Source organism: Pseudomonas sp. AC172 (genome assembly GCF_979258595.1).
In genome coordinates, this window is record NZ_OZ409868.1 from 6,426,790 (window position 1) to 6,484,460 (window position 57,671).

46 protein-coding genes and 1 pseudogene (2 of these 47 only partly in view) are annotated in these 57,671 nt (G+C 59.0%); 25 read left to right on the top strand and 22 right to left on the bottom strand.

The annotated features are described in order from the left end of the window. From ACZ0A4_RS28940 to ACZ0A4_RS28960, 5 genes are all read left to right on the top strand, one after another. On the top strand, nt 1-880 hold the 3' portion of the coding sequence (locus ACZ0A4_RS28940) for an SDR family oxidoreductase (protein WP_463577393.1). It extends 32 nt beyond the left edge of the window; only the last 880 of its 912 coding nucleotides appear in the window; its start codon lies off the left edge, out of view; it ends in the stop codon at nt 878-880. A 531-nt stretch (nt 881-1,411) separates the two neighbouring features. Continuing rightward, on the top strand, nt 1,412-3,205 hold the full coding sequence (locus ACZ0A4_RS28945; RefSeq protein ID WP_141127717.1) for a DUF1302 domain-containing protein: 1,794 nt from the start codon (nt 1,412-1,414) through the stop codon (nt 3,203-3,205). 23 nt (nt 3,206-3,228) lie between these two features. Further along, nucleotides 3,229-4,596, top strand: coding sequence for a DUF1329 domain-containing protein (locus ACZ0A4_RS28950; protein ID WP_463577395.1), 1,368 nt, complete (start codon nt 3,229-3,231; stop codon nt 4,594-4,596). Between the two features lie 139 nt (nt 4,597-4,735). Next, a complete protein-coding gene (locus tag ACZ0A4_RS28955) occupies nt 4,736-7,282 on the top strand; it encodes a LuxR C-terminal-related transcriptional regulator (protein ID WP_463577397.1) in 2,547 nt (848 codons plus the stop codon). Nucleotides 7,283-7,436: 154 nt separating this feature from the next. Further along, nucleotides 7,437-10,901, top strand: coding sequence for a dermonecrotic toxin domain-containing protein (locus tag ACZ0A4_RS28960; protein WP_463577398.1), 3,465 nt, complete (start codon nt 7,437-7,439; stop codon nt 10,899-10,901). A gap of 29 nt (nt 10,902-10,930) precedes the next feature. On the opposite strand, the gene ACZ0A4_RS28965 is transcribed toward ACZ0A4_RS28960, so the two are convergent. Continuing rightward, nucleotides 10,931-11,710 (bottom strand): IclR family transcriptional regulator, encoded by a 780-nt coding sequence (locus ACZ0A4_RS28965; RefSeq protein WP_242205199.1) that lies wholly within the window; start codon nt 11,708-11,710, stop codon nt 10,931-10,933. A gap of 164 nt (nt 11,711-11,874) precedes the next feature. Here ACZ0A4_RS28965 and hmgA point away from each other — a divergent pair, with 164 nt between their 5' ends. The 4 genes from hmgA (at nt 11,875) to ACZ0A4_RS28985 (ending at nt 16,655) form a co-directional block, all read left to right on the top strand. Then, complete coding sequence (gene hmgA / locus ACZ0A4_RS28970) at nt 11,875-13,179, top strand: homogentisate 1,2-dioxygenase (RefSeq protein WP_463577400.1); 1,305 nt, start codon at nt 11,875-11,877, stop codon at nt 13,177-13,179. A 3-nt stretch (nt 13,180-13,182) separates the two neighbouring features. Then, complete coding sequence (gene fahA / locus ACZ0A4_RS28975; protein ID WP_463577401.1) at nt 13,183-14,487, top strand: fumarylacetoacetase; 1,305 nt, start codon at nt 13,183-13,185, stop codon at nt 14,485-14,487. 12 nt (nt 14,488-14,499) lie between these two features. Continuing rightward, on the top strand, nt 14,500-15,135 hold the full coding sequence (gene maiA / locus ACZ0A4_RS28980; RefSeq protein WP_463577403.1) for a maleylacetoacetate isomerase: 636 nt from the start codon (nt 14,500-14,502) through the stop codon (nt 15,133-15,135). Nucleotides 15,136-15,284: 149 nt separating this feature from the next. After that, nucleotides 15,285-16,655, top strand: coding sequence for an MFS transporter (locus ACZ0A4_RS28985; RefSeq protein ID WP_463577404.1), 1,371 nt, complete (start codon nt 15,285-15,287; stop codon nt 16,653-16,655). 48 nt (nt 16,656-16,703) lie between these two features. Here ACZ0A4_RS28985 and ACZ0A4_RS28990 read toward each other — a convergent pair whose 3' ends face one another. Beyond that, nucleotides 16,704-17,507 (bottom strand): SirB1 family protein, encoded by an 804-nt coding sequence (locus ACZ0A4_RS28990; RefSeq protein WP_463577406.1) that lies wholly within the window; start codon nt 17,505-17,507, stop codon nt 16,704-16,706. Between the two features lie 185 nt (nt 17,508-17,692). Between ACZ0A4_RS28990 and ACZ0A4_RS28995 the strand changes: the two genes are divergently transcribed. Next, a complete protein-coding gene (locus ACZ0A4_RS28995) occupies nt 17,693-18,712 on the top strand; it encodes a Leu/Phe/Val dehydrogenase (protein ID WP_463577407.1) in 1,020 nt (339 codons plus the stop codon). Between the two features lie 144 nt (nt 18,713-18,856). Here ACZ0A4_RS28995 and ACZ0A4_RS29000 read toward each other — a convergent pair. After that, nucleotides 18,857-19,111, bottom strand: a pseudogene (locus ACZ0A4_RS29000) (YebG family protein); the annotation flags it as partial. 338 nt (nt 19,112-19,449) lie between these two features. Here ACZ0A4_RS29000 and ACZ0A4_RS29005 point away from each other — a divergent pair. Further along, nucleotides 19,450-19,950 (top strand): phosphate-starvation-inducible protein PsiE, encoded by a 501-nt coding sequence (locus tag ACZ0A4_RS29005; protein WP_026000737.1) that lies wholly within the window; start codon nt 19,450-19,452, stop codon nt 19,948-19,950. On the opposite strand, the gene ACZ0A4_RS29010 is transcribed toward ACZ0A4_RS29005, so the two are convergent. The 3 genes from ACZ0A4_RS29010 to ACZ0A4_RS29020 form a co-directional block, all read right to left on the bottom strand. Further along, nucleotides 19,947-20,264 (bottom strand): DUF3509 domain-containing protein, encoded by a 318-nt coding sequence (locus ACZ0A4_RS29010; protein ID WP_141128487.1) that lies wholly within the window; start codon nt 20,262-20,264, stop codon nt 19,947-19,949. The two genes, ACZ0A4_RS29005 and ACZ0A4_RS29010, sit on opposite strands and share 4 nt — an antisense overlap. A 304-nt stretch (nt 20,265-20,568) precedes the next feature. Further along, nucleotides 20,569-21,870 carry a serine/threonine transporter gene (locus ACZ0A4_RS29015; RefSeq protein ID WP_463577409.1) on the bottom strand — a complete coding sequence of 434 codons (1,302 nt, stop codon included), beginning with the start codon at nt 21,868-21,870 and terminating at the stop codon, nt 20,569-20,571. 86 nt (nt 21,871-21,956) lie between these two features. Continuing rightward, entirely contained in the window at nt 21,957-23,333 is a 1,377-nt protein-coding gene (locus ACZ0A4_RS29020) for an L-serine ammonia-lyase (protein WP_463577411.1), read from the bottom strand. Between the two features lie 135 nt (nt 23,334-23,468). Between ACZ0A4_RS29020 and ACZ0A4_RS29025 the strand changes: the two genes are divergently transcribed. Both ACZ0A4_RS29025 and ACZ0A4_RS29030 read left to right on the top strand, forming a co-directional pair. Further along, nucleotides 23,469-24,416 (top strand): LysR substrate-binding domain-containing protein, encoded by a 948-nt coding sequence (locus ACZ0A4_RS29025; protein ID WP_463577413.1) that lies wholly within the window; start codon nt 23,469-23,471, stop codon nt 24,414-24,416. A 200-nt stretch (nt 24,417-24,616) separates the two neighbouring features. Further along, nucleotides 24,617-25,021 carry an HPF/RaiA family ribosome-associated protein gene (locus ACZ0A4_RS29030; protein ID WP_422606858.1) on the top strand — a complete coding sequence of 135 codons (405 nt, stop codon included), beginning with the start codon at nt 24,617-24,619 and terminating at the stop codon, nt 25,019-25,021. Nucleotides 25,022-25,262: 241 nt separating this feature from the next. Here ACZ0A4_RS29030 and ACZ0A4_RS29035 read toward each other — a convergent pair whose 3' ends face one another. The 4 genes from ACZ0A4_RS29035 to ACZ0A4_RS29050 all read right to left on the bottom strand — a co-directional run bounded on the left by ACZ0A4_RS29035 (nt 25,263) and on the right by ACZ0A4_RS29050 (nt 29,804). Continuing rightward, on the bottom strand, nt 25,263-25,631 hold the full coding sequence (locus ACZ0A4_RS29035; protein ID WP_463577415.1) for an endonuclease domain-containing protein: 369 nt from the start codon (nt 25,629-25,631) through the stop codon (nt 25,263-25,265). A 288-nt stretch (nt 25,632-25,919) separates the two neighbouring features. Then, nucleotides 25,920-28,253: a TonB-dependent Fe(3+) dicitrate receptor FecA gene (fecA, locus tag ACZ0A4_RS29040; protein ID WP_463577417.1), complete on the bottom strand. Its 2,334-nt coding sequence runs from the start codon at nt 28,251-28,253 to the stop codon at nt 25,920-25,922. A 133-nt stretch (nt 28,254-28,386) separates the two neighbouring features. After that, nucleotides 28,387-29,319: a DUF4880 domain-containing protein gene (locus tag ACZ0A4_RS29045; protein WP_463577418.1), complete on the bottom strand. Its 933-nt coding sequence runs from the start codon at nt 29,317-29,319 to the stop codon at nt 28,387-28,389. Continuing rightward, on the bottom strand, nt 29,316-29,804 hold the full coding sequence (locus tag ACZ0A4_RS29050; RefSeq protein WP_463577420.1) for a sigma-70 family RNA polymerase sigma factor: 489 nt from the start codon (nt 29,802-29,804) through the stop codon (nt 29,316-29,318). The genes ACZ0A4_RS29045 and ACZ0A4_RS29050 overlap by 4 nt, the downstream gene beginning before the upstream one ends. Nucleotides 29,805-29,993: 189 nt before the next feature. Between ACZ0A4_RS29050 and ACZ0A4_RS29055 the strand changes: the two genes are divergently transcribed. The 6 genes from ACZ0A4_RS29055 (at nt 29,994) to ACZ0A4_RS29080 (ending at nt 36,404) form a co-directional block, all read left to right on the top strand. Then, complete coding sequence (locus tag ACZ0A4_RS29055) at nt 29,994-30,299, top strand: DUF3649 domain-containing protein (protein WP_463577421.1); 306 nt, start codon at nt 29,994-29,996, stop codon at nt 30,297-30,299. Next, a complete protein-coding gene (locus ACZ0A4_RS29060; RefSeq protein ID WP_463577423.1) occupies nt 30,296-31,882 on the top strand; it encodes a PepSY-associated TM helix domain-containing protein in 1,587 nt (528 codons plus the stop codon). Before ACZ0A4_RS29055 ends, ACZ0A4_RS29060 begins: the two co-directional genes overlap by 4 nt. After that, a complete protein-coding gene (locus tag ACZ0A4_RS29065; protein WP_463577424.1) occupies nt 31,882-32,208 on the top strand; it encodes a DUF3325 domain-containing protein in 327 nt (108 codons plus the stop codon). Before ACZ0A4_RS29060 ends, ACZ0A4_RS29065 begins: the two co-directional genes overlap by 1 nt. 1 nt (nt 32,209) lies before the next feature. Then, a complete protein-coding gene (locus tag ACZ0A4_RS29070) occupies nt 32,210-32,776 on the top strand; it encodes an RNA polymerase sigma factor (protein WP_463577426.1) in 567 nt (188 codons plus the stop codon). Further along, on the top strand, nt 32,773-33,762 hold the full coding sequence (locus ACZ0A4_RS29075; RefSeq protein ID WP_463397612.1) for a FecR family protein: 990 nt from the start codon (nt 32,773-32,775) through the stop codon (nt 33,760-33,762). Before ACZ0A4_RS29070 ends, ACZ0A4_RS29075 begins: the two co-directional genes overlap by 4 nt. A 212-nt stretch (nt 33,763-33,974) precedes the next feature. Then, on the top strand, nt 33,975-36,404 hold the full coding sequence (locus tag ACZ0A4_RS29080; RefSeq protein ID WP_463577428.1) for a TonB-dependent siderophore receptor: 2,430 nt from the start codon (nt 33,975-33,977) through the stop codon (nt 36,402-36,404). A 200-nt stretch (nt 36,405-36,604) separates the two neighbouring features. Here ACZ0A4_RS29080 and ACZ0A4_RS29085 read toward each other — a convergent pair whose 3' ends face one another. Continuing rightward, on the bottom strand, nt 36,605-37,480 hold the full coding sequence (locus ACZ0A4_RS29085) for an AraC family transcriptional regulator (protein WP_463577430.1): 876 nt from the start codon (nt 37,478-37,480) through the stop codon (nt 36,605-36,607). A gap of 139 nt (nt 37,481-37,619) precedes the next feature. On the opposite strand from ACZ0A4_RS29085, the gene ACZ0A4_RS29090 reads away from it, so the two are divergent. Further along, nucleotides 37,620-38,522 (top strand): DMT family transporter, encoded by a 903-nt coding sequence (locus ACZ0A4_RS29090; RefSeq protein ID WP_463577432.1) that lies wholly within the window; start codon nt 37,620-37,622, stop codon nt 38,520-38,522. 19 nt (nt 38,523-38,541) lie between these two features. Here the strand turns inward: ACZ0A4_RS29090 and ACZ0A4_RS29095 are convergent, their stop codons facing one another. From ACZ0A4_RS29095 to ACZ0A4_RS29115, 5 genes are all read right to left on the bottom strand, one after another. Then, nucleotides 38,542-39,051, bottom strand: a complete 510-nt coding sequence (locus ACZ0A4_RS29095; RefSeq protein ID WP_397483059.1) for a DUF2165 family protein — start codon at nt 39,049-39,051, stop codon at nt 38,542-38,544. A 147-nt stretch (nt 39,052-39,198) separates the two neighbouring features. Beyond that, the gene (locus ACZ0A4_RS29100) at nt 39,199-40,173 is read right to left on the bottom strand and encodes a 2-hydroxyacid dehydrogenase (RefSeq protein WP_463577434.1); all 975 of its coding nucleotides are present in this window, start codon (nt 40,171-40,173) and stop codon (nt 39,199-39,201) included. Nucleotides 40,174-40,935: 762 nt separating this feature from the next. Continuing rightward, nucleotides 40,936-41,397 carry a hypothetical protein gene (locus ACZ0A4_RS29105; protein WP_463577436.1) on the bottom strand — a complete coding sequence of 154 codons (462 nt, stop codon included), beginning with the start codon at nt 41,395-41,397 and terminating at the stop codon, nt 40,936-40,938. A 341-nt stretch (nt 41,398-41,738) separates the two neighbouring features. Beyond that, complete coding sequence (locus ACZ0A4_RS29110; RefSeq protein WP_463577437.1) at nt 41,739-42,113, bottom strand: DUF6124 family protein; 375 nt, start codon at nt 42,111-42,113, stop codon at nt 41,739-41,741. Between the two features lie 380 nt (nt 42,114-42,493). Further along, on the bottom strand, nt 42,494-43,462 hold the full coding sequence (locus tag ACZ0A4_RS29115; RefSeq protein ID WP_186624965.1) for a LysR family transcriptional regulator: 969 nt from the start codon (nt 43,460-43,462) through the stop codon (nt 42,494-42,496). Nucleotides 43,463-43,737: 275 nt separating this feature from the next. Between ACZ0A4_RS29115 and ACZ0A4_RS29120 the strand changes: the two genes are divergently transcribed. From ACZ0A4_RS29120 to ACZ0A4_RS29135, 4 genes are all read left to right on the top strand, one after another. Continuing rightward, a complete protein-coding gene (locus ACZ0A4_RS29120) occupies nt 43,738-45,237 on the top strand; it encodes an efflux transporter outer membrane subunit (RefSeq protein WP_463577439.1) in 1,500 nt (499 codons plus the stop codon). Between the two features lie 137 nt (nt 45,238-45,374). Beyond that, a complete protein-coding gene (locus ACZ0A4_RS29125) occupies nt 45,375-47,567 on the top strand; it encodes an FUSC family protein (RefSeq protein WP_463577440.1) in 2,193 nt (730 codons plus the stop codon). Beyond that, nucleotides 47,557-47,757: a DUF1656 domain-containing protein gene (locus ACZ0A4_RS29130; protein ID WP_007914106.1), complete on the top strand. Its 201-nt coding sequence runs from the start codon at nt 47,557-47,559 to the stop codon at nt 47,755-47,757. Before ACZ0A4_RS29125 ends, ACZ0A4_RS29130 begins: the two co-directional genes overlap by 11 nt. Before the next feature lie 10 nt (nt 47,758-47,767). After that, nucleotides 47,768-48,634, top strand: coding sequence for an efflux RND transporter periplasmic adaptor subunit (locus ACZ0A4_RS29135; RefSeq protein WP_034154554.1), 867 nt, complete (start codon nt 47,768-47,770; stop codon nt 48,632-48,634). 99 nt (nt 48,635-48,733) lie between these two features. Here ACZ0A4_RS29135 and ACZ0A4_RS29140 read toward each other — a convergent pair whose 3' ends face one another. The 3 genes from ACZ0A4_RS29140 to ACZ0A4_RS29150 form a co-directional block, all read right to left on the bottom strand. Next, on the bottom strand, nt 48,734-49,786 hold the full coding sequence (locus ACZ0A4_RS29140) for an SEL1-like repeat protein (protein ID WP_463577442.1): 1,053 nt from the start codon (nt 49,784-49,786) through the stop codon (nt 48,734-48,736). A gap of 180 nt (nt 49,787-49,966) precedes the next feature. After that, nucleotides 49,967-50,791 carry an SDR family oxidoreductase gene (locus ACZ0A4_RS29145; protein ID WP_463577444.1) on the bottom strand — a complete coding sequence of 275 codons (825 nt, stop codon included), beginning with the start codon at nt 50,789-50,791 and terminating at the stop codon, nt 49,967-49,969. 36 nt (nt 50,792-50,827) lie between these two features. Continuing rightward, nucleotides 50,828-51,292, bottom strand: a complete 465-nt coding sequence (locus ACZ0A4_RS29150; protein WP_123451836.1) for a multidrug transporter — start codon at nt 51,290-51,292, stop codon at nt 50,828-50,830. A 180-nt stretch (nt 51,293-51,472) separates the two neighbouring features. On the opposite strand from ACZ0A4_RS29150, the gene ACZ0A4_RS29155 reads away from it, so the two are divergent. Then, nucleotides 51,473-54,217, top strand: coding sequence for an RHS repeat domain-containing protein (locus ACZ0A4_RS29155; protein ID WP_463577446.1), 2,745 nt, complete (start codon nt 51,473-51,475; stop codon nt 54,215-54,217). Between the two features lie 76 nt (nt 54,218-54,293). Here the strand turns inward: ACZ0A4_RS29155 and ACZ0A4_RS29160 are convergent, their stop codons facing one another. From ACZ0A4_RS29160 to ACZ0A4_RS29170, 3 genes are all read right to left on the bottom strand, one after another. Then, nucleotides 54,294-55,745 (bottom strand): mannose-1-phosphate guanylyltransferase/mannose-6-phosphate isomerase, encoded by a 1,452-nt coding sequence (locus ACZ0A4_RS29160; protein WP_463577448.1) that lies wholly within the window; start codon nt 55,743-55,745, stop codon nt 54,294-54,296. Nucleotides 55,746-55,959: 214 nt separating this feature from the next. Continuing rightward, complete coding sequence (locus tag ACZ0A4_RS29165; RefSeq protein WP_007914291.1) at nt 55,960-56,616, bottom strand: alginate O-acetyltransferase AlgF; 657 nt, start codon at nt 56,614-56,616, stop codon at nt 55,960-55,962. Between the two features lie 14 nt (nt 56,617-56,630). After that, a protein-coding gene (locus ACZ0A4_RS29170; protein ID WP_463577449.1) for an alginate O-acetyltransferase crosses the window boundary here: on the bottom strand, nt 56,631-57,671 show its 3' portion. Its footprint extends 135 nt past the window's final position; the window shows 1,041 of its 1,176 coding nt (coding positions 136-1,176); its start codon lies off the right edge, out of view; its stop codon occupies nt 56,631-56,633.

Here is a 57,671-nt window from a genome sequence, read left to right on the forward strand (position 1 = left end):
TGTCATCGTCACCGGAGCCGGTGGCGGCCTCGGACGCGCCCACGCATTGTTGTTTGCCAAACAGGGCGCCAAGGTGTTGGTCAACGACCTCGGCGGCTCGACCCAGGGCGAGGGTGCCAATGCTTCCGCCGCCGATCATGTCGTTGCGGAAATTCGTGAGGCCGGCGGCATCGCCGAAGCCAACCACGACTCGGTCACCGACGGCGACAAACTCGTACAAAACGCCCTCGACGTCTTCGGTCGCGTCGATGTGGTGGTCAACAACGCCGGCATCCTGCGCGACAAGACATTCCACAAAATGGACGACGCCGACTGGGACCTGGTTTACCGCGTCCACGTCGAAGGCGCCTACAAAGTCACCCGCGCCGCCTGGCCGCACCTGCGCGAGCAAAACTACGGCCGGGTGATCTTCACCGCCTCGACCTCGGGCATTTACGGCAACTTCGGTCAGTCCAACTACGGCATGGCCAAACTGGGCCTTTACGGTTTGACCCGCACACTGGCCATCGAAGGTCGCAAGAACAACATCCTCGTCAACGCGATCGCGCCTACCGGCGGCACCCGCATGACCGAAGGCTTGATCCCGCCGCAAGTATTCGAGCAATTGAAACCAGAACTGGTCAGCCCGCTGGTGGTGTATCTGGCCAGTGAACAATGCCAGGAAACGTCAGGGCTGTTCGAAGTCGGTGGCGGCTGGATGGGCAAGGTGCGTTGGGAGCGCAGCCTCGGTGCCGGGTTTGATCCGCGGGTGGGCTTCTCGCCGGAAGATGTCGCGGCGCACTGGCAGCAGATTTGTGATTTCGAAGGGGCGGCGCATCCGAAGGACAATATTGAGGCGTTGAAAGAGATGATGGCGAATTTGCAGAAGTATTCGCTCTGACAATCAGGCATTAGTCGACAGGGCTTTCTTGAGTCCTGTCATCCCTCGCTGAAAATCCCTCTCGTTGCACAAAATTCATCGCCCATAAAAAAGGCCGCTGCAAACGCAGCGGCCAAGGTAAGACGTTGGATCAAGGAGCTACAAATCAACGTCAGTGAACACCGGGCGATAAACCGAACCTTCGATTTATCTGAAATCTGTTGCCAATCGCTTGAGTGACTCAGCGTAGCTGGCTTCGGGCTTTACGGCGTGTCCCGTGAAAGCGCGTTCAGAATAAGGTCTTGAGCGTGTAGGAAAAATACCGATTCCGGACATGCACTGTTGCGGGGCATGCAACAGTCCCGTGATCCGAAGCGCTCCATGCGCTGCACTGATGATCCTCCATCCAGCCGATCCATGACCGGCGCAAAGCCCCGCCGCGCAAGGCCATTCATCCTTTCGAGCGACAACGCGAATACCTCCTTGGTGCGCTTATCGACGCGGTTGCCCGGCAGTAGGGTGGGGCCTTCTGTCACTCACCGGGGAAGACGCATGACAAAAACAACAATGCGCGCCATCTTCACACCGCAGGCGCTGGCAGCCGCGGTGGCTCTGGGTTGCTGCGCCCAGGCGCAAGCGGTTGCGTTCAACATTGGCGAAATCGAGGGCACGTTCGACTCGTCGCTGTCGATCGGTGCGAGTTGGGGCATGCGCGATGCCGACAAGTCGCTGGTCGGCACGGTCAATGGTGGTACCGGGCAATCTTCGACTGGTGATGACGGACGTTTGAATTTCAAGAAGGGCGAGACCTTCTCGAAAATCTTCAAAGGCATTCACGACCTCGAACTCAAGTACGGCGACACCGGTGTCTTCGTGCGCGGCAAGTACTGGTATGACTTCGAGCTGAAGGATGAAGACCGCGAGTTCAAACCGATCAGCGACAGCGGCCGCAAGGAAGGCGCGAAGTCTTCCGGCGCACAAATTCTTGATGCATTCGTCTATCACAACTATTCCATCGCCGACCTGCCGGGCACCGTGCGCGCGGGCAAGCAGGTAGTGAGCTGGGGCGAAAGCACCTTCATCGGCAACTCGATCAATAGCATCAACCCGATCGACGTTTCAGCGTTTCGCCGTCCTGGTGCGGAGATCAAGGAAGGCCTGATTCCGGTCAACATGCTGTTTGGTTCGCAAGGCCTGACCGATCAACTGACCGTTGAAGGCTTCTATCAACTGGAATGGGACCAGACTGTTCTCGACAACTGCGGCACCTTCTTCGGTGTCGATGTGGCGGCGGACGGGTGCAACAACGGCTACACCGTCGGCAACCCGGCGATCGCACCGTTTGTTCCTCTGACCCAGGCCTTTGGACAAGGCATTCAGGTGACTCGCGAAGGCGTGGTGATTCCTCGTGGCGGTGACCGTGATGCACGGGATTCCGGTCAATGGGGTACGGCGTTGCGCTGGCTCGGTGACGACACTGAATACGGTCTCTACTTCATGAACTACCACAGCCGTACGCCGACGGTAGGCACCACCACGGCCGGTCTTTCGACGTTGGCGGCATTGCCGGGTATGGTCGGGATCGCCAATGGCCTGGCCCCCGGCAGCGGCTCCGGTCTGGCGCAGAGCGTCATGCTCGGACGTGGTGGGTATTACCTTGAATACCCGGAAGACATTCGTCTCTACGGCGCAAGTTTTTCCACCACATTGCCTACCGGCACGGCATGGACTGGCGAGATCAGCTACCGCCCGAACGCTCCGGTGCAGGTCAACACCAACGACCTGACACTGGCGCTGCTCAACCCGATTGCCGGTGGCACGGCGTCGCCACTTTCGACCTCACCGGGAGCGGACAACAAAGGCTATCGGCGCAAGGAAGTCACGCAGATCCAGAGCACGCTCACGCACTTTTTCGATCAGGTCTGGGGCGCTCAGCGTTTGACCCTGGTCGGTGAAGCGGCGGTGGTGCGGGTCGGCGGTCTGGAGTCGCGCGACAAGCTGCGTTATGGCCGCGACTCGGTGTATGGCCAATACGGTTTCGGCGGTGACACTGATGGTTTCGTCACCTCGACCTCGTGGGGCTATCGCGCCCGGGCAATCCTCGATTACGCCAACGTGATCGGCGGGATCAACCTCAAACCCAACCTGTCGTGGTCGCATGACGTCGCCGGTTACGGCCCCAACGGCCTGTTCAACGAAGGCGCGAAAGCGATCAGCGTCGGCGTCGATGCCGACTACCGCAACACCTACACCGCGAGCCTCAGTTACACCGACTTTTTCGGTGGTGATTACAACGTCCTCGAAGACCGTGACTTCGTGGCGCTGAGCTTCGGCGTGAACTTCTGATCTGCCCGAGAAGGATGACTGCAATGCGCAAAATGATTCTGCAATGTGGCGTGCTGGCCCTGAGTCTGCTGGCCGCCAACGTGATGGCGGCGGTGTCGCCAGACGAGGCCAACAAACTCGGCACCAGCCTGACGCCATTGGGTGCCGAGAAGGCTGGCAACGCTGACGGTTCGATTCCGGCATGGACCGGCGGCATCCCGAAAAATGCTGCAGCGGTGGACAGCAAAGGCTTTCTCGCTGACCCGTTCGCCAATGAAAAACCGCTGTTCACTATCACCGCAGCCAACGTCGACAAGTACAAGGACAAGCTCTCCGACGGCCAGGTGGCGATGTTCAAGCGCTACCCGGAGACCTACAAGATCCCGGTCTATCCGACCCACCGCACCGTCGCCGCACCGGCGGAAATCTACGAGTCGGCCAAGCGCAGCGCGCTCAACGTGACCACCATCAACGACGGTAACGGCCTGGCCAATTTCACCGGTAACCGTTACTACGCTTTCCCGATTCCGAAAAACGGCGTCGAGGTGCTGTGGAACCACATCACCCGATATCACGGCGGTAACGTCAGACGCATCATCACTCAGGTCACTCCGCAAACCAACGGCAGCTACACGCCGATCCGCTTCGAAGAAGAGATCGCCGTGCCGCAACTGATCAAGGATATCGACCCGGAAAAAGCCGCCAACGTGCTGACCTTCTTCAAGCAGTCGGTGACTGCGCCAGCGCGTCTGGCCGGTAACGTATTGCTGGTACACGAGACCCTCGATCAGGTGAAGGAACCGCGTCTGGCGTGGATCTACAATGCCGGCCAGCGCCGCGTGCGTCGTGCGCCGCAAGTCGCCTATGACGGTCCGGGCACCGCCGCCGATGGCCTGCGTACCTCGGATAACTTCGACATGTTCTCCGGCGCACCGGATCGCTACGACTGGAAACTGGTCGGCAAGAAGGAAATGTACATCCCGTACAACAGCTACAAACTCGATTCGCCGAAGCTCAAGTACGACGACATCGTCAAGGCCGGGCACATCAATCAGGACCTGACGCGCTATGAGTTACACCGGGTCTGGGAAGTGATCGGCACCGTCAAACCGAATGAGCGGCATATCTATGCCAAACGCCACATGTATATCGACGAGGACAGTTGGCAGGTTGCACTGGCCGACCACTACGACGGTCGCGGTCAACTCTGGCGCGTAGCCGAAGGCCACTCTGAATATCACTACGAGCATCAGGCACAGGCTTACACACTCGAAGCGCTCTACGACATCATTGCCGGCCGTTACATTGCCTTGGGGATGAAGAACGAAGAGAAGCACAGTTACGAATTCGGCTTTGAAGCCAAGGCTGCCGACTACACACCAGCGGCCTTGCGTGCAGAGGGTGTGCGGTAACGGTTCTGATACATCAGTTGCACAAGAGGCGACCGCTCGGTCGCCTTTTTTATGGGCGCCAATCAGCGCGCTGAATACTCGTCAACAAGCGCACGGGAGAGGGCTAGGGTGACTGCACAACGATAAAAAGGCTCACCCGATGACTGCCATGACACCCTGCCTGGATCGCCCCGGATTCTTGCCCAGACTTTCCTCACACCATCAGCTTCGCAGTCGCTTGAGTGCGCCTCTTCTGGCTACGAACGCGCGGGTCAGGCTGTTGTGCGCACCCGCTGGCAGTGGCAAAACCGCACTGCTCAGCGAATGTTTTCTGCAGGTGCGTGCAGACTGCGAGCCGATTTGGCTGCCGCTCGCGGGAGCAGCGCTCAACTGCGAGGAATTTTGCCTGCGTCTGACCCGAGCGCTCGGGCTGGTCGAAGACCTTGATGTTACGCAACTGATGGCGGAGCTGGCACGTTGGTCCAGGACGACTTCGCTGTTTATCGACGATTACAGTCGCCTGCCGGATCCGGCTCTGGATGCTTTACTGGATCGTTTGTTGGCGGTCAGCAGCCCGGCGCTCACCTGGTGGATCAGCACTCGTCGCCGGCCGCAGTGCAACTGGCCGCGCCTGTTGCTCGATGACGAACTCTACGAATCCGAGCGCGCCAGCCTGGCACTGACCCACGATGAGGTTGTACCGGTGTTGCGTCATTTGCCGCCAGACCAGGCGGACCACGTCGCCGCCCGTATCATCCAGCGCACCGGCGGCTGGTGCGCGGGTGCGCGCATGGCGCTCCTGCAAAAATGCGACTGGTCGCAAAACCTGCAGCCGCAACAGCGTGTCGATACCCTGCTCGATTATCTGCAGCACGAACTCTTCAGCAACCTGACGCCAGAGCAGGATGAGGCATGGCGTGTTCTGGCTCACCTGCCACGGTTCAACGCGCCATTATGCGAGCATTTGTTCGGTCCCGGCGAAGGCGCACAGCTGTTGCATGATCTGCAAGTGCTGGGCTGCTTTATCGAGCCTTGGCAGGAGTCCGCCGATTGGCTGCAGGTCTTTCGCCCGCTGTCGCGAATCATGCAGGAGTCGCATTGGCCGTGTGCGCGTTCGTGGCACCGGCGCGCCTGTCAGTGGTTCACTGCGGTGCAGGATTGGCGAGCTGCGTTCGAGCAAGCGTTGTTGGCCGAAGAGTACGAAACGGCCGTAAGCCTGTTGCAGCATTTGAGCTTCGAGGATTTGCTGGAAGACCAGACGGTCGTCCTGCTGTTGCGCTTGCATGAGCAGCAAAGCCGCGAGCTGACCTTGCTGACACCGCAATTGATCGGGCTCGTCACGGGGGCATTACTGTTTGCCGGCCGATTCGAACAGGCCGCGCAATGCATGGCCCATCTCGTCCGCTTCATGCCGCAGCCGACGAGGCATCTGGAGCAGCAACTGCTGGCACGTTGGCAGGCGCAACAAGGGTGGCTCTGCCACCTGCAAGGGCAAATGGAGCCGGCGCGTGCCTGTTTTCAGGAGGCATTGTCAGCGCTGACCGACGATGCCTGGCAGGCCCGTCTAATGTGTCTGTCGGGACTGACGCAGCAGGCGTTACTGTGCGGTGAACTTGATCAGGCCCATGCCCTCAACCGCGAGGCGCTGTGCCTGGCGCGCGCGCATGGCTCCTTGTTGTTCGAAGGTTTGCTCGAGCTTGATCATGCACAATGGCTCGAGCAGCGAGGAGCGCCCGTGCGTGCCGAAAGTCTGCTGGTGGACATAGAGCATTTGCTGCGCCAGCGCACTCTGGTGCCCACGCCGCTGCTGGGTCGAATTGCCCTGCGACGAGGACGGCTGGCGCTGTGCATGGGGCTTGAAGAGCAGGCTGCGGATCTGTTCAGCCGAGGCCTTGAAGATTGCTTGCGCAGTGCAGACAAGCGGGTGTTGTATGGCTACCTCGGGCAGGCTCAACTGGCCGGCAATCGAGGCGATTATGCCTGCGCTTTCGAGCGCCTGCGCGAGGCCGAAAGGGTCATGCAGCAGCGGCAGATTCCCGACACGGTCTATCGCGGTGTCGTGCTTCAGGTCAGCAGCCAGTTCTGGTTGCAGCAGGGGCGACCGCAATTGGTGCAAGAGGCCTTGGGTCGGCTGTTACGGCACTACCGCGGACCCTCTGCACTCCAGGCGCCGCCCGCGACATTTGAGCTGATTATCCGCATTGAATACTTGCTGGCCTGCGCGCATACGCAGTTGAATCCGGATGAAAACTGTCTGCCAACCATTAAACGATTGCTGAATCAGGCCCAGGCCAGAGGCATGTTGACGGCGGTAACGGAGTTGCTGCTGGTCTTCGCCCAGTTGGCCGAATCGAACGGTGACACTGAAGCGGCGCAGCATGCTTTCCAGCGTGCCGTAATGCTGGTGGAACGCTGCCAATTGCAGCACGCCATGCGGGAGTGGGAGTTACGCCGAGGCACAGTGTCTGACAAGCAGTTTCCTGCCTGGCAATGCGACAACCGTGATCTTGTTCCGGTCCTCAGTCGACGTGAGCGCGAAGTGCTGATGTTGATTGCTCAAGGTGCTTCGAATCAGCAAGTTGCCGAACAACTTTTTATTTCGTTGCATACAGTAAAAACCCATGCGAGACGGATTAATGGAAAGTTGGAGGTGGAGCGCAGGACTCAGGCTGTGGCGAAAGCAAAGTTGATGGGGATATTGGTTTGATGTTGCGGTTTTTTTTGTGGGGTGCAAATGTTTTAGTTGTTTGCTGGCACGTTTTGTAAATTGTTCTGGCTTCATGTTGATTGGAAAAGAAACTACCTTGCGGCTATCTACAGGGCTGTGCTCGCAGCTCTGGATAATCAAGTAAGGAAGTGTCATGGTTAAGTTGTTTAAAAGTCTTATGCGCGGTTCGAAGGGTGAGCAAGTGTCTTGGGCTGAAGAGTGGAACAAGGCAAACCAGGCAAAAGCAGACCTGTTCAAGATCATCGACGCGATGCCGAGCGTGCTGGATATTCTTCGCAACCTGCTTGAAAGTGAATTGAAACGTTTGGGTAAAACAGTCGATATCGACAAGGTCTATGTCAATACGGATCCTGCTTTTCCTGCAAATGAAAATCGACCTTCGGGCAGTCTTTGGGACGTCACTGTGCATTGTCTGAATAACAACGTCAGCCCCGCTTACATAGTGGGCGGTGATGGTGTGTTTTTTCTGCCTGACACGTTCAGTGAGCAATTCAAAGTCAATGTTCTAAATACGCTTGTTGTCGAAGATCTGATCGCTGCTGTAGCTGTCGGCCTGGAAAAAACGTTGCGAACCGAGATCACAAAGTTCTGGACGGCACCCGCGAAAAACATTCGCCCGGACACTACACCGCTGTCGAACAAGCAGACTTTCATCGAAGCGTACGCCGTGGTCACGAGCGCAGAGCTGTCCCTTTCGGTCATGGCCAACAATTTTGATGCCTGGTTGGGGGAGCGATTTGCCCATCTGCTCGACGCAGACGCCGGTCGCGCAGTGTTTGAAGTGAAGTTGCAACCGGCGCAGGATTACCTTCTGTCGCTCCAGCCCTGTTTCGTTCTGGACAATGCCGAGCGTCCGGAGGCAGAAATGCCGCTGGTCAACGAGTCGACTTCCTATCTTATGCACACGCCGGAAAACGGCTTCGAGTTCTTTGAAAAAAATACCGAACTGCACAGCAAACTACAGCAGCGGCTGTCTTTGGGTAGCCACCAGATCCGCTACCTGAAAGCCACACAAAGTCCTTACGCCTTCTGCGTAGAGGCTCATCTCAAAGGCCAGCTTGAAAGCGTGTCGGCCTTGCTTGGTGCCCGGGAACAACTGGAAAATCCGCTCACCTTCGCGCTGCAGGAAAATCAAGGCTTGCACGTGCTGCGCTACGGTATCAACACCCGCTTCTATCTGCTTTGGGCTGCATTGAAACGCACCGACTGGCCGCTTTGGCTGCATGCCGCCGGTAGCGATATTCAACAGCGATACAAAGAGCTTGAAGAATCCAAAGATGACTACCAGGCTGCTTATTCAACTGTCTTCGATGGGTACTTTTCGTTTAAGGAGTATGTGGTGCGTACGTTCGCCGAATGGGCGGACAGGACGCTCGGGGAACACCTTGATCCAGAATCGATAAGTGTCCACAGCTCGTACACTCTGCAAATTGCCGGGCGTACTGTCGAACAGGAAGACACCCGGACGCTGACGGAATTTATCGTTTTCGGACTGCATGACAATGGTTATAAAGCCGCGCTGACTATCATCGGCGTTCCCGACGGAAGTCGGCTGACGACGGTGGCGCTTGAGCAGTGGCTGGAAAATCGTAACCTGCGACTGGCATTTACCGGTAGCCTTGCATCCTCGCCCTCGATTGATTACCAGGAGGCTTACCGCAACTACCTCTTCAGCCAGATGGAGTTTGCAGTTTTTGTTGCTCGCCACTCAGGAAAGCTGGACTCCACCGATGCGAATATCATCGCGCGAGCCATGGCCAATGATCCTGCGGTGACTATCCAGGGATTGAAAATCAGTTATCAAGTACCCGCGTTGAAAGATGTTCTGGTTATTTCGGCCAGAGAATATGTACCGTCGCTGATGTTGGTCAAAACGCCTGTCGGGGAATTTGAACTGATAAAGTTTTCCGACATTTACGCGGCGCAACGCTGGCTGGAGACGGCATTCTCATCAGATCGTGAATACGCTGCACGGATGATCCATCCAGATTACCTTTACGAAGCAGGCGAGCTGCTCGGCAGAGATCGCACAGAGCTGAGCTACCGCTACGAACTCGATACCCGGCCAGTCAATCTTGGCCTGGATCCCACGGCACCGTTGGCGGACTATGTAAATACTGCTTACCGAGCCGAAGTTGCCCTGCACAAGGCGATTGCTCCGGTAGGTTATCGGGCGCTTGGTGTCGAAGGCCGCAAGCGCTACTCGCGTCTGACAACCGAACTCAAGGCATTGTCTACGGTTGATGAACGGGACAATGGTTTTCCGACATTCGAGCAGTTCACTTATGACGCGGTGAAAGCTCAGATAGAAGACATTTTGCGTCAGCGTGGCAGCAACGTTTCGGTCAATCCCGACCATATCATTGTGCAAACCGAAGATTTTCGTAAAAGCGTTACCGATGTTTTGCTCGAGGAACTCGCCTTTGAAGCGGTGCATCCGGCTTACGAAACCAAATTCAGCCCAAAATACTATTTAGTGAATGGTCATCCCGGCGTTGAAAAACTGGATATCCGAGACCTGTCCTCGCTGTCGAAAACTTTCCGTCCCGGCGACAGATATACCGCGATGCTGAAAGCGCAATATCAGGACAAGGCTCATCCTGATTACGCCTTCAAGCGCGCAGTACACGCCCAAAGAATTCGCTGTGAAATGTACTGCAGTGCTTTTGCCGACTTTATCAATGGCAGACTGTCAATAGAGTCTTTCTCTGCTATCCAGCGGACTATCGATAATCTGAAAGAAAGTGGCGGCTATCAGTCAATTGTGAATAGCGTCGCCGAAGGTGACGTCGGTCTGTATAAATTCAATATCGGTGAGCTGGGTTTGACGGCTGCCTCGGATCGCACCGTTGGCGGGGTTTATATTTTCCGATTGAAGATGTCTTCAGGGTTCGCCGATGTGCTCTATACGCCTGACGCGCCCGACCTGGTCAGCTTCCGGCCAATCGCTGATTTCATTCCTGCTATTCGTTTTCAATATGGCCCGTTCAGGAACTACTACAGCGAGCGGATACTGCTGGTCGACCAAAAGGTGGTAAACGACTATTTCGACAATCTGGTCGCAACCGTCGGTAGCAGACCGGTCATTCGCACGCAGCAGCGCTCGTTACTGCCTGATCTGTTCACTTTCCATGACGAGCGAGTGCGCCGTGTATTGAGTGATATCGACGAACGCACCACCAGTCTCAATGAAATCATCACCGGTATTGTTTACGAAAACCTGTTGAAGGCCGCGAACATCGTGAGCCTGCTGGTGCCTCCCGTGGGCACTGTCGTGGTGGCTGTGCAGATGATGAAAAGCATCTACGACGCTTCGCAGTCGCACCGACGGGGTGATTATTCCGCTGCGCTGGGACATATACGGGATGTATTGAGCGAACTGCTGACATTGGGTCAGGCTGCGGCGGCGGGCGCATCGGTTAAAGAGCTTACTCGCGCGCAACGCTCGTTCCTCAGTTTGTTTGAAGACGCTCGGACAGTCGCGGAACTCGTTACGTATTACACCGGCCATGAAGACCCCACAGATGAACTGATTGGTTTCTTCAAGTCACTGATGAAAGATGCTGACTCCGCATTGAGCAAGACCACGGTTCGTTGAGCCGTTTCGAGCGCTCTTAGTCCGCGGATTTATCTTTCATAACCCATCCGCCAACTCACGGCCCGCGTCGCCGCCAGTAACCGCTGCGCCGCCGGGCCGTTTTCGTCGGCGTGGAACAGTGAGGTCGGGCCGACAATGGTCAGCACGGCGGCGACGTGGCCGACGGCGTTGAACACCGGTGCGGACAATGCATCCACACCCGGCATCAGCAAACCATGCACATGATGCAGACCGCGTTCGCGGATCTGTTCGCACAGCGTCGCGTAGGCTTTTTCGTCCTTCAAAGGATGATCGACAGCGGCGATTTCCAGTTCGCGCAAATCGTCGGTCTCCCGATGCGGCAGGTAAGCGCTGAAGACCAGTCCGGTCGATGAACTGAGCAGCGGCAACACTGAACCCAATTGCGTCACCACCGTCACCGCACGCACCGCCGGTTCGATGTGCACCACGGTTGCGCCCTGATTGCCCCACACCGCCAAAAAGCAGGTTTCGTTGAGTTCATCGCGCAGTTCGGCCAGCGGCAGGGCGGCGACTTTCAGCACGTCCATACTGTTGAGGGCGGCCAGGCCCACGCGCAACGCTTCACGGCCGAGACCGTAATGGTTGGTGGCGGCGTTCTGCTCGGCAAAACCCGAGGCAATCAACGCCTGCAGATAGCGATGCACTTTGCTTGCTGGCATCTGCACATGCTCGGCCAGTCGCGACAACGAAGTGGACGGCGACAACTCGGCCAAGGCCTTGAGGATGTCGGTGCCGACTTCGGCGGAGCGGACTTTCTGTTTGCCGTTGCTGTCGCTGGTTTTTTCCATGATGCGGCCGGGTTCCGAAACGAATGGGCGTCTTTATAGCTTGACGCTGGATAGCGAGCAAATTACGTTATGCGTAATCGAATTACGATAATAACAACCCCGGCGTGCCGAAACCTCTGAGCCAGAGCGATGGGCCACTGCCGACTCCCTGTTCAGGAGGCTCCATGAACCTCGATTCAACCGCTCAGACGCTGGCGTATCAGTCCGGTTTCGGCAACGAATTCAGCTCTGAAGCGTTGCCCGGCGCGCTGCCCGTCGGCCAGAACTCCCCGCAAAAAGCCCCGTACGGTCTCTACACCGAATTGTTTTCCGGCACCGCGTTCACCATGACTCGCAGTGAAGCGCGGCGGACCTGGATGTACCGCATTCAGCCGTCGGCCAATCACCCGGCCTTCGCCAAACTGGAACGGCAACTGGCGGGCGGCCCATTGGGTGAAGTAACGCCCAATCGCCTGCGCTGGAACCCGCTGGAGATTCCGGCAGAACCGACCGATTTCATCGACGGACTGGTGAGCATGGCCGCCAACGCGGGTGCCGAGAAACCGTCCGGCATCAGCATCTACAACTATGCCGCCAACCGTTCGATGGAGCGCGTGTTCTTCAATGCCGACGGCGAACTGCTGCTGGTGCCGCAACTCGGCCGTCTGCGCATCGCCACTGAATTGGGTGTGCTGGAAGTCGCGCCACTGGAAATCGCCGTGCTGCCGCGTGGCCTGAAATTCCGCGTGGAATTGCTCGACCCGCAAGCACGCGGTTACGTCGCCGAAAACCACGGCGCGCCGCTGCGCTTGCCGGATCTCGGGCCGATCGGCAGTAACGGTCTGGCCAATCCGCGCGATTTCCTGAGCCCGGTCGCCGCCTACGAAAACCTGCAACAGCCGACCACGCTGGTGCAGAAATTCCTCGGCCAGTTGTGGGCCTGCGAACTCAATCACTCGCCGCTGAACGTGGTCGCCTGGCACGGCAACAACGTGCCGTACAAATACGATCTGCGCCGTTTCAACACCATCGGCACGGTGAGTTTTGATCACCCGGATCCGTCGATCTTCACCGTGCTGACTTCGCCGACCAGCGTGCACGGCCTGGCCAACCTCGACTTCGTGATCTTCCCGCCACGCTGGATGGTCGCTGAAAACACCTTCCGTCCACCGTGGTTCCACCGCAATCTGATGAACGAATTCATGGGCCTGATCCAGGGCGAATACGACGCCAAGGCTGAGGGCTTCGTGCCGGGCGGCGCCTCGCTGCACAGTTGCATGAGCGCCCACGGCCCGGATGGCGAGACCTGCACCAAAGCGATCAACGCCGAGCTCGAACCAGCGAAAATCGACAACACCATGGCCTTCATGTTCGAGACCAGCCAAGTGCTGCGCCCAAGCCGCTTCGCCCTCGACTGCCCGCAACTGCAATCCACTTACGACGCCTGCTGGGCTACTTTGCCCGCCACGTTCGACCCGACCCGGAGATAACCCATGACGCAGAATTCCATTACCCGCAGTTGGGTTGCCTCGGCCAACGGCCACACAGATTTCCCCTTGCAGAACCTGCCATTGGGTGTGTTCAGCAGCAACGGTGCGGCGCCGCGTGCTGGCGTGGCGATTGGCGAACACATCTTCGATCTGCAAGTAGCGCTGGAGGCCGGGCTGTTCGACGGCGTCGCGCGCAGCGCAGTCGAAGCCATGCATGGCGGCCAGTTGAACGCATTCTTTAACCTCGGTCGCGAGGCACGTGTAGCCTTGCGAGAGCGTCTGCTGGAACTGTTCAGTGAAGGCAGCACGCATCGCGGCAACATCGAAGCCCAAGGTGCGAAACTGCTGCCACTGGCCGCCGATTGCCAGTTGCACCTGCCGGCACGCATCAGTGATTACACCGATTTCTACGTCGGCATCGAACATGCGCAAAACGTCGGCAAACTGTTCCGTCCGGATAACCCGCTGCTGCCGAACTACAAGCATGTGCCGATCGGTTATCACGGTCGCGCCTCCACCGTGCGTGCATCCGGCACCGACGTGCGTCGCCCGAAAGGCCAGACGCTGCCGGCCGGTCAGACTGAGCCTGTGTTCGGCCCGTGCGCACGTTTGGACTATGAACTGGAACTGGGCATCTGGATCGGTCAGGGCAACGAGATGGGTGACTCGATCGCCATCGACGATGCCGCTGATCACATCGCCGGTTTCTGCCTGCTCAACGACTGGTCGGCGCGCGATATCCAGGCGTGGGAATACCAGCCGCTGGGCCCGTTCCTGTCGAAGAGTTTCATCACCAGCGTGTCGCCGTGGGTCGTAACAGCAGAAGCGCTGGCGCCATTCCGCACCGCGCAACCGAAGCGTCCGGAGGGTGATCCGCAGCCGCTGCCGTACCTGTTCGATCAACGCGATCAGGACGGCGGTGCCTTCGACATCGAACTGGAAGTGTGGCTGCTGACCGAAGGCATGCGCGAGCAGAACCTGCCGGCTCATCGCCTGACCCTGAGCAACACCCGCTACATGTACTGGACCGTCGCACAAATGGTCGCGCACCACAGCGTCAACGGTTGCCAGTTGCAGGCTGGTGACCTGTTCGGTTCGGGCACCTTGTCCGGCCCTGAAAACGGTCAGTTCGGCAGCCTGCTGGAAATCACCGAGGGCGGTAAAAAGCCAATCGAGCTGGCCTCCGGCGAGGTGCGTAAATTCCTCGAGGACGGTGATGAAATCATTCTGCGCGCTCGCTGCGTCCGTGATGGTTTTGCTTCGATCGGCTTCGGCGAATGCCGCGGCAAAGTGCTGGCGGCGCGCTGAGAGGAGCGGGTTATGGATCTTTATACCTATTACCGTTCGACCTCGTCGTACCGGGTGCGAATTGCGCTGGCGCTCAAAGGTCTGGACTACCGGGCGCTGCCGGTCAATCTGATCGCACCGCCGGGTGGCGAGCATCGGCAAGCGGCGTATCTGGCGATCAATCCGCAGGGCCGGGTGCCGGCCTTGCGCACTGACGAGGGCGGTTTGCTGATTCAGTCGCCGGCGATCATCGAGTACCTGGAAGAGCGTTATCCACAGGTGCCGTTGCTGCCGGAAGATCTGCTCGCCCGTGCACAAGTGCGCGGCGTGGCGGCGGTGATCGGTTGCGATGTACATCCGCTGCATAACGTCAGCGTGCTCAATCGCCTGCGCCAGTTGGGGCAGGATGAGCCGCAGGTGGTCGAGTGGATCAGTCACTGGATCGGCCAAGGGCTGGCGACAGTGGAGCAGTTGATTGGCGATGAGGGCTTTTGTTTCGGCGAGTGGCCGTGCGTGGCGGATGTTTACCTGATTCCACAGTTGTATGCGGCTGAGCGGTTCAACGTCAGTCTCGAGGCTTATCCAAAAATTCGTCGTGTGGCTGCACTGGCGGCTGAACATCCGGCGTTCATCAAGGCGCATCCAGCCAACCAACCCGATACACCGTAATTCACCCTGTGGGAGCGAGCTTGCTCGCGAAGACGGTCTGTCAGTCAGCATTTATGTAACTGATACACCGCTTTCGCGAGCAAGCTCGCTCCCACAAGGTTCGGCGTTGAACTACCCCAAAATCATAAAAACAAAACAGGTACCTTGCGATGCACAACCAGATCGCCAGCTTCCGCGCGGCACTCGACGCCCGTCCTGTGTCCCGCTATCAGTGGTTACTCTTGATCCTGCTCGCCTTGCTGCTGGTCACCGATGGCTATGACGCCCAAGTGCTCGGTTACGTGGTGCCCGCGCTGGCACAGGACTGGGGCCTGGAAAAGTCTGCGTTCGGGCCTGTGTTCAGTGCCAACCTGCTTGGCCTCACCCTCGGTTCGCTGGCCGTCACGCCGCTGGCTGACCGCTTTGGCGTGCGCCGGATTCTGCTCACCTGCGTGCTGATCTACGCCACGCTGACGGTGCTGATGGTTTTTGCCGATTCCTTGAACACACTGATGATCGCGCGCTTTATCTGCGGCATCGGCATGGGCGGGGCGATGCCCAGTGCCATGGCGCTGATGTCAGAATATTCGCCACCGCGGTTGCGCACCTTGATGGTGACGCTGGCGGCGTGTGGCTTCTCGTTCGGTGGCGCCGCGGGTGGTTTCGTCGCCGCCGGTTTTATCGACCAGTTCGGCTGGCAAGCGGTGTTCCTCGCCGGTGGCGTCACGCCGTTGCTGCTGTTTCCGTTTCTCTGGTGGATGCTGCCGGAATCGCTGCCGCGCCTGCTGCGTGATGCACCACCGTATGCGCGACTGCGCAAAGTCACCTCGCGCATGCTGCCGGATTGGCAACCGCCCGTTGCCAGCGTCGAACAGAACGAGCGCGAGCAGGGCAGCAAACTGACCGTGGTCGAGTTGTTCCGCAACGGTTACGCACGGCCGACCTTGCTGATCTGGGCGACGTTTTTCGTCAGCCTGATTCTGCTGTATTTCATGATCAGCTGGCTGCCGACACTGCTGCTGGAAAGCGGGTTGAAACTCAACGAAGCCAATCTGGTGACGTCAATGTTCCTGTTCGCCGGTACTTTGGGCGCGATTTGCATGGCCTGGTTTGCCGACCGCTTGAAGCGCAAGGTTCGTTTGTTGTCAGCGGTGTTGGCCGGTGCGGCGCTGTGCACGATTCTGCTCGGGCTCAACCACGACAACCCGCGTTATCTGGTGGCCTGCGTCTTCGCTGCCGGGTTCTGCATCATCGGCGGGCAACTGACGCTGAATGCGTTTGCCAGCAATTTCTACCCGGCGCATGTGCGTGCGACCGGCACCGGATGGGCATTGGGTGTGGGGCGGTTCGGTTCGATTCTCGGGCCGCTGTTTGGCAGCCTGCTGTTGGCGATGCACGTTCCGGTGGCGCAGATTTTCTTCTTCTGTGCGATTCCGGCGGTGATTGCTGCGTTGCTGATCATTCAGGTGCGCTCGCCCACTGACACAGTGCAATCTCCGGTGGGAGCTAGCCTGCTAGCGAAGAACGATAACGCGATCTAACTGAAAGACCGAGCCACCTGCATCGCTAGCAGCTAGCTCCCACAACGATCAGTGGACGACGGAATTGGGCGGCAGGTGACCGAGGCGCTCAGTCAGGCGCAGGCGTTGAATCGGGTCGTCACTCAGCAACAATGCGCGCTCCAGATCGAAGCGCTCGGCATTCGGGCAGTCGAGCCGCTGATACAGGCTGGCGCGGGCCAGATAATCAGCGACGCCCGCGTCACCCAGTTCGAGCACGCGTTCGGCGTCGATCAGCGCGGCAATGAAATCATCATGGGTCAGGTACAACTGCCGCAGGTTGCGCGACAGGCGCTGAAGCATCTGCTGGGGTGAGGCGGTCAGTAGATGCTCGGCATTGAGTTTCATGTTCGGCCCGTATTGGCGCTGCAATAATTCGCGGCAGTCATTGGGATACAAACGCCGGCCTGCGCACGGATCAAGCAAATGATCGGCCCCGGGCACCCGCAACAGGAAGTGTCCGGGGAAGTTGACCCCGACCAGAGGAATCTCCAGGCCCCGCGCCAGTTCCAGGGCAATCAAGGCCAATGCCAGTGGCTGGCCGCGACGGGTTTGCAACACTTTGTGCAGCAGCGCAGCCTGCGGGCGCAGTGGCAGAAAATCGTCCTGTGCAAAACCCAGATCGGTCATGCGGCGTAACAACGGTTGCGCCAGCTCACTCACCGGCAGCATCGGCAAGCCGTAGCTGACCCGTTGTTGCAGGCCTTTGAATTCTTGTAACAGGGCTTCGGGATCGACCGCTTTTTCGTGCTCGGCCGCCATCCACAGCGCGGCTTCGAACAGCGCGGGCGGTGAACGGTGCAGGCATTCGAAAAAACGTTGACGCGGACTCATTGAAATCTCCGTGGAATGCCTCGTTTTAGCCCGCTCCGCGAGATTCGTCCAGTGTCCCGCTGCGCAGGTGTCGGGTTATGCCGTAAAGCCGTTGTCTGCCCGGGCGCTTATTCCGGTGTGCTCCAGCAATTTTCAGGCGCAGGCCTATACTGGCGTTCTACAAGAAGTGATTCGGGAGCCCAACGATGTTTGCGCTCATGCAAAGCACTCGCCTGGAATCGCTGCACCTTAGCGTCGATCCGGTCACCGGGTTGAAGGCGGTCATTGCCATCCATAACAGTCGCCTCGGGCCAGCCTTGGGTGGATGTCGTTATCTTGCCTATCCCAATGACGAATCGGCTGTCGAAGACGCCATCCGCCTCGCTCAGGGCATGAGTTACAAGGCCGCGCTGGCGGGGCTGCCGCAAGGCGGTGGCGTTGCCGTGATCGTGCGTCCGGTGCATGTGGAAAACCGTGGTGCACTGTTCGAAGCGTTTGGCCGTTGCATCAATCAGCTTGATGGTCGCTACATCACCGCGATCGACAGCGGGACCTCGGTGGCGGACATGGACTGCATCGCTCAGCAGACCCAGCATGTCACCAGCACCACGTCGGCCGGTGATCCCGCACCACACGCAGCCATGGGCGTGTTTGCCGGCATTCGCGCAACGGCGATGGCCCGGCTGGGCAGCGATAACCTCGAAGGCTTGCGCATCGCGATTCAGGGCCTGGGCAATGTCGGCTTTGCTTTGGCCGAACAACTCCACGCCGCCGGGGCAGAACTGCTGGTCAGCGACATTGACCACGGCAAAGTACAACTGGCGATGGAGCAACTCAACGCGCACCCGATCGCTAACGACGCATTGCTCAGTACGCCGTGCGACATCCTTGCACCGTGCGGTCTGGGTGGTGTTCTGAACAGCCACACCGTCACGCAATTACGCTGTTCGGCAGTGGCAGGCTCTGCCAACAATCAGCTGACACATCTGGATGTGGCCGATCAACTGGAGCGGCGCGGGATTCTGTATGCGCCAGACTACGTGATCAATGCCGGTGGCTTGATCTACGTCTCGCTGAAACATCGTGGCGAGGAGTTGCCGACGATTACCGCGCATCTGTCGAAGATCAGCTCTCGACTCACCGAAGTATTTGCCCATGCACAGGCGGAAAAACGTTCGCCGGCGCGGGTGGCGGATGAGTTGGCGGAAAGAGTTTTGTATCGCTGAGTTTCACAGGCATGAAAAAGGCCCTGAGCCATTCGACTCAGGGCCTATTCAATTCGGGCGAGATTACTTTGCAGCCTTCGCCGCTTTGGCCGGTTTCGCCGGCGCGTCAACCGTTTCCACGGCTTCAGCTTTTTCGACTGGCTCGGCTGGTGCATTGAGCAGCTCGGACAGTGCATCCGGCTGGCTCTTGAACGCCCGGGCGAACACATCGCGATTCTTCGCCATGTAGATCCCGGCTTCTTCCACTTGCTGTTCAGTCAGGGACGGAACGGCTTTTTGCAGCACATCGGCCAGATATTCGGCCAATTCGAGCATTTTGTCATGACGGTCAGCTTCGGCTTTATCCATGAACAAGCGCTCCAGATCTCGGCTGCTGCGGTATACCACTTCGACGGCCATTCACCACCTCACATGCCTTCACATTAAGTTGTCTTGACGACTACTGTATCCATATACAGCGAAAAGGATAAGCGAATCCCTGCGCCATGGGTAGTGGCTTTTCAATGTAGACCGGATTTCGGGTTTGTCAGATGGACCTTATCGTCTGCATTCGCGAGCAGGCTCGCTCCCACAGGTTCAGCGCAAAGCTTATACCTGCGACCAAACGCCACGGCGCGGGTTTGGCGGCGGCTCGCCATGATGGCGTGGCCTCTTTTCTGCATGACAACCGTTACGTGCAGAAAACCGTCACGTCCAACACGCATCATCCGCTCGCATTCGAGCTAAGGAACATCATCGTGAAAATAAACTGGGCCGAGAAACTGCGGCAAAACGTGCATCAACTGGCCGAGTCCCTGGGCAACCTGTTCGTCGAGACCTTCCACTACCTGGCGTTGTTCGCCATCGGGGCGGTGACGGCGTGGGCGGCGGTGATGGAGTTTCTCGGGATGCTCGAGGAAGGCCACATCAAGATCGATGACATTCTCCTGCTGTTCATCTATCTCGAACTGGGTGCGATGGTCGGGATCTACTTCAAGACCAACCACATGCCGGTGCGCTTTCTGATCTACGTGGCGATCACCGCGCTGACCCGTTTGCTGATCTCCAATGTCTCGCACCACAACCCGCCGGACATGGGCATCATCTACCTGTGCGGCGGGATTCTGCTGCTGGCGTTCTCGATTCTGGTGGTGCGTTACGCCTCGTCGCAATTTCCGTCGGTGAAGATCGAGAAACCGCAGCGCAAACTTGGCGCCGGTTCCAGCGAGCATCCGGAAGTCGAGAAGGGCGAGCTTTAAAGCCCGGCCGCTTGTCCGGGCTGGCCGATGACGCGTGGCGGTGGCGGGGTCAGTCCGTCGCCGCTGGTCATCGCTTCGAGAATCGCCATGGCGCTGTGGCCCTGTTCGATGGCGATGCCGAATTGAATGCTTTGCACCAGGCGCTTGAGGCGCGCAGGGTCATTGCGCTGCTCGGCGCTGATCATGCGTTTGGCCACGATGTGGCCGCTGTTCGACAGGGTCAGCATGATGCTGCCGTCCAGGCCCTGAATGCTCAGGTTGATCTGATAGTCCGGCGCGAAGGCATCGGTAATGATCTGAAAAGGATTGTCCATGATGCGTCACCGCCTGATTGAACGTGCAGTTGTTGACCGGCCGTGATCGGGTTGGTTCGCCAAACCGGATCATCGGCCATTCCGTGGCCTGTATTTGTTGCTTCATGTAGGAACTGTCGAGTGAAACGAGGCTGCAATCTTTTGATCTTCGGTGTTTTGATTTCGATCATGAAGATCAAAAGATCGCAGCGTGCGACAGCTCTCACAGGGGAGTAGCAAGGGCTGTGCCGGGAAAATTGTCGAACAATGAACACGGGCATAAAAAAGGCGATCCACGTGGCTCGCCTTTTTTAATGGCCCGTTTTCAGGGCAGAACCGAGTAGATGATCGCTGACAGTGCAATCAGGCCGATCAACACCACAAACACGTTGGACACCTGGCCCGAATACTGGCGCAAGGCTGGCACGCGGCGGATGGCGTACATCGGCATCAGGAACAACAGGCAGGCAATCACCGGCCCGCCGAGGGTTTCGATCATGCCGAGGATGCTCGGGTTGAAGGTCGCCACGGCCCAGCAGCTGAGGATCATGAACACGGCGGTCGCGCGGTTCAGCCAGCTTGCCGACATCACCCGGCCACGGCTGCGCAGGCTTTTCACGATCATGCCCTGGAAGCCTTCGCTGGCACCGATGTAGTGGCCGAGGAAGGATTTGGTGATCGCCACCAGCGCAATCAACGGCGCGGCGTAAGCGATGACCGGGGTCTGGAAGTGGTTGGCCAGGTACGACAGGATCGAAATGTTCTGTGCCTTGGCTGCCGCGAGATCCGCCGGTGAAAGCGCCAGCACACAACTGAAGCAGAAGAACATCACCGTGACGACCATCATGCCGTGGGCCACCGCGAGAATGCCGCTGCTTTTGCGTTCGGCCTGCTCGCCGTAGCGTTGTTTCTGATCAACCGCGAACGCGGAGATGATCGGCGAATGGTTGAACGAGAACACCATCACCGGGATCGCCAGCCACATCGTCTTGAAGAACACCGACATCGGCATCGCCTCTTGAGCGCTGGCGAAAAACGCGCCGTTCCAGTTCGGAATCAGGCTGAGCGCGAGCAGCAGCAATGCCGCAACAAAGGGATAAACCAGCACGCTCATGGCTTTGACGATGACGCTTTGACCGCAGCGCACGATCGCCATCAGACCGAGAATCAACACCAGCGAGAGGATTGCCCTTGGCGGCGGGGCGATGTGCAACTGGTGTTCGAGGAAACTGCTCAGGGTGTTGGTCAGCGCGACGCTGTACACCAGCAGGATCGGGAAGATCGCGAAGAAATACAGCAGCGTGATCAGCTTGCCGGCACCGATGCCGAAGTGTTCTTCAACCACTTCGGTGATGTCCCCGGAACGTCCGGACAAGACGAAACGAGTCAGGCCACGGTGAGCGAAAAACGTCATGGGGAAGGCCAGTACCGCGAGAATCAGCAGCGGCCAGAAACCGCCGACACCGGCGTTGATCGGCAGGAACAACGTCCCGGCACCGATGGCCGTGCCGTACAGGCCGAGCATCCAGGTGGTGTCGAATTTGCTCCAGCCCGTGTGGGCTGTTTCTGTATAGCGTGTGCGGTCTACAGCGGGATTTTCGGCAGCAGGTGTACGTACATCGGTCATCGGTATCGCCTCGTTATTATTTTTGCTCGGGCTCACGGTTGGCAGACCGTCGAATGCGATCTGCCGGGGCGGTCAGGGAGTGCGCGTCAGCACTCCACCCAGTTCACAGCCAGGCCGCCCCGTGAAGTCTCTTTGTATTTGTCGTGCATGTCGGCGCCGGTATCGCGCATGGTGCGGATGACCCGGTCGAGGGAAATGAAGTGGTTGCCGTCACCGCGCAAGGCCATTTGCGTGGCATTGATCGCTTTCACCGCAGCGATGGCGTTGCGCTCGATGCACGGCACTTGTACCAGGCCGCCGACCGGGTCACAGGTCAGGCCGAGGTTGTGTTCCAGACCGATTTCGGCAGCGTTTTCCAATTGTTCCGGGGTGGCGCCGAGTACATCGGCAAGGCCGGCGGCAGCCATCGCACAGGCCGAACCGACTTCGCCCTGACAGCCGACTTCGGCGCCGGAGATCGAAGCATTTTTCTTGCACAGAATGCCGACGGCGGCCGCACCGAGGAAGAAAGCGACGACATCATCGTCAGACGCGTCCGGATTGAATTTCATGTAGTAGTGCAGAACGGCGGGAATGATCCCGGCTGCACCGTTGGTCGGCGCGGTGACCATGCGCCCGCCGGCCGCGTTCTCTTCGTTGACGGCGAGGGCGAACAGGTTGACCCATTCCATCGCCGACAGCGTCGAACTGATCACGTTCGGCTTGCCGATCTCCAGCAGGCTGCGATGCAGTTTCGCTGCACGACGCGGCACATGCAAACCACCGGGCAGGATGCCTTCGTGGCGCAGGCCCTGCTCCACACATTCACGCATCACCGACCAGATATGCAGCAGGCCTTGGCGGATTTGCGCGTCGCTACGCCAGGCGCGTTCGTTGGCCATCATCAGTTCGGACACGCGCAGGTTGTGCTGTTTGCACAGTGACAACAGTTCGGCGGCGCTGGAGAAATCGTACGGCAACACCACGTCGCCGGCCGGAGCGACACCGGACTCGGCTTCCGCCGCTTCGATGATGAAGCCGCCGCCAACCGAGTAGTACGTCTGCTCGAACAACTCGGCGGTTTCGCCAAAGGCTGTCAGCGACATGGCGTTGGGGTGGTAGGGCAGGCTCTCATCCAGGAGCAGGAGATCGCCCTGCCAGTTGAAGGCAATCGAGCGTTGCCCGGCGAGGGACAGTTGGCCTGTCTCGCGCAGTTGCTGAATGCGGGGATCGATGGTCGCCGGATCGATGCTGTCCGGCCATTCGCCCATCAGGCCCATCACCGTTGCGCGGTCAGTGGCGTGACCGACACCAGTGGCCGACAGCGAACCGTACAAACGGATTTCCACACGACGCACATCATTCAACAAATGCTGATCAATCAGCGCTTGAGCGAAGGTCGCTGCCGCCCGCATCGGGCCGACGGTGTGGGAACTGGACGGGCCTATGCCGACTTTGAAAAGATCGAAAACACTGATAGCCATGCTAAACCCTTACAAGCAATGGAGTAGGAATCGCTGCCATTTTTTGTAGGACAAGCGCAATGTCGGCGATACTGCCTACCTCGGTCCTACGTGACTAACGAAACTTCCTAAGTAAGCCTTTAGCAGGACTAAACGATGAGTCGTCAATTGCATGCCCAGACCTATGTCTGGCTACAGGTGTTTTCCTGTGCCGCACGGCATTTGTCGTTCACCCGGTGTGCCGAAGAACTGCACATCACCCCGGGGGCGGTCAGTCAGCAGATTCGGCAACTGGAAGAGCGCCTCGGTTTTCGTCTGTTTCATCGGCGCGCGCGCGGTGTGGAATTGAGTGCAGAAGGGCAGCGGTTGGCGATTACCGTCAATGAGGCGTATGGCAGCATTGATGCAGAATTGCGGCGACTGGACGCCGGGATGATCAGCGGGATTTTGCGTGTGCGCTCGATTCCGTCGTTCCTCAGCAAGTGGCTGACGCCGCGTCTGCCACGCCTGCAACAGCGCTATCCGGACATTCAACTGCGGCTCGTCGCCGAGGACAGCAGCGTGCCGTTGCACGAGGGGGACTTTGATCTGGCGATCGATCTGAACGATGGCAGTTACCCGGGATTGTTATCCACAGCCTTGCTCGACGAGCAGATCTTCCCGGTGTGTGCGCCGGGTTTGTTGCGCGGGCGCCCACCGCTTCATGGGCCAGCGGATCTGGTGCATTTCCCGTTGCTGCATGACATCACCGCCTGGCGTGGCAGCTATGAATACGCAGAGTGGGAATTCTATTTGAACGCGATCGGCTTTGAGGGGGCCGATGTACGGCGTGGGCACACCTTCAATCGCAATCACCTGACCATCGAAGCGGCGATTGCTGGCATGGGCGTGGCAATCGCACGACGCACATTGCTCAACGATGAGCTGGAGCGAGGGACGTTGATTGTGCCATTCGGCCTGTCGGTGCCCAATCACAAACGCTACGTGTTGCTCTATGCGCCGGGGGCGTTGAGCCATCCGGGCGTGCGTGCGGTGCATGATTGGCTGGTGGAGGAGGCGGGGATTTTTCGTGGTTTGCACCCGTTGAACGACGGGCAATTGTGAGCAAATTTTGCAGGGTTGCGAGGCGACCCAACTCCCGACCTTACCAGTGCTTTGCCCGGTTGTCCGGCTTTTTTTGCGAATGAATATTTATCTTTTTTCAGGGGTTGAAATGTTCGACGGTCGGGCCGATTGTTGTAACCAAGGGGTCAGGAAATTCAATTCAAGGCCCCTCGCGAGCTAGCTGAAATAAGGGATGAACTATGCAAATCCAAGTCAACAGTGATAACCATATTCAAAGCAGTAAACGACTGGAGGAGTGGGTACGTACAACCATTGAGAGCACGCTCGACCGTTATGAAGAAGACCTGACCCGTGTCGAAGTCCACCTGAGCGACGAGAACGGTGACAAACCAGGTCCCCATGACTTGCGCTGCCAACTGGAAGCGCGGCCAAAAGGCCATCAACCGATTTCCGTGACCCACAAGGCCGATTCGCTGGAACAGGCGATCGATGGCGCAGCCGAAAAACTCGAGCACGCCCTGGAGCACCTTTTCGGCAAACTGCGAGGTAAACCACGGGCCGCTGTGGTGCCATTTAGCAAGGCGAATGATGCTTTGCTGGAGGAAGAATTCCTTGAGAATGAACAGGCAGCGATCAACAGTTGATGCGCTGATTTCATAAGCCACCCAATGAGAACGGGCCTGCGGAAGCAGGCCCGTTTTTTGTTTGTAAGCAGAAAAGCCCCTCACCCCAGCCCTCTCCCGGAGGGAGAGGGAGCCGACCGAGGTGTCTGAAGAGGTACGTCGACCTGAAAGACTGCGTTGATTATGGATTCGGCACAGTTCTTTCAGGTCGATGAGTTTCTGAAGCATCCCGCAATCAGTTCCCTCTCCCTCTGGGAGAGGGTTAGGGTGAGGGCAATCTTCGAACTGCCGCAATTCGTATGATCTGCTCCAGTACTTCATCCATCTGCTGAAGTACCTCCAAATTACTGAAACGCACGGCTTCAATACCCTTTTGATTCAGGTAGCGTGTCCGGCGTTGGTCATGAATCAATCCCGACGTTTCAAAGTGCTGGCCCCCGTCCAGTTCAATCGCCAATTTCAGCTCGGCACAGTAAAAATCCAGCACGTAAGGCGGACACGGAAACTGCCGACGAAATTTCAGATTGGCAATTTGGCGGGAGCGAAGCTTTTGCCAGAGCAGGTATTCACAGTCGGTTTGCTGAACGCGTAACTGGCGGGCGAATTGGGCGAGGGTGGGGCGATTTTGCATGCTTCACGATCCTTGTGAAGTGGGTTTGAGATTTTACTGTAGCTGAGAACCCTCACCCCAGCCCTCCCGAAACGTCGGACCGCCCGTAGGGAGAGGGGGCCGACCGAGGTGTCTGGCGTTGTACATCGACCTGAAAGACCGAGTCGATTATGGATTCGGCAAAGCGGTTTCAGGTCAAGTCGATTATGGATTCGGCAAAGCAGAATCAGGTCGGCGTAGCTCGCAAGCATCCTCCAATCAGTCCCCTCTCCCTCCGGGAGAGGGTTAGGGTGAGGGGCTCTTCAATCCTCAGAACGCTACCGAAGTCTGCACATAGACCGTCCGCGGTTCCCCCACATATTTGCCTTTGTTGTTGTCATCAAACGAGCGCGTGAAGTACTGGGTGTTGAAGATGTTCTTCACCCCCACCGCCACGTTCAGATCCGACAACTGCGGCCCGAAGTCATACCCGGCGCGGCTGCTGAACAGCATGTAGCCCGGGATCTTGCCGGTGCTGCCATCGGCACTTTCCTTCGAGGTGTTGGCGTTATCGGCGAACTGGTCGCTCTGGAAGCTGCTGTCCAGATTCAACTTCCACGGGCCTTCGGTGTAACCGACGCCGATCGTGCCTTTGTGTTTCGACGAGAACGGTACGCGATTGCCCTTGTTCGGTCCGTCTTCGCGGATGGTCGCGTCAACATAAGCGTAAGTGGCGTAGATATCGAAACCGGCGAGCGCCGGGCTCAAGTCATCCAGCGCGTAATTGACGCTGGTCTCGATACCTTGATGGCGAGTTTCGCCTCGGGCAATCACCGAATCGTTGGTCTGATTACTTTCGTACTGGTTATCGAAGTTGATCAGGAATGCGCCAATCTCCGCTCGTAACGCACCGTTGTCATAGCGCGTGCCGAGTTCCCAGGTGCGCGCCTTTTCCGGTTTCACTTCGCCGCTGGTTACGCGGTTGGGCATCTGGCTGTATTGCACGCTGCCGAACGAGCCTTCGGTGTTGGCGTAGAGGTTCCAGCTATCAGTCAGGTGATAGAGCACGTTCAATGCTGGCAGTGCGGTGTTGTAGTCGCCCTTGTATTTGACGTTGGTCAGGTTGTTGGTCTGTTGCGACTCGATCATCTCGTAGCGCACGCCCGGGGTGATCGTCCATTTACCGATGTCGATGCGATCGTCGACGAAGAACGCATTGGCCTCGGTGCCGCCACGGGTGTCGCGGTCATTGCGGCTGCTGGTGGTCGGGTATTCGTTGCTGCTGATCGGCGTGCGATAGCGCAGCTCGTGGCCAGCCTCGTTGATGTAGCGGTAGCCGACGCCGACTTCATGGCTGGTCGGGCCGAGGTCGAAGCCTTGGGCGAAACGGGTTTCCAGACCGCGCACCCAATACTCGCGCGGCGACAGCGAAAGGAACGTGCCCTGATCGAGATAACCGCTGCGCAGGGTCTTGGTGAAGAAGGTGTTGGCGGTGAATTCGCGGCGATCTTCCTGATAGCGATAGCCGAAGTTGAACATCGTACGGCGGCCCCAGAACTGGTCTTTCGGCCGTGTCGACTGGTACGGATCGGCGTCGTAATCGGCAACGTTCAAACCGCCCGGCATGTCAGCCTTACCTTCGTAATACTGGGCCATGGCGTTGAAGCTGTTGGCTTCGTCGAGCTGGTATTTGCCCTTGAGGATCAGGTCGTCGATTTCAGTGTCGCTGTGCTCACGCCAGTCGCCGCCGCGGGTGCCGGAGTACAGCAGCGCGCCGCCGAGGCCATTGGCATTGGTGCCACCGGCCAGCAGGTTGGCACTGGTCTTGAAGCCGTCATGGCTCGACGATGGGCTGGTTTCCGTCTGGAAGCCGCCCTTGACCGTTGGCTGGTCGGGAATCGCCCGGGTCACGAAGTTGACCACGCCGCCGACGTTCTGCGGGCCGTAACGCACGGCGCCGCCGCCGCGCACCACGTCCACGGCATCCATGTTGCCCATGCTGATCGGCGCGAACGACAGTTGTGGCTGACCGTAAGGCGCGAACGGCACCGGAATGCCGTCCATCAACACCGTCGAGCGCGCGGCCAGGCGCGGATTCAACCCACGAATGCCGAAGTTCAGCGCCATGTCATGACTGCCGGTGCCGTTGTTTTCCGGGGCGTTGACGCCGGGGATACGGTTGAGCACATCACGGGCCTGCGTTGCGCCCTGACGTTCGAACTCTTCGCGACGGATCACATCACGGGCACCGGGATGTTCGAAGACGTTGATTTGCGCAGCATCGCCGAGCCAGTCGCCGACGACTTTCGACGTGTCCAGTTCCAGCGCGGTATCCGCCACCGGTTGCAGGCTGAACGCATTGTTGCCCTCGGCGCGCGCTTGCAGACCGGTGCCTGCAAGCAATGCATTCAAACCGTGCTCGGGCGTGTAGCTGCCTTCCAGGCCACTGCTTTGCACGCCGCTGGTGACTTGCGAACCAAACGAAATCAGCACGCCCGCTTCCCGGCCAAACTGGTTGAGGGCGTTCTCCAGCGATGACGGCGCGATGTGATAGGCCTTGGCATCAGCGGCCATCGCGGCGGGCACGGCGCTAAGGCTCAGGCTGGCGCCGAGGACGAGGTTGCGCAGGCTGCGGGCCAGTGGCGTGAGGCGGGTGGGGTGCATGGTGGATGATCCTGAGAAGGTTGAATCAAGGGGGGCTTTCCTTCTCTGTCACGCCAGATCCGAAAAACGGCTCATTTATTTTTAAATCAAAAGATCGCAGCCCGAGCCTTCGGACGATCTTCTGATCTCGCTCTTAAACCCGCGCTTCGACACTCACCCAGTAGCGGGTAAAGCGCTTCACCTTCACCGGCAAACTGATTTCCAGCAGGTCGAGAATCCGCTCGCTGTCATCCAGCGGGTAAGTCCCGGAGATCAGCAGGTCGGCGACGTTATTGGCGCAATTAAGCTGGCCGCGACGATAACGGCCTAGCTCATCGAGGAAGTCGCCCAGACGCATGTGCGCCGCCACCAGCATGCCGTCGGCCCAGGCGCCGCTGTTGGCATCCAGCGGTTTGGCTTCGCTGACAGATGTCGAGGTAAAGCTCAACTGACGCGCGAGCGGCAGCAACATCGGCGCGCGTCCGTTGCTGCTCAGCTCGACCCGGCCTTCAAACAGCGCAACCTGGGTGCGATCGGCAAATTGACGCACATTGAGGCGTGCGCCGTGACTTCTCAGAGTGCCTTGGGCCGTGCGCACTTCGAACGATTGCGCGGCAGTCAGGAGGATTTCACCTTCGAGCAAGCGGATCAGTCGCACCGAAGTGTCGACATCCGCAGCGCTGGCGGTATTGAGTTGCAACTGATCGCCGGCACCGAGCGCCACCTTGCGTCGTTGCCCGATCGGACTGCGGTAATCAGCGAGCAGCGATGGCAATGGATTGTGTTCGCGCATGCCCCAAGTGACCGCCGAGCCGGCGCCGAGAATCAGCAGCAGTTTCAGTGCCTGACGACGACTGCCGGACTTCGGCCCGTTCAACGCCGCGTGCGCCAGTGGCGAAGACACACCGCGCAAGCGCTGATTAACCCGCTGAATATGCTCCCACGCCCGCCGGTGCTCGCTGTGCGCGTCCAGCCATTGTTGCCAGGCGTTTTGCTGGCGCGGCGAGAGCGTGCCTTGCTGCATTTCCATCAACCAGTGCACGGCCTGTTCCGCCACCTGTGAGGAGAAATCCGGTGTGCGGTTCATAGGGCGAAGTAGCAGCGCATCGCCGCTTTGTTCAGATGACGCTTGACCGTGGCCACTGAGATGCCGAGTTCGGCGGCGATCTGTGGATACGTCAGGCCATCGACCTGCGCCAGCAAAAAAGCGCGTTTGACCTGACGCGGCAAACCGTCCAACAACTCATCCAGTTCCATCAGGGTTTGCAGGATGATCGCTTTGTGTTCTTCCGACGGCGCGACCATGTCTGGCATCTGCGCCAAGGTGTCGAGGTAGGCGCGCTCCAGATCCTGACGGCGGTAATGATTGAACAGGACGCGCTTGGCCAACGTCGTCAGAAAGGCGCGCGGCTCGATGATCACCGGCGGTTCGTGGGCGGTGAGCACTTTGATGAACGTGTCCTGCGCCAGATCCGCCGCGCTGTCCGGGCAGCCGAGTTTGCGCCGCAGCCAGCCAGTCAGCCAGCTGTGATGGGCCTGATAGAGCGATTCGACGGGATGGGCGGAGGACAACGGGATTACTCCGGGCGCTACGGGACGCGGTAGAGAGCATGCGTTAGAGAACAAGAACTGTTCGCATTGTAGGGGCTGAAGGTTGTTGCCGGCAATCAGATGCTTTTGCATATGAGAATATTTATCATTAATATTGGCCGCCTCTGGTTCGGCTTATCGGCCGGACGTTTTTCGTTTCAGGGTAGAAACATGAAAGACAAACTCGCCACACTTCCCATGTCCTATCGTCTGGCAGTCACCTCGCGGGTGCTGGCGGCGATTTTCGGTGGCTATCTGGTTGCGGCGCTGGCCAGTGTCACCCTGACGCTGTGGCTGCCGTTGAGCCGTGCCGAAGCGGTGGTGACCGGCATGACCGTTTCCTTTCTGGTCTATCTGGTGGCGGTGCTTTGGTGCTTCGCCTGTCGCACGGCTTGGTCGGCGTGGGTCGGATTGCTGGTGCCGAGCGTGATTCTGGCGACCATCTCCGGCGCGGCGCGTGGATTGGGACTGGCATGAAAGAGGGCTTCCGTCAGGCGATGGCCTGGCTGCACACCTGGACCGGACTGCTGTTCGGCTGGTTGCTGTTCGCGATTTTCCTGACCGGGACGCTGGCGTATTTCAAAGATGAAATCAGCCACTGGATGCAGCCGGAAATCCCCGCACGACCGGTGAGCGCCGAGACTAGCCTGACGCTGGCCCAGGATTATCTGCAGCAACACGCGGGCGGCGCGTCACGCTGGCTGATCGATTTACCTGATGCCCGAGATCCCGGCCTGACCGTGCGTTGGCAACAAGCGCCGGCCAATCCCGACGAGCGCGGGCGCTTTGAATCGAAAACCCTCGACGCGCAAACCGGCGCCGAAGTACAGGGTCGCGCAAGCATGGGCGGCGAGTTCTTCTACCGGTTTCACTTCCAGTTGCAAATGCCTTATCCGTGGGGCCGTTGGCTGGCGACCATTGCCGCGATGGTGATGTTTGTCGCCCTGATCAGCGGGATCATCACCCACAAGAAAATCTTCAAGGACTTCTTCACCTTCCGCCCGCGCAAGGGCCAGCGTTCCTGGCTCGACGGGCATAACGCGGTGGGTGTGCTGGTGCTGCCGTTTCACTTGATGATCACCTACAGCAGTCTGGTGATTTTCATGTCGATGGTCATGCCGGCGAGCATCGTCGCGTCGTATGGCAGTGACGTGCGCACGTTTTATGACGAAGTTTTCCCGGCGTCGAAGACCCTGGAACGCGCCAACATCGAGGCACCGTTGGCGGCCATGGCGCCGCTGTTGAGCAAGGCCAGCGAGCAATGGTCTGGCGGCCATACGGCGCGTCTGTCCGTGAATAATCCCGGAGATGCCAATGCCACCGTGGTGCTGTCGCGCGCGGGTGATCGCGTGGTGCATGATTTCGGCCGCGCCGTGACCTTCAACGGTGCGACCGGGCAGATGCTCGGCAGCACACCGGAGCAGCCGGTGGCGATGGCGGTGGGTGGCGCGTTCTATGGTTTGCACATGGGCCACTTTGCCGGGCCGCTCTTGCGTTGGCTGTATTTCATTTGCGGATTGGCCGGCACCGCGATGATCGGCACCGGGCTGGTGATCTGGCTAGGCAAGCGTCAACTTAAACACGCCAAGAGCGGCGTGATGCCGTTCGAACTGCGGCTGGTGGAAGTACTGAACATCGCCAGCATGGCCGGGCTGGTGTTGGCGGTCGCGGTGTTCTTCCTGGCCAATCGTCTATTGCCGGTGAATCTCGCCGGACGCGCAGATTGGGAAGTGAACGCGTTCTTCATCGCTTGGGGCTTGAGCGTGCTGCACGCGGTGTTACGACCAGGGCGCAAAGCCTGGGTTGAACAGCTTGTTTTGGGCGCTGCACTGTTTGTTGCGGTGCCGCTGATCAATGCCCTGACCACGCCTTGGAATATCGGCATCGCTTTGCTGCAACGCGATTGGGCGTTGGCCGGTTTTGATCTGACGTGCCTCGCAACAGGTTTTTTCCTCGCCTGGGCTGCATGGAAAATGCAGCGCGCCGGCAACACGGTTAGCGTAAAAAAGCCACGTCGCGAAACGCCACGGTCGATCACTCTTGAGCAAGGGGTTAACTGATGCTGCTGGCCCTGTTGCTCACCTACGCCGGATTCACCGCGTTGTGCCTGTCGATGCCTCGACACCACGAGGAACTGCTCGGCCGCAAACCTTCCACGCGTCGCCGTCAGGGCCTGAAACTGGCCGGGTGGTTTTTGTTGGGCTTGTCGCTGTGGGCTGCCGTTTCTGCCAACGGCTGGAGTTTCGGTCTGGTCGATTGGTTCGCCGTACTGATGCTCAGCGCCCTGGCGTTGGTATTGCTGCTGCCGTATCGCCCACGTCTGGCCTTGGCGCTGGCCGGGGCAAGTCTGCTCGCCAGTCCGGTCGCCGCATGGGCGCAGTGCTGAAGTGCTGATCGGTCTGCCACCGGAATCCCGCGACGATGAGCCGAGCGGGGCGCGTGCGCATTTTCTCCAAGTGTTCCTGTCTCAGCGTTCGCAAATGGAGGCGCTGGTGAACCGTCGCGTCGGTTGTCGGGCGACGGCGGCGGACCTGGTGCAGGATCTGTTTTTGCGGTTCTGGCGGCGGCCGCTGGTGCAGGTCGAAGAGCTCAGTACTTATCTGTTGCGTTGCGCCGGCAACATCGCCATCGACCATCTTCGCAGCGAAGGCACACGCACGCGCGTCAACGAAGGCTGGCAACCGGAGGCGCCGGACAGCCACGGCAGCGAGCCGCAAGCGGCGCTTGAAGCGGGCAATGATCTGCGCCATGTCGAAGCGGCGTTGCGCGCCTTGCCTGAGCGCACCCGGCAGATCTTTTTGCTCAATCGTATCCACGGCCGCAAGTACGCGGACATCGCCAAAGCCATGGGCCTGTCCCAAAGTGCCGTGGAAAAACATATGATGCGCGCCCTCGAGGCCTGCAAGGCCAGCCTGCGCGACCCCGCGCCACGCCTGCCAGGGAAAGCACCGTGAAGCCATCCGATTCCGTCACCCCGACGCCCGCTCAAGAGCAGGCCGCCTTTGCCTGGCTGAGCCTGTTGCATGATCGGCCGAGCGCCGGCGATCAATTGACCTTCAGCCAATGGCTACGGGCTGATCCGGCGCATGCCGAAGCTTACGCGCAGGCGCAGGTGGTCTGGGAATTGAGCGAAAGCCCGGCGCGAATGCTGGCTGATGAAGAAGCTTTGGCGTTGCAGGGCTATCTCGATGCGATGGATCGCCCGCGCCGTCCGCAGGTTTTACGTTGGTCGGGGGCGCTGGCAATGGCCGCGTGTCTGTTGCTGATGGTCAGCCTCGGCACCGGCTGGCAGCCGCAGCGCTGGATCGATGATCTGGGCGCGGATTACGTTTCAGCGCCGGGAGAAATTCGCACCGTGACCCTGGCTGATCAATCGCAAGTAACGCTGGATGCCGACAGTGCGATTGCCGTGGATTTCAGCCGCGGCGAGCGGCATGTTCAGTTGCGTCGTGGTGCCGGGTTTTTCACGGTTACGCACACCGGCGAGCCGTTTGTGGTCGAGGCCGAAAAGGGCGAGGCGCGCGTGCTCGGGACGCAGTTCGAAGTGCGACTGCAACCGCATGGCGCGCAGGTCACGGTGTTGTCCGGACGCGTTGGCGTGACGGCGGATCGCGACGGCGAACAGCAGATTCTCACCGCTGGCCAGCAGGTTGCTTACGGCGAAGGCACAGCGCAAAAGCTTCACGCGGTGGACAGCGAAGCGCAACTGGCCTGGCGTCAGGGCTGGCTGACGTATTACAAGTCGACGCTGGCCGATGTGGTCGAGGATCTGCGCCGTTATTACCCGGGGCGGATCGTGTTGCTCAACGATGAGCTGGCGGCGCGCAAGGTCAGTGGCAGTTTTCCGAGCAAGGATCCGCGGGCAGTGCTCAGCTCCCTGCAAGGGGTGATGGGGTTTGAGCAGCACCAGGTGTTGGGGCATCTGATTATTTTGCGTTAGGGCTGATGGCCTCTTCGCGAGCAAGCTCGCTCCCACAGAGGAACGCATTCCAAAATGTGGGAGCGAGCTTGCTCGCGAAGGCGTCAGACCCGACAACACATCTGCAAAAATATTTTCAGATTTGTGGTGAGGTAAACCCGAGCCCCATCCGTGTAGTGACTGAAACTGCGAGTCATTCGCATCCGTTGCGGTTCTACACAGGTCATTGAGTCATGAAGTCCAGGGCAAAATCGGGTTCGGTCAAACAGTGGTTAAGCGTGTCGGCATTGAGCTTTTCGGCATTGGCTTTGTTGCCAATGAGCGTGGCGCTCGGCGCCGATACCGGCAGCAGCCAGGCGCAAAAACAGTTCAATTTTTCCCTGGCCGCCAAACCGCTGCCGCAGGCCTTGAGCGACTTCAGCCGCGTCACCGGGCAAAGCGTGGTCTACACCGACGAAGCGCCTTACGGCCTCACCGCGCCGGCAGTCAATGGCCAGATGAGTGCCGAACAGGCACTGCAACGCTTGCTCAGTGGCTCTGGCCTCAACTTCCGCCGCACCGATAGCCACACGCTGGCACTGGAACCCAAACCCACCGAAGGCGCGTTGAACCTCGGCGCCACCACCATCACCTCGACGCGCGACGAGTCGATGAGCTATCAACCACCGGAAACCAGTTCGGTGATGCGTTCCTCAGCTTCGCTTCAGGAAATCCCGCAGACCGTCAATGTCATCCCGGCGCAGGTCATCCGCGATCAGGCGCCCCGCAATCTCGATGATGCACTGGCCAATGTCAGCGGCATCACCCAAGGCAACACCTTGGGCAGCACTCAGGATTCGGTGATGACCCGCGGTTTCGGTGACAACCGCAACGGCTCGATCATGCGCGACGGCATGCCGATCGTGCAGGGGCGCGGTATGAACGCCACCGTCGATCGTGTTGAAGTGCTCAAAGGCCCGGCCTCGTTGCTGTACGGCATTCAAGACCCGGGTGGCGTGGTCAACCTGGTCAGCAAGAAGCCTGAGCTGACGCAATACAATGCGTTGACCCTGCGCGGCTCGACCTACGGCGACGGCAAGTATGGCAGCGGCGGCACCTTCGACAGCACCGGCCCGCTGGGCGATTCCGGGCTGGCCTATCGCATGGTGCTCGACCACGAAGACGAAGATTACTGGCGCAACTTCGGTACCCACCGTGAAACCCTGATCGCACCGTCGCTGGCCTGGTTCGGCGAAAGCACCCAGCTGTTGTTCGCCTACGAGCACCGCGAATTTCTTACGCCGTTCGACCGTGGCACGCTGATCGATCCTCGGACCAATCACCCGTTGGACATCTCGCGTAAAGAACGCCTCGACGAGCCGTTCAACAACATGGAAGGCCGTTCGGATCTGTATCGCTTTGAAGCCGATCATGACCTCAACGACGACTGGAAGGCGCACTTCGGTTACAGCTGGAACCGCGAAACCTACGACGCCAGCCAGGTTCGCGTGACCGCCATCGACACCAAAAAAGGCACGCTGACCCGCAGCATGGACGGCACCCAGAATGCGATCAGCACCGACCGGTTCACCACCGCCAGCCTCGAAGGCAAGGTCAACATGCTGGGTATGCAGCATGATCTGGTGTTCGGCGTCGATGACGAGTACCGCAAGATCTATCGCGAGGACTTGATCCGGCAGAAAAGCCTGACCACGTTCAGCTACCTCAATCCGGTGTACGGTCGCGAAATCGCCGGCACGACCGTCAGCGCCCCCGACAGCGCGCAGACCGATGAACTGCGCAGCGATTCGGTGTTCATGCAGGACTCGATTCACCTTAACGAGCAGTGGATTCTGGTCGCCGGCGGACGCTTCCAGGCGTACGACCAGTACGCCGGCAAAGGCGTGCCGTTCAAGGCCAACACCGACAGCAACGGCCAGAAATGGGTGCCGCGCGCCGGTCTGGTGTATCGCTACACCGACGCCTTGTCGTTCTATGGCAGCTACACCGAATCGTTCAAACCCAACTCGACCATCGCCCCGCTGAGCGGTAGCAGCACCGTGCTCGACGGCAGCATCGCGCCGGAAGAGGCCAAGTCGTGGGAACTGGGCGCGCGCCTGGACATGCCGGGCCGCGTCACCGGCAACATCGCGTTGTTCGACATCAAGAAGCGTAATGTGCTGGTTGCCAATTCCGAAGGTCCGACGACGATTTACAGTGCGGCCGGTGAGGTGCGTTCGCGAGGCCTGGAAATGGACCTGACCGGTCAGTTGAGCGACCGCTGGAGCATGATCGGCAGCTACGCCTACACCGATGCCGAAGTGACCGAAGACCCTGACTACAAAGGCAAGCGTCTGCAGAACGTGGCGAAGAATTCCGGTTCGTTGTCAGCTGTGTATGACTTCGGCAGCGTGATCGGCGGCGATCAATTGCGCGTAGGGGCTGGAGCGCGTTATGTCGGTGAGCGTGCCGGTAACGCGGTCAACGATTTCGATTTGCCGAGTTATACCGTGGCTGATGCGTTTGCTACTTATGACACCAAAGTCGAGGGGCAGAGGGTCAAGTTTCAGCTCAATTTGAAGAACCTGTTTGATCGCACGTACTACACCTCGGCGGCGAGCCGGTTTTTTGTGTCGATGGGGGATTCGCGGCAGGTTTCGTTGTCCAGTACTTTGGAGTTTTAACGCAAGATCAAAAGCCCCTCACCCTAACCCTCTCCCCGAGGGAGAGGGGACTGATTGGGGGATATTGGAAAGCTCCGCCGACGTGATCGATCTTTACCGAATCCATAATCGACCCGGTTATTCAGGTCGATGTACAACGCCAGACACCTCGGTCGGCCCCCTCTCCCTTTGGGAGAGGGCTGGGGTGAGGGGAAAAGGGCTCAACGCAAAAACGCCTGCCGATATTCCCCCGGCGTCCCGCCCAACACCTGCTTGAACCGATTAGTGAAATGACTCGCGCTGGCAAACCCGCACGCCAGCGCAATCTCGCCCAGCGGCAACGCCGTCCCGCGCAACAACTCCCGCGCCCGGCTCAAGCGCCGCGCCAACACGTACTGGTGCGGCGGCAGGCCGAAACTCGTGCGAAACATTCGCGCAAAGTGGTATTCCGACAGCGCGCACAACCCGGCCAATTGTCCGAGGCTGATCGGCTCGGCCAGTTGAGTGTCGATAAACTCCACCAATTGCCGCCGCTGGTGCGGCGCCAGTCCGCCCTTAAAACGCAAACCCTGACGCGCGCCCACCTGGCTGAGCAAGGTGTGGCTGATCAATTCATGGGCGAGGCTGCTGGTCAGCAAGCGTTCGGCGGGTTCGTCCCAGTTCAGGCTCAGCAACTGCCGAAAGCGCTGCGCCTGCTGTGGGTCTTCGAGGAAGGTCTGCTCGCGCAATTGCATCTCGCGCGGTTCGCGATCAAGCAGCGTGACGCAACCAAGGGCAAATTGTTCGGCGCTGAAATACAGGTGCGCCAAGCGGATATCACCGTTGATCACCCAGCCTGACTCGTGATCGGCCGGCAGGATGCACAGCTTGTCCGGCCCGCCTTTTTGACCGGGTTGATCGCGACGGAATGTGCCGGTACCACCAGCGATGTAGCAGGACAGGGTGTGGTGGCTCGGCGCTTCATAATCCTGCGCATCGTGGTGGTTGGTCCACAAAGCGGCAGACAAGCCGTCACCGAGCTCGGCGCTGTGCAGAAGACGTGCGTTCGGCGAGCTGTTCAACGCTTGAAAGACTTGCAGGGTATCGATGGCGGCCATGGTCGGTTCTCTTCAACGCCTTGCATCCTACTCCGTAGGCGCCGCGCTGCCAGCCTGCCGCCAGACAAAAGCGCAAGATTCTGCAAGTGCGCAGGGCGACCGTGGGCAGATACTCAAGGCCTATCGAGGAGTGTGTGCCATGAACCTGTCGTTGTATTTGCTGACCGTGCTGATCTGGGGCACGACGTGGATTGCCCTGAAATGGCAACTGGGCGTGGTGGCGATTGCGGTGTCGATCGTCTATCGCTTCGGCCTCGCCGCGCTGGTGCTGTTTGCGTGGTTGCTGCTCAGTCGCCGGCTGCAACCGATGAACCGCCGTGGGCATTTGATCTGCGTGGCTCAAGGGTTGTGTTTGTTCTGCGTCAATTTCATGTGCTTCCTGACCGCCAGTCAGTGGATCCCCAGCGGCCTGGTCGCGGTGGTGTTCTCTACCGCCACCCTTTGGAATGCGCTGAATGCGCGGGTGTTTTTCGGTCAGCGCATTGCGCGCAATGTGCTGATGGGCGGTGCACTTGGGTTGTTCGGCCTGGGCATGTTGTTCTGGCCGGAATTGGCCGGGCATCAGGCCAGCCCGCAGACCTTGCTCGGCCTCGGCCTGGCGTTGTGCGGCACGTTGTGTTTCTCGGCGGGCAACATGCTCTCGAGTCTGCAGCAGAAGGCCGGCCTGAAGCCGCTGACCACCAACGCCTGGGGCATGGCCTACGGTGCGGCGATGCTGTCGGTGTGGTGTCTGGTCAAAGGTATTGCGTTCGACATGGATTGGAGCCCGCGTTATGTCGGTGCGTTGCTGTATTTGGTGATCCCTGGTTCGGTGATCGGTTTCACCGCGTATCTGACACTGGTCGGGCGCATGGGGCCGGAGCGGGCGGCTTACTGCACGGTGTTGTTTCCAGTGGTGGCGCTGAACGTCTCGGCGTTTGCCGAAGGTTATCAGTGGACAGCGCCAGCGCTGGTCGGTCTGGTATTGGTGATGCTGGGTAATGTGCTGGTGTTTCGTAAACCGAAAGTGGTGGTAACGCCAGTGCAGGAAAAGTTGGCTTGAAATAAACGAGCGCTGAACGTCAGCGCTCGACTTTCAAGGTGATGTAAATCATCACCGGGAAGATGAAATCAACGATATGTCGCGCCCAGTCCTTGGCGTTCCATGATTGCGAAGTGTCCATATCAAACCATTCCACTCCCACAGTTTGCAGGCACACGTAATAAATGAAGATGGCCGCCAGTATGCCCATGATCGAGAACTTTTTTGCCTCGTGGAATACTTCTGCGCAGGCGTTGATGTTGCGATACAGCTGATAGGTGCCGATCAGGCACAACACGGTATACGTGACTTCCAGTGTGATGATGAACCAGTAGATCCGGTGATGAATCATCGGTGATTCAATGGCTCGGTACTTGATGGTTTCACTGGCGGTGGTGGTGTCCATGCTCAGGATGTGCGCCACATAAGTGTAGTTTGAATCATAGTCGGTGAAGTTGTGGATCATCACCAGCACGCCAAAGAAGCTGATGTAAGCCATCAATATGACTTTGCTGTAACGAATGAGTTTGTCGGTTGTCAGGGTGTTCAAGGTATTGGCTCTCCATAGCGTTTGTCGATTATTCGACAGGCAGGCAGAGCTTATAATGCTGTTGTTTAATTGGCTTTGTTGTTCGATTTCAAGTTGTGTAAGGCGTAACTAGCGGGCAAGTGCGATAGCGCACTTGCCCGTGGCTTTTTATCCGCGCCAGACTTGCGGGTTGACCAAGTCCTGCGGGCGCTCGCCGAGCAGGGCGCTGCGCAGGTTGGTCAGTGCACGATTGGCCATGGCTTCACGGGTTTCATTCGTCGCCGAGCCAATGTGCGGCAGGGTCACGGCGTTACTCAACTGGAACAGCGGTGATTCGGCCAGCGGTTCCTTTTCATAAACGTCCAGACCGGCGCCGCGAATCCGCTTGTTTTGCAGGGCTTCGATCAGGGCCGGTTCATCGACGACCGGGCCACGGGAGATGTTGACCAGGATGGCGCCTGGTTTCATCAGGGCCAGTTCGCGGTGGCTGATGAGGTGGTGGGTCTTGTCGCTGAGCGGCACCACCAGGCAGACGAAATCGGCTTCGGCGAGCAGTTGATCGAGGCTGCGAAATTGTGCGCCGAGTTCTTGTTCAAGGTCGGTCTTGCGGCTGTTGCCGCTGTAGATGATCGGCATGTTGAAACCGAAGCGGCCACGGCGGGCGACGGCGGCGCCGATGTTGCCCATGCCGACAATGCCGAGGGTTTTGCCGTGGACGTCACAACCGAACAGCGGGGCGCCTACGCTGGCTTGCCATTGCCCGGCCTTGGTCCAGGCGTCGAGTTCGGCGACGCGGCGGGCGCTGCTCATGATCAGGGCGAAGGCGAGGTCGGCGGTGCTTTCGGTGAGCACATCCGGGGTGTTGGTGAGCATGATCCCGCGTTCGTTGAAGTAGTCGAGGTCGTAGTTGTCGTAGCCGACGGAGACGCTTGAGACCACTTCGAGTTTTGTTGCGGTTTCGAGTTGGGCCTGGCCGAGTTTGCGGCCGACGCCGATGAGGCCGTGGGCGTGGGGCAGGGCTTCATTGAATTGGGCGTTGATGTCGCCGGCTTTTGGGTTGGGGACGATGACGTCGAATTCTTGTTGCAGGCGTTCGATCATGGGCGGGGTGATGCGGCTGAAGGCCAGGACAGTCTTTTTCATCGTTTTTGGCTCTTGTTCGGGCTTGATACCAAGCACGCTAACATTTTTGTTTTGGGGTGTCTTGGCGGCCTTTGGGCCGACCATGCTCTTGGGGTTTTGGGTGTATATCCGTTGCTGCGGTAACGGCGGCTTAGGGGTTCGCCCTTACGGCGACTCACTTTTTTTCAAACGCCAAAAAAAGTAAGCAAAAAACGCTTGCTCCTACGTGCGGCCCGCTCGCTGGGGCTCGGGGTTCCTTCGCTGCGGATCGATCCGGGCGCAGCGCCTACGGTTTGCTTCGCTGCACCTCCTCTCGCTGTGTTTGGCTGCGCCAAACGGTCGCTGCGCTCCCACCCCCGGATCAATCCCTGCGCTCAGCCTTCCGACGTCGCCCCTGGATCAAGATCAAGATCAAGATCAAGAGCAGGCGAGCTGACACTCGGCCTATTGAGTGGTGAAGAGCGCGGGTGTTTGGCTTTGGATTTATGGTGGATTTTCCCCTCACCCCAGCCCTCTCCCGAGGGAGAGGGAGCCGATGGTGGGCCTCTCAAAATTTGCATTCAACTCGATATTTCACGTCGGCGTATCTCTCGCAATCACCTCGATCAGTCCCCTCTCCCTCCGGGAGAGGGTTAGGGTGAGGGGCTTTTAGCTGCGTGACGGGAATTGGGGGGGCGTGGTTATCCAGCATGCGATTCACCACCAATTTGGCAAGCAACTTTAGCGGATACCCGCTCGTGCCTGCACTTTAGTCAGACCTTGCAATCTGAGCGGCCAGTGCCTTCACCCCTCGATAATCTCAAGGCCTTGGACATCAATCTGACCATCATGAATCTGGTGCTTCTTATTGTTATTGTCGAAGTCCTTAAACGTGAAGTTGAAGGTGGCTTTGAAAATACCCTGGGCAATGTCGAACTCTTCTACGTCGATTGAGCCTGCATCTTCAATGCTGCTATACCCTTTTGTATAATTGGATTCTTTATACGAAAAGCTAAACGGGCACGGAAATTCCTCCGTGAAGAAATGTTTCCCTTTCTCGATGTTTGCATCAAATATCAAGTAAATTGAAAATGAGGTGGTCGTGGATTTTTGATAAATCGCCTTTAATGCCACCAACTCTCCATCACTCACAAAGATGCTGGGTTTTCCTTCAAATTGATCCGTGAAGTAATCTTTGATTCTGGCGGTGATAAAACCGGTCCCTGACTCGTTACGTCCTTCAAATGTATCTTTTGTAATGGTCATGTCTTGTTCCTTCAACTTTTAGGGGGGCTGCACCGGTATTGTTCGCTTGAAGCAGAAAAAAAGGTACTGTCAGATCTGACAGGTTGGCTATGCCATTTGGCTATAGTTGGTTTATCAACCATAACTCTTCAGAGTTGATTGAGTACGTCAAAGTTGAATCTTCGTCCGTAGGGGGGGGAGGCGTGGGGCAGATGCTCTCCCGCCTTCTCCCCGGGGCGAGGGAACCGATTTTTGGGCCTTTCAGAACCTGAGTTCGACTCGGTATTTCACGTCGGCGTAACTCACCCAAACACTTCGATCAGTCCCCTCTCCCTTTGGGAGAGGGCTAGGGTGAGGGGCTTTTAGCTGTGTGCCGGGGATTGGGGGATTTCGTGGTTATCCAGCACGCGGTTCACTGCCAGTTCGGCGAGCATGATGATTTGCTGAATCGCCAGAATCGTGCGCCGTTGCGGCAGGTCGATGTAGGCGGCGATGTCGCTGGTCATCAGGCTGGCTTGTGCCAGTGATTCGCAGGCGTGGACCAGCAGGCTTTCGCTGTCCTGATCGGGGGCGACCTGAAACATGGTGCTGGGTTTGTGGAAGCGCAGGGTGAGGGCGTTGGGTTTGAGGTAGTGGTCGAGGGCGCGTTCGGCGGCTTCGTGGAATTTCTTTGAGCCGGGGAATTCGTAGGGGGTGGTGTCGTCGGTTTCGGGTGGATTAGGCGTTGGTTTGAACATTGTGAAACTCCATTCGGGATGTGGAGTTCGTCACGTACTGCGACCAAGCAGTAGGGTGGCGAACTGTACGCGGGTTGGTCGACCAGGGAATGGAAACCCGGCAGGGCCAAAGCCCTCCCTCGCACAGTTCGCCATTAGGCAAGCTGAAAAGTGCGCCATTCTAAACCCGGACGACCAAGTCCGGTCGCTGATTCGTCAGCGACACCCAAATCCTAGCCACCGCACTTCCGACGAACAACCGTCAAAACCTGTCGGAAACATCCGCGAAATCGCCGTTTTCGTAGGAGCTGCCGTAGGCTGCGATCTGTTGATTTTTAAACAGCAAGATCAAAAGATCGCAGCCTGCGGCGGCTCCTACAAATTCCGTGGTGTGTTGAAAATCAGTTGGCAACACGCACGCCAGCGAGGCTGCTGCTTAATTCGTAGGCGGCCAATTCGGCCTGATGCGCCGCAAGAATTTCCGGCAACGACCCACGCAAATATTCAACCCACGTCTTGATCTTCGCATCCAGATATTGCCGCGACGGGTAGATCGCATACAGGTTCAGCTCTTGCGAGCGGTAGTTCGGCATGACCCGCACCAGCGTGCCGTTACGCAAACCTTCGATCGCCGCATACACCGGCAACACGCCCACGCCCATGCCACTGGTGATCGCGGTTTTCATCGCGTCGGCGGAGTTCACCAGAAACGGCGAACTGTTGATGGTGACCATTTCCTGGCCTTCCGGGCCGTCGAACGCCCACTTCTCCAGGGGGATCACCGGGCTGACCAGGCGCAGGCAGGCGTGGTTGAGCAGGTCACTGGGCTTTTGCGCGGCGCCGTTGGCTTTCACGTAGGCCGGCGAGGCGCAGACGATGCTGTAGGTGATGCCCAGGCGTTGCGAGACGAAGCCGGAGTCCGGCAGTTCGCTGGCGAGTACGATGGATACGTCGTAGCCCTCGTCGAGCAGGTCCGGTACGCGGTTGGCCAGCGTCAGGTCGAAGGTGACGTCGGGGTGAGTCTTGCGGTAACGGGCGATGGCGTCGATGACGAAGTGCTGGCCGATGCCGGTCATGGTGTGCACTTTCAATTGCCCGGCCGGGCGCGCGTGGGCGTCGCTGGCCTCGGCTTCGGCCTCTTCGACGTAGGCCAGAATCTGTTCGCAGCGCAGCAGGTAGCGTTTGCCCGCTTCGGTCAGGGCGATGCGCCGCGTGGTGCGGTTGAGCAAGCGGGTTTGCAGGTGGGCTTCCAGGTTGGAGACCGCGCGCGAGACGTTGGCGGTGGTGGTGTCGAGTTGCACGGCGGCGGCGGTGAAGCTGCCGGCTTCGGCCACGCAACTGAAGGCGCGCATGTTTTGCAAAGTGTCCATGGGGTGCTCTCAAGGGAGATGGCAAATTGTGACACGAAGTTTCAGGGGCGAGACCCCCGACCAAGGGATTATCTCGTTAACCGTAACAAAGATTCACAGAATTCCCAGCTTATCGCCATTGAGGGCGCCCCCTAGAATTGCGCCGATCCCGGTAGGAGCTGCCAAAGGCTGCGATCTTTTGATTTTGTTTTAAGGGAATCAAGATCAAAAGATCGCAGCCTGCGGCAGCTCCCGCACGGGTCCTCGATCTACCCCTCTCTCAGGAATTCGCAGCTGTGCCGCGTCGCATCAACAGAGCGCTTTTGCCGCTCAGTGTTCTGGCTTTTACCCTGGGTCTTGGCGGCTGCATCTCAACGGAGGGAATCGCCCCGCAGGGCAAGGCATTGGAGGCCAATTCACTGGCCACCGACGATGCCATCGCCCACGCCGTCCGTGACGCCAATTGGCCTACTGCACAATGGTGGCAAGCCTACGGCGACCCGCAACTCAATCGCTGGATCGACCTCGCTGTGCAAGGCAGCCCGACCATGGCCATGGCCGCCGCGCGAGTGCGACAGGCCAAAGCCATGGCTGGCGTCGCCGAATCCGCCGAGTCATTGCAGATCAATGGCGAGTCGACGCTCAAGCGGCACAACTGGCCGACCGATCAGTTCTACGGCCCCGGCGAGCTGGCCAACACCACCACCTGGGACAACAACGCCGCATTGGGTTTCAGCTACGCCCTCGACCTTTGGGGCCGTGAAAGCAACGCCAGCGAACGTGCGGTGGATCTGGCGCACATGAGCGCCGCTGAGGCGCGGCTGGCGCAGCTGGAATTGCAGAACAACATCGTTCGCGCCTACATCGAACTGTCGCTGCATTACGCCCAGCGCGACATCGTTGCGGCGACGCTCAAGCAGCAACAGCAGATTCTCGATCTGGCGCAGAAGCGTTTGAACGGCGGGATCGGCACGCACTTTGAAGTCAGTCAGGCGGAAACACCGTTGCCGGAAACCCATCGGCAAATCGATGCACTGGATGAGGAGATTGCCCTCAGTCGCAATCAACTTGCAGCGCTGGCGGGTAAAGGTCCGGGGGCGGGTGCGCAGTTGCAGCGTCCGACTCTGTCCCTCGGTGCTGCGCTGAAACTGCCGTCGGCATTGCCCGCTGAACTGCTCGGCCAGCGTCCGGACGTGGTCGCCAGTCGCTGGCAAGTGGCGGCGCAGGCGCGTGGGATTGATGTCGCGCATGCCGGGTTTTACCCCAACGTCGATCTGGTCGGCAGCCTCGGTTACATGGCCACCGGCGGTGGCGCGCTGGAGTTTTTGACCGGCAAGAAACTCAACTACAACGTCGGCCCGGCGATTTCGCTGCCAATCTTTGACGGAGGGCGTTTGCGCTCCGAATTGGGCGAGGCTTCCGCCGGTTATGACATTGCCGTGGCGCATTACAACCAGACGCTGGTGAATGCGCTGAAGAACATCTCCGACCAGTTGATCCGCCGCGAATCGATGGACAAGCAGCAAGGCTTCGCCGCCGAATCAGTGGCGACGGCGCAGAAGACTTACGACATCGCAATGATCGCTTACCAACGCGGCCTCACCGATTACCTCAACGTGCTTAATGCGCAGACGTTGCTGTTCAAACAGCAGCAGGTGCAGCAGCAGGTGCAGGCGGCGCGGTTGAGTGCGCATGCCGAGTTGGTGACGGCGTTGGGTGGTGGCCTCGGGGCTGGCAACGACGTACCGACCGCCGAGAATACCAAGGCCCCGAAAACCCCGGTTCTCCTGCATTGAACACACAACCTGTGGGAGCGAGCTTGCTCGCGAAGAGGGCGTGTCAGCCAGCACATTGGTTGACTGACTCACCGCATTCGCGAGCAAGCTCGCTCCCACAGGGTCCCGGTCCGACCCGTTTTTTCTGAGCAGAATTCATGACTCCCTTGCCCGCACCCCTGCGCTGGCTCTACTCCCTGGAATGGCGCCGGGGTTTCTTCGACTGGGCGCGCAGCGATGGCGTGACCTGGGTCTACATTTTCAAGGTGTTGCTCGCCGCGTTCCTCACCCTGTGGCTGGCCATGCGTCTGGAATTGCCGCAACCGCGCACCGCGATGATCACCGTGTTCATCGTCATGCAGCCGCAGAGCGGCCAGGTGTTCGCCAAGAGCTTCTATCGCTTTCTCGGCACCCTGGCCGGGTCGGCAATGATGGTCACGCTGATCGCGTTGTTTGCGCAGAACACCGAACTGTTCCTTGGCTCGCTGGCGATCTGGGTCGGCATCTGCTCGGCCGGCGCCGCACGTTGCCGCAACTTCCGCGCCTACGGTTTTGTCCTCGCCGGTTACACCGCGGCGATGGTCGGTTTGCCCGCGCTGGCGCACCCGGACGGCGCGTTCATGGCGGCAGTCTGGCGCGTGCTGGAGATCTCGTTGGGGATTCTCTGCTCGACCCTGATAAGCGCCGCGATCTTGCCGCAAACCGCCAGCGCCGCCATGCGCAATGCCCTGTATCAGCGTTTCGGCGTGTTCGCATTGTTCGTTACCGATGGCTTGCGCGGGCGCAGCAAGGCCGAGTCTTTCGAGTCGAGCAACGTGCGCTTCATCGCTGAAGCCGTGGGCCTCGAAGGGCTGCGCAGCGTGACCGTGTTCGAAGACCCGCACATGCGCCGGCGTAACGGTCGCCTGAGTCGTTTGAACAGCGAATTCATGGGCATCACCACACGCTTCAACGCCCTTCATCAATTGCTCGAACGCCTGCGCGTCAATGGCGAAGAGCACGTTGTCGCGGCGATCAGACCGGGCCTGCAGGATCTTGCCGAAGTGCTCGACGGCTTCAGCGGCCGCGCGCTGACCAGCCCCGATGCCGGCCGTTTGGCGACTGCGCTGGCGACTTACAAGGAAGGCCTGCCGGCACGGGTTCGAAGCTTGCGAGCCATCTTCCAGGACACCGATCCAAGCGACGCCGAACAACTGGATTTCCACACCGCCTACGAACTGCTCTACCGCTTCGTCGACGACCTGCACAGTTATGCACAGACCCACGCTTCGCTGGCCGATCACCGCCACGAACGCGAGCGCTGGGACGAACCTTTCACCCCGCAAACCAACTGGTGGGCCGCCGCTGCGTCGGGCATTCGCGCTTCGTTCATTCTCATCGTGCTGGGCAGTTACTGGGTTGCCACCGCATGGCCAAGCGGCGCGACGATGACCCTGATTGCCGCCGCCACCGTGGGCCTTTCGGCCGCCACGCCAAACCCGAAACGCATGGCATTCCAAATGGCGTGCGGCACCTTCCTCGGCGCGCTGATCGGCTTCGTCGAGATGTTTTTCATCTTCCCGTGGATCGACGGTTTCCCGCTGCTGTGCGTGATGCTCGCGCCGGTGATCGTGCTCGGCTCATTCCTCACGTCGCGGCCGCAATACGCCGGTGTCGGCCTCGGTTTGCTGATCTTCTTCAGCACCGGTTCGGTGCCAGACAACCTGACGATCTACAACCCTTACACCTTCATCAACGACTACATCGCCATGGTCATGGGCATGCTGGTCTGTGCCGCTGCCGGGGCGATTATTCTGCCGCCGAACAGTCGCTGGTTATGGAAACGTCTGGAGCAGGATCTGCGCGGCCAAGTCGTCTACGCGATCAGCGGCAAACTCAAAGGTCTGGCCTCGAGTTTCGAGAGTCGTACTCGCGATTTGCTGCATCAGGCCTACGGGCTCGCGGCGGGTGAGCCGAAGGTGCAAAAGAATCTGCTGCGCTGGATGTTTGTGGTCCTGGAAGTCGGTCACGCGATCATCGAGTTGCGCAAGGAACAGGCGATTTTGCCGGTACACCCGGCCTATGCCGAATCGCAGCCGTGGCGCCAGGCGATCCGCGTGATGGGCCGCGCGTTGGTGCGACTGTTTCTGCAACCGAACACCAGCAATCTCGAACGTGCGCTGATAGCGGTCGACCATGCGATCAGTCGAGTCGCCGCGACCGATGAGCCGTTCGCCCCACACTTCGATACCTCGGCATTGCGCCGGGTGAAGAGCTATCTGCACTTCATCCGTACCTCGCTGCTCGACCCGCAGTCACCGCTCGCTGCCTACGCCATCGCCAAGCCCGAAGGACTTGCCCATGCCTCGTGAAATCGCTTTCCACGGCGTGTACATGCCGACCATGACCCTGATGTTTTTCATCGCTGCGGCGCTGGCCTGGGCGGTGGATCGGTTCTTGTCCGGGTTCGACCTGTACCGCTTTTTCTGGCACCCGGCGCTGTTGCGTCTGAGTCTGTTTACCTGTCTGTTCGGCGCCATGGCGCTGACTGTCTACCGTTGAGAACATCGTGATGAAAAAGTTTTTCAGCCTGCTCGCGACCCTGCTGGTGCTGGCCCTGGCGCTGTGGATCGGCCGCACGTTGTGGGAGCACTACATGAACACGCCGTGGACCCGCGACGGTCGCGTGCGTGCCGACATCATCAACGTCGCCGCCGACGTTACCGGTGAAGTGATCGACGTGCCGGTGCGTGACAACCAGTTAGTGAAGAAGGGCGATTTGCTCATGCAGATCGACCCCGAGCATTACCGCATCGCGGTGAAACAGGCGCAGTCGCTGGTCGCTTCGCGCAAGTCGACGTGGGAGATGCGCAAGGTCAACGCCCACCGCCGCGCCGATCTCGACAATCTGGTGATCTCCAAGGAAAACCGCGACGACGCCAGCAACATCGCCGACGCCGCACTGGCCGATTATCAACACGCCCAGGCGCAACTGGAAGCCGCCGAACTCAACCTCAAACGCACCGAAGTGCGCGCGGCGGTCGACGGCTACGTCACCAACCTGAATGTGCATCGCGGTGACTATGCGCGCATCGGCGAAGCGAAAATGGCCGTGGTCGACATGAACTCGTTCTGGGTTTATGGCTTCTTCGAAGAGACCAAACTGCCCCACGTGAAAGTCGGCGACAAGGCCGACATGCAGTTAATGAGCGGCGAAGTCTTGAAGGGCCACGTGGAAAGCATTTCTCGTGGCATCTATGATCGCGACAACCCGGAAAGCCGCGAGCTGATCGCCGATGTGAACCCGACGTTCAACTGGGTGCGGCTGGCGCAGCGAGTGCCGGTGCGGATTCACATTGATGAAGTGCCGGAAGGCGTTCTGTTGGCGGCAGGGATTACTTGCACGGTGGTGGTGAAGCAGGAAGCTGTGGATAACTGACCGACCGCGTTGACTGAATCGCGAGCAGGGCTCACTGCTGCATCGGATCGGTGTCGCACCGAAGATCCTCTGTAGGAGCGAGCCTGCTCGCGATCGGAGTTATCGGTAAAACGCTTTGACCACCCGCAGTCCAGACACGATGGTCTCATCGACTGTTAACCGTTTGTCTTCAATCAGGGTGACAATCCGCTGGTCATTGGCGATGTTTGCGTCAGGTTTTTTCAACTGAGCGGCGCGATTGATCACGATGTAAATCAATACATGATCACGGTTCCTGATGAATGGCAGGTCCATGGCATCGCCGATCGACTGACTCATGTAGGCATAACGTTCGGCGGACGTCAGGCCCTTGAAGGTATCCGGATAATCCTGATAGATCTGGGCGGAGTAGCGGGCGACGTCCTCTGCCCGTTCTTCGGCATCCAAGGCAGCCTTGCTGGCGACCTGGGGGACGAGCTCGTTGTAGCGTTTGTCGGCCTCGGCAATTTGCGCCGCAGACATCCGGGTTTTGAGTGTGGCACCGATGCGGGCGTCCTCTGCGTCGGTGAGGAATTTGCTCCACGCGTATGCTTCGGCCAGATTGCCCTGTTCTTCGTAATGCTTGATCAGTTGCTTCCGGGCATCGGGATAACCGTGTTGCGAGGAGCGCAGCAGCCAACGCATGGCAAGTGCGGCATCTTTCTTCGCCCCGAGAGTGCCGGAACTGTACATATCGTACATGCCGTACTCCGCGCACCAGTCATTTTGCTTTGCCGCATAACCCGTGTAGTTGAAGACCAGGTCTTTGTTTTTGCTCAGGTCACCGGACTGCATCACCATTCTGGACAGGTAGCAAAACGCCCGAGGGTGTTTCGGCGCTGCCATGACCAGGCAAGTCTGAGCGACATCGCGTGATCCGTCTTCGAACATCAGCAAACCTGTGCCAAACAGAATGTCGCTGTCCATCTGCGGATTGCAGTATTCGTTTGCAGTGACGGCTGGCAAGAGCGCTTGCGCGGTCAATTTCGGCAGGGTGTCGTTGAGGGGCACTTCTTGAGTGGAACAGCCCGCTAGCCATGCGAGCAATGCCACAGGCAATACGTTGAGAACTTTCAAAAGTTGGTCCTGATCTGAATTGAAGCGTACGCAGGGCGACGTCAGGCAGGCAAACAAAGCAGCGACGTTTCCGCAAAGAAAGGCCGGGGGAGGGGGATATCAGTGTTCAGCAATTCCCTTGCTTCGGTGCGTGCGCCAGCGATTCCATACGCTATCCGGTTCACTTGAAGCATTGACTGCTTCAAGTGCGGCGCATTCTACGTTGATCGGCTGATTTGGCAATTTCACCGAAGTGAATCAGAGCTTCCCACGCAGCCCGAACCGCTTCATCAACGTCGATTCCAGCAAGCCCTTTGGCAACAACGTCGCCAACAACGGCAACGCGCGGCTGCCATTGCCGATGCGGATCAAGCGTGGCGGTTTGCTCTGCTGCACAGCCTTGAGCAACACAGCCGCAAACTCACTGGCCGGCGTCGGCTTGTCTTGCGACGCCTTGGCCCGTGCCCGGATGCCTTCGCGCAGTGGAAACCACGGTGATTTTTCATTGATCAACTGCTCGGCTTCATGCCCGGCGTTCTTGGCAAAACTCGATTGAATCGCCCCCGGTTGAACCTCCATGACGCGAATACCAAACGGCGCCAACTCCATGCGCAAGGCATCACTCAACGCGTGTACGGCTGCTTTCGAAGCGCAGTAAGCACCGGCAAACGGCGTGACCAGCACACCCGACACACTGCCGATATTCACCACCAGACCCTTGGCCCGGCGCAGCACCGGAAACAACGCGCGAGTGACACCGATGATCGAAAACACATTGGTTTCGAACTGGCGCTGCATGGCCGCCACACCGCCATCGAGCAGCGGCCCCATGGCGCCGTAACCGGCATTGTTGATCAGCACATCGAGGCCGCCGTGTTGCTGGTTGATCCGTTCGCCAAGCTGCTCCAGCGCCACATTGTCATTGACGTCGAGTTGCACGGCGGTGAACCCGGCAGACGCCAGCAACGCCACATCTTCAGCCTTGCGTGCACTGGCCCAGACTTCGAAACCGGCGGCTTTGAACGCATCGGCTAGGGCACGGCCGATGCCGCTGGAACAACCGGTAATCAACGCAACGGGCATGGCGCATTCCTTGTGCAAAAAGAGTGGGGAAGGGGATCAGTCGGAGAAACTGCCCTGCAAACGCTCGGCGCGAAACTCCAGGGTTTGCGGGCGATAACCGGGGCGCAACGGTGGCATGGGCAGGCAGTCTTCCCAGTCACCGCCGGCCTGCAGTTCGCCGGGGCCACGATAGCGTGGCGCGGTGTATTGGTTGTCGGCCAGATTAACCGTATCCCCCGGCGCATAGGCTGCGATGCGCCAGCGCAGTTCGGTCAGGGGCACGTCGTTGCCGTTTTTCATTTTCAGTTGCAGCGGACGATCGGCCGGGCATTGCTCCGGAGCGTAAGCGATACGCATCTCAAGGCGCGCAAGTTGTTTGATCTCGCGGTTGTCCAGCCACACCACCCACATGGCTACAAAACCCAGGCCAATCGCCGCCGCCACCGAAACCGGCAAGGCCTTGGCCGGATAGCGCAACAGCAGGATCAACCAGGTGATGACCAGCAGAATGCCGATGAACATGTTGGAACGCTCCGTGAGTTCGTGCGCACCATCCTACCGAAGGCCCAGCGCAATGGACATGCGTTGCGCACGGGATTTAACCGTTGGTCGGAACTGTAATTTCTGACAGTAGGCACATCGCCGAGCGTCTGCTCAGATCATTGCAGGCGCAGAGAACGCGGTTATCGTGCGGGGAGCTACATGGACATGTTCAGCAAAACACCGGTGCTGGCAGTAAACGACCCACGCGGGCTGGCCGTTCGCAGGGTCGATTACTGGCGTTGCGATGTTAATCAAGCACCTGAACCGCGCATCCATCGCACTGCCCACGACGCGGCGGGTCGCGCGGTGACGCAGTGGGACCCGCGATTATGGGCGCAGCAAAGCGATGATCCGCTGGCACCGCCAAACCTGAGCGCGGTTTACACATTGAACGGGCAGGTTCTGCGCTCGAACAACGTCGACGCCGGGGTGCAGATCAGTCTGCTCGGTCGGGGTTCAGAGACATTGATGGATTGGGACAGCCGAGGCACCCGCCGGGACATTGAGCATGACCTGTTACTGCGGCCGACGGCGGTGTTCGAAGCTGGCGAGCTGCAACCACGCCGTTGCGCCGAGCGTTTTGTATATGGTCAGCCGGGTGATGCCGATCAGGCGCGTAATCAGCTTGGCCAATTGATTCGTCACGATGATCCGGCGGGAAACGTGCTGTTCGAGGCCTTCGCGATCACTGGGGAGAACACTGAAAATACCCGGCATTTCACCCTTGAAGCCGTCTCCCCGGATTGGCCTGAGCCAATCGATGAGCGCCAGCGTTTGCTCGAACCCGGTGAGGGCGCAACGACCCATTGGCGTTACGGGCCCCTCGGGGCGGTGCTCGAGCAGATCGATGCGAGGGGTAACCGGCATGTCAGTGAGTTGACCCTCGATGGAGGCTTGCGCGCCCGCCATCTGCAGTTGAGCCATCAGACTGAGCGGCGGGCGGTGGTCAGCGATATTCACTACAACGCAGAAGGGCAGGTCACGCAGGAACTGGCAGGCAATGGCGTGCTGACAACGCTGACCTACCGTGAAGAGGATGGGCGTCTGATGATGCGTCACGCCGAAACCGGTCAGGGCGTGGTCTTGCAGCATCTGCTGTACCAATACGACCGGACAGGCAATGTGCTGAGCATCGAAGACCGTGCGCTGCCCGTGCGCTACTTCGCCAACCAGCGCATCGTACCGATCAGCCGCTTCACCTACGACAGCCTCTACCAACTGAGCGAGGCCAGCGGCTGGGAGGCGGGGGCGGGTGATGGCGGCCCGACAGCGATCGCCAATTACTCGCAACGTTACCGTTATGACGCTGGCGGTAATTTGCTCAAGTTGATCCACGTGGGGGCACAAAGCCCAGGTCATGATCTGCAGGCTGCCCGCTACAGTAATCGTTGCCTGCCGTGGCGTAATGGCGTGCCGCCCGATGAGGTAGAGATTGCCGCTGCATTCGACGCTCGCGGCAATTTACTGCTGCTGGATCAAGGGCGGCGGTTGCAGTGGAATCTACGTAATCAGCTGCAATCGGTGACGGCAGTGCGGCGCGATACGCACGCGGATGATGGCGAAATATTTTTCTACAACGGTAACGGCGAGCGCGTGAGCAAGATGCGTACGTTGCAGACCCATGCTCGTAGCGTGGTCTCGCAGGTGCGTTATCTGCCGGCACTGGAATTGCGCACGGAGAGCGGCACCGGTGAGGCATTACAGGTCATCACAGTGCAGACCGGCCTGAACAGTATTCGCGTCCTGCACTGGGAGAGCCCTCCGCCGGCAGGCGTTAACGATCAGTATCGCTACAGTTTCAATGATCATCTGGGATCGATCAGTCTGGAACTGACGGCAGATGCGCAACTGATCAGCCGCGAGCATTTCTATCCATTCGGGGCGACCGCGTGGAGTGAGGAAAGCGACATCAGTTACAAAACCGTGCGTTACTCGGGCAAGGAGCGCGATGCAACGGGTCTGTACTACTATGGTTTCCGTTATTACATGCCGTGGTTGCAACGCTGGTTGAATCCTGATCCTGCCGGTGCCATAGACGGGCATAACCGTTACCGGGCAATGCGCAACAACCCCATCGTCTATTCCGACAGGGACGGGCGCAAGCCAGGCAACAAAAACGGTGATCGGGTTTATCACGAGCTTGCCGAGCAAAAACTGGTCAATCCGCTGCAAGCTGCCGGAATGCAGCCGGTGCGCAACTATTTTGAAGCCAGTAATGACCCCCGAGTACAGGCCTACCGTCAGGCCATTCCCGATGAGTTGGCAAAGCTGGGAGCCAAGAGCGACTCTCTGCTCAATACTCATGAAGCCCATGTGAGGGCGGCGGTCAGAACACAGACCGCTTCGCCATCAGGGCCCGTTCTTTATCACTCCGGTGAGCTGCTCTCTGCGGGCATGAGCAAGATTATCGGGGAGCAGAACACCAGTCGGATAATGGGCCCGATGTCGGTTGCCTTCAACAGTCCGACCGAAGACCCGCAGGTTCTTGCCGGCAGGCGCGATGCTGTGGCGAAGACCTTCAAGACCGGTGGACAACTGTTGAAGCATGCAGCCCATCCCGCGGCCCAATTACTGGGTGCAGCCAGTACCGCGATGGGTAACGTCATGGAAATCTCGGAAGCGCAGACGCGTGTGCAGTACAGGATGTTGAATACGCCGGCCAATGTGGCGATGAACGTCCCGGGGGATAATGCGCAGATATCTTTTCAATCACTCCAGCAAACATTCACTTTGCCTCAGCAATCGCTGTTTTCAGAGGCGTCGGCGGCGCCAAGTGAATGGGCACAACAGTTATTGGCCGTCGCCTTTAAGCCGTCACCGCTACAGATTGTTCTTGCGAACGATGATTCAGTTAACGATGACGAATATCTTGATCGTCCGCGTCGAGGCTCACATTACGGTTAAGTAAAAAAGCCCCCGCCCAACCCACTGCGGATAGGGGACGCAACGGGCTGGACGGGGGCTTCTTTTTTAGCGGACGTTACTGCGCGATGGTTTTCACCGACACGCCACGCTCGATCGGCGTGGAGCGGCCGTAGATGTCTTCGAAGCGTTCGATATCATCTTCGCCCAGGTACGAGCCTGACTGCACTTCGATGATTTCCAGCGGGATCTTGCCCGGGTTGCGCAGGCGGTGCACCGAGGCGATCGGGATGTAGGTCGACTGGTTTTCGCAGAGCAGGAACACGTTTTCATCGCAGGTCACTTCAGCGGTGCCGCTGACCACGATCCAGTGTTCGGCGCGGTGGTGGTGCATCTGCAGCGACAGGCACGCGCCCGGTTTCACCGAGATGTGCTTGACCTGGAAACGCCCGCCCATGTCCACCGAGTCATACGAGCCCCACGGACGATAGACTTCGCAGTGGTTCTGGGTTTCGCTGCGGCCCTGCTCGTTGAGCGTGTTGACCATTTGCTTGACGCCCTGAACCTTGTCTTTGTGGGCGATCATCATGGCGTCTTTGGTTTCGACCACGACGATGTTTTCCAGACCGATCACCGACACCAGTTTGCCGTTGCCGTGGATCATGCAGTTCTTGCTGTCCTGAATGACCACATCGCCTTTGGTGACGTTGCCATTGACGTCCTTCTCGTTGACTTCCCACAGCGACGACCAGCAACCGACATCACTCCAGCCGGCGGTCAACGGCACAACGCAGGCGCGCTGGGTTTTTTCCATGACGGAGTAGTCGATGGAGTTGTCCGGGCAGCAGGCGAACGTGGCTTCGTCGAAGGTCACGGTGTCGTTGTCCTGCTCGCTGCGCTCAAGGGTCAGCAGGCAGGTGTCGTAGATGTCCGGATCGTGCTTTTTCAGCTCTTCGAGGAAGCGGCTGGCGCGGAACAGGAACATGCCGCTGTTCCAGTAGTAACCGCCGGATGCTACGTATTCGGTGGCACGTTTGACGTCGGGTTTTTCGACGAAGTGCGAAACGCGGCTGACGCCTTCCGGTAGCAGCGAATCGCCGGTGGATTTGATGTAGCCGTAACCGGTTTCCGGTTTGGTCGCCGGCACGCCGAACAACACCATTTCGCCGTTTTCGGCGGCGACGGTGGCCAGGGCCAGCGCGCGTTGCAGGGCTTTCTGATCTTCCAGCACGTGGTCGGCCGGCAGCACCAGCATCAGTTCGTCACGGCCTTCATTGACCAGCATCATCGCGGTCAGCGCCACGGCCGGCGCGGTGTTGCGGCCGAACGGCTCCATCAGGATGCGCTGGGTTTCCAGATTACGGGCGCTCAACTGCTCGTTGACGATGAAGCGGTGATCCTTGTTGCAGACCACGATCGGGGTGTCCATGCCTTCGAACACCAGGCGTTCGAGGGTCTGCTGGAACAGGGTGTGTTCGCCGGTCAGGGCGAGGAATTGCTTAGGGAACTGCTTACGCGAAAGCGGCCAGAGACGCGAACCGCTACCACCTGACAAGATCACCGGAATCATAATGTTTACTCCATAAAATCGATTGGTTAGAGGCACGAACGCTGTGTCGTTTCACTCTTGTTTTTGTCTCGTATCCGAACTGACAACCCGGTCGAGGGTGGGAGCGAGCTTGCTCGCGAAGGCGGCGTATCAGTCGACACATCTGTTGAATGTCAGACCGCTTTCGCGAGCAAGCTCGCTCCCACAGGGGATATGCGTCAGTCAGGAAAAATGATTAGCGAGTCGATACCGGGCGTTTCACCCAGACTGGCGACAGGCTGCTGCCGCTGCCGGTGACGTACAGCACCGCCGCTTCACCGCGCTCCAGGGCGACGGGTTTTACGTCGCCGACTTTCTTGTCACCTTCGTACAGCGCCAGGCTGACTTTCACCGGATTGATTTCACGTTCGCCACGGCCCTTGGCGGCCACGTTCGGGACCACGTCGGTCTTGCCGTCGGCGGTCTTCAGGGTCAGCGGCTTGTCGCTGAGGTTCTGCACGCGCACCAGGGATTTCTGCTTGTTCTTGAACGGCGGCTCTTCGATCAGTTGCGGCGCGCCGGAAGCGTTGTTGACCAGGGTGTAGTAGTGGTCACCGGCGAGTTTCACCGGCAGGGTCTGGCTGCCGACCTTGGCGCTGTAATCACCGCCCGGCATGAAGCTGAAGTCACTGCTGGCCAATGGCGCAACGTCGCTCAGGTTGGTGCTGCCGACAGTGGCGCTGACTTCAGCGTTGCTGGCGTTGTAGACACGCACGAAGGTCGAGCCTTTCGGTGCGGTCGGGCCGTACAGGGCGGCGTCGCCACCGGCGAAAGCCGGGACGGAAAGCACGCTGAGGCCAGCAACCAGTGCGAAGCTTTTAGCGAGACGACGAGGAGTAGTAGTGAAAGTCATGGTGTACCTCTCTTTCAGTTTTGCGCCCGATCGGGCGTCTCGGATTTAGTGTTGATTGCTACGTTTTGTTGGCGCGCGCCGGCTTGTTTAAGCTCTGCGACCCACTGCGGGTCGGCGTCGCCGATTTCGTTGTTCACAGGCAGATATCGTTCAGGAAACTCCCAGATCAGCACCTGTGGCGGGCTGTTCTTGAAGTCATCGCTTTTCAGGTAGCTGAGCATCGGCAGGATCGGGCCGTGGCCGTCTTCGGCGTAACTCACCACGTCGCTGTGCAGCGCTTGTTTCAGTGCACCGACGAAGTTCCAGTTGGGGTTGGCGCTGTAGCTGGTGCCGACCAGTGCCACCGGCACTTCATTGCTGGCGAACAGCGCGTCGTCACCGGCAGGCTGATCGCCAGCCGCGACGGTGTTGCGCTTTTGCAGTGGCTCTTGCGCCGGCATCAGGTTTTCGAACAGCGGATCGAGCGGCAGGAACAGACGCAGATCGCCTTTGTGCGTGACTTTCTCCGCTGGCGTGGTGACGAAGCGTTGTGGCTCGCCGCTGAGCGGGAACTTGTCGGCGATGGTTTTCGCCAAGGTGTTCGCGGCGATCTCGGCGCCTTCAGGCGTCCAGTGCGTGTCAGTGCGCAGGAACACTTGCTGACCGTTCTGCTTGGCCTGTTGCAATGGCTTGAGCAGGTCCGGGGCGAGGATCTTGTCGGCCGCGACGCGGTGGTGGAAATCCTCATAAAGGTTTTCGTGGATGCTCGCCGGTTTCACTTCACCCAGATGCTCCGGGTACAGACGAACCTTGGCCGGCACGATCGCCATCACCAGTTTCACGCCTTTTGCTTTCAGGGTCTGGCGCACGCCTTCGACCAGCGCGTAGTTGCCTTGCAGGTTCAGCTCTTCGTTGACGATCGGGTTGAATTCCTCATCGCTGTACAACCACTGATCGCGACCGAGCACCACGCCCGGACGACCTTCGTTGAACAGTTTGAAATCCAGCGCCGCCCAGAGGTTGGTGCCCAGACGCTTGATCGGAAATTCGTCGTCGTAGTGCGTTTCTACAGCCTT

Bases quoted from the DNA above. Each gene is read 5' to 3' on its own strand.
- ACZ0A4_RS28945 (WP_141127717.1), top strand. From the start codon at position 1,412: ATGACAAAAACAACAATGCGCGCCATCTTCACACCGCAGGCGCTGGCA.
- ACZ0A4_RS28950 (WP_463577395.1), top strand. From the start codon at position 3,229: ATGCGCAAAATGATTCTGCAATGTGGCGTGCTGGCCCTGAGTCTGCTG.
- ACZ0A4_RS28955 (WP_463577397.1), top strand. From the start codon at position 4,736: ATGACTGCCATGACACCCTGCCTGGATCGCCCCGGATTCTTGCCCAGA.
- ACZ0A4_RS28960 (WP_463577398.1), top strand. From the start codon at position 7,437: ATGGTTAAGTTGTTTAAAAGTCTTATGCGCGGTTCGAAGGGTGAGCAA.
- ACZ0A4_RS28965 (WP_242205199.1), bottom strand. From the start codon at position 11,710: ATGGAAAAAACCAGCGACAGCAACGGCAAACAGAAAGTCCGCTCCGCC.
- hmgA (WP_463577400.1), top strand. From the start codon at position 11,875: ATGAACCTCGATTCAACCGCTCAGACGCTGGCGTATCAGTCCGGTTTC.
- fahA (WP_463577401.1), top strand. From the start codon at position 13,183: ATGACGCAGAATTCCATTACCCGCAGTTGGGTTGCCTCGGCCAACGGC.
- maiA (WP_463577403.1), top strand. From the start codon at position 14,500: ATGGATCTTTATACCTATTACCGTTCGACCTCGTCGTACCGGGTGCGA.
- ACZ0A4_RS28985 (WP_463577404.1), top strand. From the start codon at position 15,285: ATGCACAACCAGATCGCCAGCTTCCGCGCGGCACTCGACGCCCGTCCT.
- ACZ0A4_RS28990 (WP_463577406.1), bottom strand. From the start codon at position 17,507: ATGAGTCCGCGTCAACGTTTTTTCGAATGCCTGCACCGTTCACCGCCC.
- ACZ0A4_RS28995 (WP_463577407.1), top strand. From the start codon at position 17,693: ATGTTTGCGCTCATGCAAAGCACTCGCCTGGAATCGCTGCACCTTAGC.
- ACZ0A4_RS29010 (WP_141128487.1), bottom strand. From the start codon at position 20,264: ATGGACAATCCTTTTCAGATCATTACCGATGCCTTCGCGCCGGACTAT.
- ACZ0A4_RS29015 (WP_463577409.1), bottom strand. From the start codon at position 21,870: ATGACCGATGTACGTACACCTGCTGCCGAAAATCCCGCTGTAGACCGC.
- ACZ0A4_RS29020 (WP_463577411.1), bottom strand. From the start codon at position 23,333: ATGGCTATCAGTGTTTTCGATCTTTTCAAAGTCGGCATAGGCCCGTCC.
- ACZ0A4_RS29025 (WP_463577413.1), top strand. From the start codon at position 23,469: ATGAGTCGTCAATTGCATGCCCAGACCTATGTCTGGCTACAGGTGTTT.
- ACZ0A4_RS29030 (WP_422606858.1), top strand. From the start codon at position 24,617: ATGCAAATCCAAGTCAACAGTGATAACCATATTCAAAGCAGTAAACGA.
- ACZ0A4_RS29035 (WP_463577415.1), bottom strand. From the start codon at position 25,631: ATGCAAAATCGCCCCACCCTCGCCCAATTCGCCCGCCAGTTACGCGTT.
- fecA (WP_463577417.1), bottom strand. From the start codon at position 28,253: ATGCACCCCACCCGCCTCACGCCACTGGCCCGCAGCCTGCGCAACCTC.
- ACZ0A4_RS29045 (WP_463577418.1), bottom strand. From the start codon at position 29,319: ATGAACCGCACACCGGATTTCTCCTCACAGGTGGCGGAACAGGCCGTG.
- ACZ0A4_RS29055 (WP_463577421.1), top strand. From the start codon at position 29,994: ATGAAAGACAAACTCGCCACACTTCCCATGTCCTATCGTCTGGCAGTC.
- ACZ0A4_RS29060 (WP_463577423.1), top strand. From the start codon at position 30,296: ATGAAAGAGGGCTTCCGTCAGGCGATGGCCTGGCTGCACACCTGGACC.
- ACZ0A4_RS29065 (WP_463577424.1), top strand. From the start codon at position 31,882: ATGCTGCTGGCCCTGTTGCTCACCTACGCCGGATTCACCGCGTTGTGC.
- ACZ0A4_RS29080 (WP_463577428.1), top strand. From the start codon at position 33,975: ATGAAGTCCAGGGCAAAATCGGGTTCGGTCAAACAGTGGTTAAGCGTG.
- ACZ0A4_RS29085 (WP_463577430.1), bottom strand. From the start codon at position 37,480: ATGGCCGCCATCGATACCCTGCAAGTCTTTCAAGCGTTGAACAGCTCG.
- ACZ0A4_RS29090 (WP_463577432.1), top strand. From the start codon at position 37,620: ATGAACCTGTCGTTGTATTTGCTGACCGTGCTGATCTGGGGCACGACG.
- ACZ0A4_RS29100 (WP_463577434.1), bottom strand. From the start codon at position 40,173: ATGAAAAAGACTGTCCTGGCCTTCAGCCGCATCACCCCGCCCATGATC.
- ACZ0A4_RS29105 (WP_463577436.1), bottom strand. From the start codon at position 41,397: ATGACCATTACAAAAGATACATTTGAAGGACGTAACGAGTCAGGGACC.
- ACZ0A4_RS29110 (WP_463577437.1), bottom strand. From the start codon at position 42,113: ATGTTCAAACCAACGCCTAATCCACCCGAAACCGACGACACCACCCCC.
- ACZ0A4_RS29115 (WP_186624965.1), bottom strand. From the start codon at position 43,462: ATGGACACTTTGCAAAACATGCGCGCCTTCAGTTGCGTGGCCGAAGCC.
- ACZ0A4_RS29125 (WP_463577440.1), top strand. From the start codon at position 45,375: ATGACTCCCTTGCCCGCACCCCTGCGCTGGCTCTACTCCCTGGAATGG.
- ACZ0A4_RS29130 (WP_007914106.1), top strand. From the start codon at position 47,557: ATGCCTCGTGAAATCGCTTTCCACGGCGTGTACATGCCGACCATGACC.
- ACZ0A4_RS29135 (WP_034154554.1), top strand. From the start codon at position 47,768: ATGAAAAAGTTTTTCAGCCTGCTCGCGACCCTGCTGGTGCTGGCCCTG.
- ACZ0A4_RS29145 (WP_463577444.1), bottom strand. From the start codon at position 50,791: ATGCCCGTTGCGTTGATTACCGGTTGTTCCAGCGGCATCGGCCGTGCC.
- ACZ0A4_RS29150 (WP_123451836.1), bottom strand. From the start codon at position 51,292: ATGTTCATCGGCATTCTGCTGGTCATCACCTGGTTGATCCTGCTGTTG.
- ACZ0A4_RS29155 (WP_463577446.1), top strand. From the start codon at position 51,473: ATGGACATGTTCAGCAAAACACCGGTGCTGGCAGTAAACGACCCACGC.
- ACZ0A4_RS29160 (WP_463577448.1), bottom strand. From the start codon at position 55,745: ATGATTCCGGTGATCTTGTCAGGTGGTAGCGGTTCGCGTCTCTGGCCG.
- ACZ0A4_RS29165 (WP_007914291.1), bottom strand. From the start codon at position 56,616: ATGACTTTCACTACTACTCCTCGTCGTCTCGCTAAAAGCTTCGCACTG.